Genomic DNA, 57,671 nt, shown 5'->3' with positions numbered 1-57,671 from the left:
GCGACCCGGTATTGCGCGATAAAACTGGCATAACCCCGGCTCGATGTCTTCGGCTATTTCTTCGCAACGTTGACATATATGCTCAATACTAGCCTGAGCCTCTCGCGCCGCCAACGCCGAAGACAACTCGCCATGCAAAGCAAGGAGATTCTGGAAAGCATCAGTTTCCCGCACTGAGCGGTCTCCTACCAGAATGAAGACGGGCTCGGGAAAAGCTTTGCCTTTCAGGTCGACGTGGCCAGCCTCCAATAAGGCCAGATCAGACTGACCTGCTTGATGGACTGCGCTTGAGACAACAATGTCATAGTCCACGGTGCGACAGCATTGCTCGATCCGCGCCGAAACATTCACCACATCACCAATAACCGTGTAGTTGAACCGTTTTTGTGACCCGATGTTCCCGACACAAGCCTGCCCTGTGGCAATTCCGGTTGCCAGTGCGATGGGTTGTCGGTCTTGCATAATGTCGGATGCGTTGAACTCCGCAAGGGCACTTCTCATCCTGAGCGCAGCAAGCGCCGCACGGCATGGGTGATCCGCAACGGGCAAAGGTGCGTTCCAGAAAGCCATGACCGCGTCGCCGATAAACTTGTCGATTGTCCCCCGCTCATACAGAATCTGATCCCCAATCTTGGAAAACAGCGCATTCAAAAGCGAAACAAGCTCTGTTGCCGACGCAGACTCGGACAAAGCCGTAAACCCACGGATATCCGAGAACATCACGGTGATTTCCTGAATCTCGCCTCCCAGTTTTAGTTGGTGGCCCGTATGCTCCATTTCATCCAAGATTTCCGGTGCAACGTAGTGCGAAAAGACTTTTCGGATCTCACGCTTTTCTCGCTCGGTCGATATGAACAAGTATCCAGCCAACAGACCAAAATTTGCGATTCCGCCGATCAGGGGAAACGTTGCATCAAACAGCACCGACTGATTTTGAAAAACCAGCCAGCTGATGGCAAGAACAGCTGCTGCGGCAACACCTCCGGCAATAAAGGATGCTACGGCGCCAAAGCTGGACATGACCGCGATCACGACAAGCCCAAGAAGCGCAAAGGCAAGCAATTCCTGCGCCGAAGTCACGTCAGACCGACTGAGCATTTCCTGGGTCAGGACTTGTTCGATCATCTGTGCGTGAATGGAAACGCCGGGAACGCTTTCACCCAGCGCCGTTTGATGAATATCGAACAAACCGGCGGCAGAGGTTCCAACAAGTATGATGCGCCCTTCGATTTCGGCACGCAATACCGGGTCGGCAGAACCGGTCATGACCTCACCGGCCGAAATGTAGAGATCGGGCGTGTCTCGCCTGTATTTCAGCCAAAGCTCGCCATTCTCGGTCGTTGGCACCTGGTATCCGCCGACCTCAACAGCCAGCATGATGCCCTCTTCATCCATTGAGCCTTCGGCAAAGATATTGGTTTCTCCTAGTGCGACCCTCAGAGATTCAACGGCCAATCCTGGCATTGGCCCATCCGGCCCGTTCCAAAGAACCGGCACGCGACGCACAATTCCGGTCCCGCCGATAGGAGAGACATTGACCCCACCTATACCCGCGGCGGTGCGATCCAAAGGCGGTGCAATTGGCGTCCAATGAGGAACCGAGATCAGGCCCGCGGTCGGATTTTCACCAAATTCGACGATACCAGCTTTGGAGGTGACATTCTTGCCTTCTTCAGACAACCGTGCGGCCGCGCCCAAAACCACTGGCCAATAGGCGATTTCCATCCCAAGCAATATATCATTGTCCAATCTCTTGGCATGATGTTCCACGGTCAGAATTCCCGCCAGGGACGGATCATTCAGAAGGCGCGATGGTGAATACCTGTCTGGCTCGGCAAACAGCATATCGAATGCGATGGCTGCGGCACCGTATTCGCCCAGGTTTTGAACCAGCTGAGCCACGAGGGTGCGCGGCCACGGCCATTGCCCCCAATTGGCAAGTGCATCTTCATCTATATCCACGACGCGTATGGGAAGGTCGGGATTGAACTCGCGAGGGGATAATCTTTGAAGAACGTCGAAATAGACAAGACGCGTCATTCGTACGGGGTAAGGATCCAATACCCGGATAAAACAGCCCACGAGGATCAGGACCAACCCCACAAGGCGAAAAGCCCATCGTCCATTCTTGGTTTTTCGTGTCTTTTCGCTCAATCTATCCTCCGGAAAAGAGGAACAAGCCCTTGTTAATCAAATACGTTTATCGAGAGCCCCTCTTCAGATCCTTCTCGATCCGGCTCGTCATGCTCTGGTTCGTCGTGCTCAGGCTCATCATACTCTGGTTCTTCTCTTTCCGGCTCCTCTTGTTCTGGTTCTTCTCTTTCCGGTTCAGCTTGCTCTGTAGGCGACGGACTACCTGAAGGTGACGGGCTTGACGAAGGGCTCACATTCACGGTTTCGGTTGACACTTGCCGCTGAGGAGCGGCTGCGCGGGGTTCTGATCTGTTGGGTTTGACCCGTCGCACAGGTGCGGCTTCGCCGGCGCAACCTTCCACTCTTACCTGCAATGGGGGCAACAAACTCTCTTGCGATTGGATAAAAGGAAATCCACTTTTCAGCGCTTGTTCGTATTGCGCCTGATCAGCAGGGCGTCCGACAGTTCCACGCCCGCTTGTTGCGTACATACTGCACTGGCGTCCTGAAGACCTACACGAGCCTTTGAGACCGCACATTCGAACCGTACCCTGCAAGACAAGCATGGCACTTTGTTGGTCTGACACAATCCACATGTCGAACGTTGTGCCGCGCACCGCCATCGTTGCGGATGGTGTCCTGATCGAATAGGCCCGCTTTCGGCTTTTGCCGGAAATGAACCGAAAGCTGCCGCCCAGCGCCTGAACAGCAAAGCTCTTGGCTTTGCGATTGCCACGCAACAGGGTCACATCCAACACCATACGAGCATTGGGTCCAATTGCGATCTTGGTTTCATCCACAAAGACGATTTGGATCAAACCCGTCCGGTCCGTCGAAATAGTATCCCCTGACGCGACCTCCATCCCTGAATATGCGGGCTGTGCTTTTCCCCCTCGAATAAGCTGTGCACCTTGTTCCGCGCTGATGACTTTCCCAATGTTAGCAATCGTCTGCGACGGTATGATCACGACGACGAAAAGAATCAAAACAATCTTTAACCACGACAAAATCGAGCCCCTTCCCCCTTTGGGTCCTGATGCGTGCGGATCGCACTGTGCTCGAGACTTGCCTCACAATAAGCTTGTTTGCAGCTTTATTGACTCACTAAAAATATATACAAATATTCATTATTTTTAGCGCTCTTAGCAAGTTTTATGTGCAGATCGCGTTCTAGTTGTCGGTTGGTGGTGCCGTACATCCTTTTGATCGGGTAAGCATTTCTGCCTGCTGTCGTGCACCTATTTGCGACTTGACCCCCAGTTTAGTGAAGGGCGGGTTTGATGTTCCCCAGAACAGTTGAAATTCCGTCTTGGCTCCGTATCTCTTATCCTGTGGAAACACATATCAACTGGCGCTGACGATCCTTTTACTCCTCGAACCTTCGTTACCCTTTACTTGGCGCACAACTAAGACAACAAACAAAAGAGTCAGTTGATGGTCGCTGCCTGATACACTGAACGCAGCAAAACGGAGTAAGCACATGTTTTTTCGTCGCCCTATTGTCGCGGCATTGTTTTGCGGCAGTCTGCCCTCCATGGCGTTCGCGCAATCTGACACCGAACCGCCAGGCAATCTAATCGTTGAGTTGAACGCAATACAGGATGTCTCGGGATCGTGCAGGTTGACGTTCTTGGTCAAAAATGAAACCGAGCATTCGATAGATGGCGCAGTTTTTGAAACTGTCGTTTTTGATGCTGAGGGTGGTGTAATAAGCCTTTCTCTATTCGATTTCCGTGAATTACCGGCAAGCAGACCTCGTGTCCGCCAATTCGACCTGCCTAACAGAGCGTGTGACACAGTCGGGCAAGCGTTGATCAATGGCACGAACTCATGCGTGGTGGCCGGTTCTGAAAGCGAGATATGCGAAAAGGCCCTGACGCTCAGCAGCCGGGTAGACATGGAGCTTTTGGGATGAACCCGTTGAACGCACTTCGTGAAATTTTTACACTTGGTGGGCCGGTTGTCGCGATCTTGATCGCGATGTCCGTTCTGACACTGGCTGTCACTCTTTACAAACTCTGGCAGTTTGCCGCCTGCGGTGTCGGGCGGCACAAGGTTCTATCCCAGGCACTTGCGGCCTGGGACGCAGGCGACCGGGCTGCAGCGCGTGAACGGCTGGCTGACAGCAGCAGCTACCTTGCCCCCATTGTCCGCGCCGCGATGGATGCATCCGACCTGCCCGGGGCCGACGACCGGTTGGATGCCGAGGCCGGTCTGGTTCTTGCCGGGCTGGAACGCGGTTTCCGCCTGCTGGACACCGTGGCGCAACTTGCACCTCTGTTGGGTCTTTTCGGCACGGTTCTGGGCATGATCAGCGCCTTCCAAAGTCTGCAAACTGCGGGGTCATCGGTAGATCCGTCGGTTCTGGCGGGCGGGATCTGGGTCGCCCTGATAACCACCGCCGTAGGGTTGGCTGTTGCGATGCCGACTTCGATGGTTTTGTCCTGGCTGGAAAGCCGCACAGCGCGCGAGCGTGTCTTTGCGGACAAAGCTTTGCGCACGGTTCTGGTCCCGGGTCCCTCGATTAACAGCGCAACAGGGGCCACAGCGGTTTCCGTTGTACCGGAACATGCGTAACACCGCGCCATTTGTCCGGCGGCGCATGTCGATGACGCCCCTGATCGACGTGATCTTTCTGCTGTTGCTGTTTTTCATGTTGTCCTCGACCTTTTCGCGGTTCAGCGAGATTGAACTCAGCAGCGTGACCACAGGCAGAGAAAGCGAGGCCGAGCCAACCGAACGCTTTTTCGTCCAACTCGGAGCCACGCGCGTGGTTCTGAACGGTCAACCCATATCGCTTGAGGACATGGCGGATCAGGCCTTAACTGGTCAGGTTCTGGTCAACCTTGATCCTGACACGTCTGCACAACGCCTTGTGGACCTTCTTGTTCGATTGCGCGGGCGCGAAGGTTTGACAGTGCGGGTGTTGGAGTAAGACTATGATCCGTCACATCCGAACCAGCCGAAACCGCGACTCGACCATTCCACTGATCAATGTCGTTTTCCTGATACTGGTCTTTTTCCTGATCGCGGGCACAATAGCGCCACCACTGGACCCCGACTTGGATTTGGTGAACACCGCTGATCTTGAAGGCCGCGAACTACCGGATGCACTTGTCCTGCATCAGGACGGGGCATTGAGCTTTCGTGGCAGGCCGATAGATGCCGAAACCTTCATGGCAAATCATGACACTGGGCCTGTTCGGATCATTCCGGACAGGAACGCGTCCGCGCCGCGATTGATGGAGATCACCAGCAGTCTGCGACGGTTAGGGGCGGCTTCGGTATTTCTGGTGACCGAGCAGGCGCTCGAATGATCAGGCGGTCTTTTTTCGTCGCATTCCTTGCGATTTCGATTTCAGTTCTGGCTCATTTCCTCAGCCTAAGTATGACGGTACCAAGCTTGTCAAACCCGCGTCCAAGTGAAAGCCGCACGGACTCAGTCGAGTTGAGCAACAGCTTCGAAGAGTTTGCTGATACCGCGATTGAACCAGTTCAGCCGGAACCGGCTGAGGCCCCGCTCCCTCCTGAAGAACCACCGATCGAGCCACAAGAGGCCGAGATCCCCACAAGCGACGCCCGTGTTGCGTCACCCGACCCGCAACAGACATATGCGCCGGACACCGGCTCTTCGACGATCATTCAGGCGAGGGCACCCGACGAGGCAGTCACTGAACCTGTGGACCAGAGCGTGGACGACACGGGTGAAGATGCCGAAGGTCAAACCGCGGCGTCCGATCCCGTCACCGAAACGCCAGAGGCTCCGCCGAGCGAAGAGGTCGATCCGGTCGAACCTTCATCTGTCGAAGAACCGGTGTCCGAGGAACAGCTTGCCGCACTTCTGCCCGAGCTGTCTCCGGTCGCCCCGGAAGACATTCAAACTCAAGAACTCGTCACACCAGATGCGGCACCGGAATCTTCAGAAGAAGATGCGGTGCTGCCCGCACCTGAAACAGAGACCAGCGAGTCCGAGCAGGCCGTGGTCTCGTCGCTGCGGCCCCGCCCGCCGAACCGCGATCCACAAGCGGCACTTCCCAGAGCACTTGACCGGTTCAACAATTTTGACAACCTGCGCTTTCCAGAGCAGACGATCGAGTCGCCCCTCACCGCTTATCGAAGAGAAGGTGTGGACGTCTTCCGGCAAAACAGGGGCAGCACCCGTTCCGGGGGGCGCGGGCCGGGCAACTCGGATTCAACGAACTATGCTGGCCAGGTTCTGGTTCACTTGAACCGCGCGCCACTCGTCTATGTCGCGGCTCGCGGATACGCGCGCGTGTTCTTTGAGATCAGCCCCGACGGCAGTTTGGCATGGGTAGATGTCGTTGAAAGTTCCGGCTCGCCAGATTTAGAACGCGCCGCCAAAGAACAGGTCCGGACCGCTGCCCCCTTCCCCCGCCCTCCAGGCGGTGTCAGCCGAAAACTGTCCTTCTATTACCAGATCAGGTGATCCGACGGCTGTGTCAGAAGTGCTCGCTCACTCAAGAGCTAGATCTGGGCGTATCACGTCTGTGCGGGTGAAACAGCGCGTTGATAGAGATGCCATGTGGTGTGACCAAGGATCGGCAGCGTGAAGATCAGGCCCAGAAATGCCGGTATCAGCGACACCAACATGGTGAAGGAGATGATCGCCGCCCAACTGAGCATGACCACCGGGTTTTCTGTGACGACACGAACAGAGGTGAGCATGGCAGAAACGAAATTGGTTTCCCGATCAAGCAGCATGGGCATGGCAATAACAGTCACCGAGAACAGCGCAGCCGACAAAAATGCACCGACGCAGGTACCAACAGCAAGAAAGGTCCAGCCCTGAGGTGTAAAGAAAACAGTGTTGAGAAACCCCTCAAAATTCGAAAAGGACGCGTTCTGCAGGATGATCGCCAGCCAAAGTCGAATTTGGTAAACCCAAACCCAGAAAATGAACAGGGTGACAAAAGCCATCCAGCCCATTTCGCGCTTTCGCTGATCGGCCATGACGGTCAGGATTTCAGACCAACCGAAACTCTCTCCGGACTGTAACCGGCGACTCATCTCATAAAGCCCGGCGGCGGCAAATGGCGCAACCAGCGGAAAGCCCACTATGGCAGGGATAATCATCCAAATCTTTCCCAGCCACACCAGCGCCCAAACCAACAGAAATCCAAAGACCGCATAGAACAGCCCGAAAAAGCTGCTCATGATGGGGCGTGCCAGAAAGTCCGAAAAACCGGCTTTCAGCGATGCGGTGATATCCCCCGCAGTCAGCTTATTGACCTTGGGCATCGCCTGCTGAGGCGTCGTGTTGTCTGGTTGTGTTGACCTTTCGGGCTTGGACGTCATGACACACTCCTCCCAAAGCATGGCATCGGGCTGATCTGGTGGTGAACCAGAAGCCCTTTTCCGCAATAATTCTGCATCAGACACGCTTCATCGGCAAGGGAGGAGTATTGTGGCTCATTTAACTGTCCATTGCATCCTGGCCGCCGGAATACGTCACCGCGAAAAAACCGGGTAGCTCGCGAGGCTGACTGAGCCCCGTCATCGTTTGTGCTCGGCTGAAAATACTCTTCTTATGAAGGGTGACGCAGGATGATCCGGTTGGATTCTGAAGGAGCCATCCGATTGCACCCGCCCGCTTCAGGTCCACAACATACGACCGAATTTGTTGCAAAGCTTTGGGCCAGATCTTAGCGAGGAAATGGCCCCGCATCGGCAAACATTTGAGGGTCTGCCATTGACCTCATTCATAGCGGCGAGAAAGCCGTAGGATGTTATCCTCCCCGCCGCGTTTTTCTATCTTCACTCGGGTGTCTCTTGCCGTGATCACAAGGAGATCACGGCTGAGTTTGGGTTCAACCGCGTTTACTAAGCGACAACGTTGAACTCTGCCCCGTAAGGATAACCGGTAATGTTCTCGTTGCCATCCTCAGTGATCACCAGAATGTCGCGCTCGCGATAGCCCCCTGCCCCTGACTGGTCTGCGGCATGGTTTGGCGCACTGCCCGAGTAATCAAGGGGTCACTCTCAAACGCTATGGCCTGAGACGAAGAGCGCCCCAAGCGCACCCACCGCAGTACAATACCCAGCGACGACCCCTCGCGGCCCGGTCGCACTTCGACAGTGAGGTATCAAAAACCGTGTGAAGAAACTAATGGACTTTTCAGCTATGTCACTTGAGCGTTGCCATAAGGTTATGAAACTTTTCACCCTGAACTGCCACGTGATCGCGCAGCGCATTTGCCGTTTCCTCAGGGTTGCCACTGTCCAGCGCGCGCACGATGTTCTCATGCTCGGACATTGACTGATCCATACGGCCCCGAAACCTAAGCTGTTGTCGGCGGAAGGGTTTGAGCCGTCTGTGCAACTTTGACGCTTCTTGCTCTAGAAACGAGTTGCCGGATTGGTTGTATATGATTTTGTGGAAACGTTCGTTTTCGAGGTAATATGTGTCCGGATCAACTGCATCGACGGCCTCCTGACATCTCGCATTGGCGTCAGTTAGGTCTTTCATTGCTTCATCAGAAATACGCAACGCGGCAAGCCGACCGCAAGCGGCTTCGAGCTCGGCCATGACTTCGAACATCTCCATCAGTTCTACGGGACCAGGCTGTCTGACAAAGGCACCGCGACGCGGGATCAGGTCAACCAACCCCGACAAGGCAAGCCTCTGAAATGCTTCTCGAAGTGGTGTTCTGGATACTCCGAATTGCTCTGACAGTTTGACTTCATCCAGACGTTCTCCATCCGAAAAGGTGCCGTTGAAGATCAACTCTTCAAGGTCCTGAGCGATGGTATCGGCAAGTCTTTGGTCCATAGGATTATGTTTTACTCACGAATGGGTGAGAACTCAAGATTTCAAATCTTGTATACAAAAAAGTTGACTTAAAAAACATACTGCCCGTATGCTTCTGGTTATCCCCGGCAAGCCCGGGTTGAAAAAGGGAGGAAAAAAATGAAAGCCATGTTCAAAACAGCCGTCGCTGCTTTGGCGCTTGCATCCGTGGGCACGTTGGGTTCTGCGGAAGAACTGCGCCTGTCGCATCAGTGGTCGAACAAAGACATCCGACATCAGGTCGCCCAGATCGTTGCGGATGAGGTTGCCGCAGCAGATGTCGACCTGGAGATCAAGATTTTCGGTTCGAAATCACTGTTCAAACCGCGCGAGCAGTACAAGCCGCTCAGCCGTGGCCAGCTGGACATGACCGTTCTGCCGCTTAGCTATGCCGGTGGACAGCAGCCTGCTTATAACCTGACTCTGATGCCGGGTCTGGTGAAGAACCATGACCATGCGGCTCGTTTGGCCGCCTCTCCTTTCATGGAAGCGCTGGAAGAAAAGATGGCCGAGGACGATGTGATGGTTCTGGTCCACGGTTATCTGGCCGGTGGTTTTGCCGGTAAGGACAAATGCATTACCAATCCCAAAGACATAGCGGGCCTGCAAACCCGCGCGGCGGGCAAGTCGTTCGAACAGATGCTGGCTGGTGCTGACGCATCAATCGCGTCGATGGCATCGTCGGAAATCTACAACGCCATGCAGACCGGCGTTCTGCAAGCCGCCAACACGTCGTCGTCTTCCTTCGTCAGCTACCGCATCTACGAGCAGGTTGCCTGCTACACTCCTGCGGGCGAAGTGGCGTTGTGGTTCATGTACCAGCCGTTGCTGATGAACAAGTCCACCTTTGATGGCCTGAACGAAGAACAGCAGGCCGCCCTGCTGGCTGCCTCGGAAAAAGCAGAAGCCTTCTATCTGGAAGAAGCCAAGAAACAGGATGCCAACTCGGCCAAGGTCTTTGAAGAAGCCGGCGTCGAAATCGCGGAAATGAGCCCGGAAGATTTCGAAGCATGGCGCACACTGGCGCAAGAGACATCCTACAAAGCCTTTGTAGAAGAGGTTCCTGATGGTCAGGACCTGCTGAACAAGGCGCTGGCGGTCGAGTGACCCCCACTTCCGGGCGGCGTTGCCGTCGCCCGGAACCTGCTTTATCTCATCTGAACTTCTCTGATCTTCAGACTTAATTGCATCTCAATAACAGGAGGCGCAAATGGCTGGCCACAGCTCTGCCGTTGCTTCCCACACCGGGAACAATCCCTTCCTTCGCTTTGTCGCAGCACTGTCAACTCTGGCGGGTTGGTGTTCGGCAGGCATGATCGTCGCAGCCGTCGCCATCACCTGTCAGATGATCATCGTGCGCTTTGTCCTTAACGGCTCGACCATCTGGCAGACCGAAGCGGTTATCTATCTGGTCATCGCCGCCACACTGGTTGGTCTGCCTTATGTGCAGCGTCTGCGCGGGCATGTGAATGTCGACCTGATCCCAATCTCGCTGGCCCCGCGCGCACGGTTCTTTATGGCGATCCTGACCTCGGTCCTGTCCATCGCCATCATCTCGGTCATGCTGTTCTACGGCTATGAATACTGGCACTTCGCGTGGGAGCGTGGCTGGAAATCCGACACTGTCTGGGGTGTTCGCCTGTGGATTCCCTACCTGTCCATCCCCGTCGGCTTTGGACTGCTGCTGTTGCAACTGATTGCTGACCTCGTCGCCGTCCTGCTTGGCATCGATAAACCCTTCGGACTGGAGTAAAGTCGATGGACCCTCTTCTGCTCGGCGCTGTAGTCGCCATTGCCACCATTCTCGTTCTGTTCTCAGGCGTATCGGTCGCTATCGGCCTGCTGATCGTCTCGGCCGGGTTCCTGATCATCTTCGACGGCCCCCGGTCGTTGGAACTGATGCCGGAAATCCTGTTCGGTAAGCTCGACAACTTCGCCCTGCTCTCGATCCCGATGTTTATCATCATGGGATCCTCCATCGCCTCAACGCGGGCCGGAGCGGACTTGTATGAAGCACTTGAACGCTGGCTGACCCGTGTTCCGGGCGGTCTGGTTGTCTCGAACCTTGGTGCCTGCGCCCTGTTCGCCGCCATGTCCGGTTCGTCGCCCGCAACCTGTGCCGCCATCGGCAAGATGGGCATCCCCGAGATGCGCAAGCGCGGCTATCCCGACGGTGTTGCTGCCGGTTCGATCGCTGCAGGCGGTACGCTGGGCATCCTGATCCCGCCGTCGGTCACCATGATCGTCTACGGTATCGCCACCGAGACATCGATTGGTCGCCTGTTCCTGGCCGGTGTAATCCCGGGCCTGATGCTGGTCAGTCTGTTCATGGCCTGGTCGCTGTATTCCACATGGAAATCGGGTGACGCGACCCGACTGGGTTCCGGGAGCTATACATGGGCCGAGCGGTTCGAGATCCTGCCACGCGTGTTGCCCTTCCTCGGCATCATTCTGGGCGTGCTCTATGCCATGTATGGCGGTATCGCTACGCCGTCGGAAACCGCAGCCGTGGGCGCCCTGCTCTGCCTGCTGATCGCGATGATCATCTACAAGTTGTGGAACCCAAAGGACATCTGGGTTGTGCTGCGCGACAGCACCAAAGAAAGCGTGATGATCCTGTTTATCATCGCCGCCGCCGGTGTGTTCTCGTACATGCTCAGCTCGCTGTTCATCACGCAATCGATTGCCGAATGGATCGGTACGCTGGATGTGAACCGCTGGATTCTGATGGGTGCGGTCAACGTGTTCCTGCTGATCGCCGGCTTCTTTCTGCCCCCCGTTGCGGTGATCCTGATGGCAGCACCGATCCTGCTGCCGATCATCACTACCGCTGGCTTCGACCCGATCTGGTTCGCGGTTGTGCTGACCATCAATATGGAGATTGGCCTGATCTCACCCCCTGTCGGCCTGAACCTCTATGTGATCAACGGCATCGCGCCCGACATTTCGTTGAAAACAATCCTGACAGGCTCTCTCCCCTTTGTGGCTTGCATGGTGATTGCGATTGTCTTGCTGTGCCTGTTCCCCGGTCTGGCCACATGGCTGCCTGATATGGTGATGGGAGCGGCGATATGACCCTGCTGGCGGATCTTCTGTCCACCGTGTTCGAGCGGCGCTACCGCCGCGGCGCGGCGGGCGCGGCCCTGGATGGCCGCCCGCTGACTGAACTGGCCGACGCGCTGGTTGGGTCCGCCGGGGAAACCTCGGGGCTGGCTCTGGCCGAGGAAATACTGACCCGGTTCGACGCACTGGCGGATGACGAAAAGCTGGAGTTCTTCCGCTATCTCGCCACGGCTATGAATATCGACCCCGATGCGGTGCGGTCATCGCTGGACGCATACGAGCGTGCCCCCTCGAAAGCGACCTATCGCAGCTTTGCGGCTGCGGTAGAACCAGCCCGGCAGGAAATGATCCGGCGGCTGAACCGCGTACCCGGGGCCACTGGCGCGCTGGTGCAGATGCGCGCCGATCTGCTTCGGCTGGGCGGTAAAGAACCCGAGTTGCAAGCGCTGGATCTGGATTTCCGGCACCTGTTTGCCAGCTGGTTCAACCGAGGATTTCTGGTCCTGCGCCCAATCAACTGGGAAAGCCCAGCGCATATTCTGGAAAAGATCATCGCCTACGAGGCAGTGCATGCCATAGACAGCTGGGACGACCTGCGCCGCAGGTTGGAACCCGTAGACCGGCGGTGTTTCGCCTTCTTCCACCCCTCAATGCCCGACGAACCGCTTATCTTCGTCGAAGTCGCACTGAACAGCGGCATTCCGGGATCGGTTCAGGCCCTGCTCGCCGAAGACCGTGACCCGATGCCAGAGGATCAGGCCGACACAGCGGTGTTTTATTCCATTTCCAACTGTCAGGCGGGCCTTGCCAGCATCTCGTTCGGAAATTCGCTTATAAAACAGGTAGCTTCGGATCTGGCAGCCGAATTGTCGGGGCTGAAAACCTTCGTCACCCTTTCGCCCATTCCGGGTCTGACCAAATGGCTCTCAGAAGAGGGTTTCAAATGGGATGTCGAACAATCTGATCAGATGAAGGCGCTGGCGGCGCATTATCTGCTGCGCGCCAAAAGCAGGGGCAATATGCCGTTCGACCCGGTAGCCCGGTTTCATCTGGGCAATGGCGCGCTGGTCCACGCGGTTCATGCCGATGCCGATATCTCGGAAAAGGGGCGGGCGCAGTCCGGCGGCACCATGGTCAACTATCTGTATGACCTGTCCCGCGTTTCCCAAAACCACGAGCAATTCGCCAATACTCGCGAGGTGATCGCATCAGCCGAGGCAAAATCCCTCGCTGCGTCCGCCTCTCTCACCACGACACAAGAAAGGTAAACCTCATGGCTAACCCTCTCTATGATGGCTTGTTCGGCGTTCATGCCGGTAAAGATACACCTTTTTTTCACCTGCTAGACGGGACAACCATCACGCATCAGGGTTTCCTGAGCACCGCCGCGCAGATTGCGCATGTCGCCACCCAACTGGGCCTGAAACCCGGTGATCGTGTCGCCGCGCAGATCGAAAAGTCGCCCGAGGCGCTGGCGCTGTATGCTGCATGTGCGCAAGCTGGTCTGGTGTTCCTGCCACTCAACACCGCCTATACGGTAGATGAGCTGACCTATTTCATCGAAAACAGCGGTGCGTCTCTGATCGTTTGTGACAGCAAGAGCAAAGAAAAGCTCACACCGGTTGGCGCACAGCTAGGCGCTAAGGTGGAAACCCTGAACGCTGATGGCAGCGGCACATTGATGGATCAGGCTGCGACCATGTCTGCCAGCTTTGAAACCGTCGATCGCGATGGTGATGATCTGGCCGCCTTCCTCTATACCTCGGGCACAACGGGTCGCTCGAAGGGTGCGATGCTGACACAGAATAACCTGTTGTCGAATGCGCAAACGCTGGTCAACGAATGGCGTTTCACATCCGACGACGTGCTGCTGCATGCGCTGCCGATCTTTCACACTCACGGACTGTTTGTGGCGACCAACGTCACTTTGGCGGCGGGCGGCAGCATTGTATTCATGCCCAAATTCGATCTGGATGAAATCATAGGCCGGATGCCCAACGCCACGACCATGATGGGCGTACCAACATTCTACACACGCTTGCTGGATGATGACCGGTTCACCAGAGAACTGGCTGCGGATATGCGGCTGTTTGTTTCGGGCTCGGCCCCACTGCTGGCGGAAACCCATGTGCAGTTCGAAGACCGCACCGGCCACCGCATCCTCGAGCGTTATGGCATGACCGAAACCAACATGAACACCTCAAACCCGTATGAAGGCGAGCGCCGCGCCGGAACTGTCGGGTTCCCGCTTCCCGGCGTCGAGCTGAAGATCTGTGATTCTGATGGCAATGCCCTGCCCCAAGGGGAAATCGGCGAAATCGAGGTGCGCGGTCCTAACGTATTCAAAGGCTATTGGCAGATGCCTGAGAAGACCGCAGCCGAGCTGCGCGAGAACGGGTTCTTCATCACGGGTGACCTGGGTAGTATCGATGATGAAGGATATGTTCATATCGTCGGTCGCAACAAGGACCTGATCATCTCGGGCGGCTACAACATCTATCCGAAAGAAATCGAACTGGTGCTGGATGATCAGCCTGGTGTCTTGGAAAGTGCAGTTGTTGGTGTGCCGCATCCCGACTTTGGTGAAACCGTTCTGGGTGTGATCGTTGCCGAACCGGGCCAGATCCCCGATCTGGATGCCATGATGGGTGCCGTGCACGGCAGCCTGGCGCGGTTCAAGCACCCCCGCAAGCTGATCCTGCTGGAAGAACTGCCCCGTAACACAATGGGCAAAGTTCAAAAGAACATTCTGCGTGACCAATACAAAGATATGTTTGCAGTAGCGTGAAGTTTCGCTCCCCAAACTCGCGGCGGCTCTCCTCGATCCGCGGGTTTCCATTCAACGGGCTGAAGCCGCGTCGTCCGTGGCTTCAGCCCGTTGATTTTTTCTCTCAAGGAGTTTGAAAGATGTACCAGAACATTCTTATTCCGGTGTCGCTCGATGCTGATCGAGATGTGGCCCAATCCATCCGCGTTGGGCGTGCTCTCGCACAACCATCCGGCACTCTGACGCTGTTGCATGTGGTTGAGCACCTGCCCCAATACACCAGCGATCTGCTGCCCGAGAACCATTTTGAAATCGCCAAGGCCGCGATTACGGAAAAGCTTAAACCCTTGATCGGAGACGTAAACGACGCGCGTATCGACGTTGTCGAGGGGCATGCGGGGCGCGGTATTCTCGACTATGCCGACGCACATAATTTCGATTGCATCGTGATCGCAAGTCATCGCCCTGGCCTGCAAGATTACTTTCTGGGCTCGACGGCTGCACGTGTCGTACGGCACGCTAATTGCTCAGTTCATGTCGTCCGTTGACTCCTGAAACAGGGTTGAAGTTCGAAATGCGTGTTCTCACGTAAACTCAGCCATGATTTGGGGGGATCTGGTATTCGTGATGTAACCACCGCGAACTCGTCCACCAGCCGTTTGGCCAGCGCAGTACCTCGGGGCATTACGCGCGCGTTGAACCCGCCCATGATAAGAACGTTAGGCCGGGGCTGGGCAAACACAGATAAAAAACAGCGACTGACGGCAACAACACCCGACCAGGTGTGCATCACATTGAGAATTGACAGCATTGGCCGCAGCGCCCGGATCGCCTGACCTTGCTTTACGCACCTTCCAGCCAGAATTGCGTTGATCATTAATCGTTTTGGCCATGTCCTGCAGTGTTTCTCAGGACGAACCCTCTGCCACTTGAGTAACGAACAGTCTCTTCCATTCGGTGCACCGACAAGATTCCCCAAAGATCCGGATCACCGACTTGATCTGTCTCAGCCGGGGTCGATGGGCGGGTCACGTTGGCTGCCAGCAGTTAAATGCGTCATGCGGTTTGGAAAAAGACCAATTTCGATGCGTAACCCATTAGTTGCGGTATCGACATTATCCGTCCGAATGGTTTCAGACAGGGACGCAAAGCTCTGACGGGAAGGCAGTCTATGGGTCCAGCCACAACCAATTCGTTGACGGCCAGTGTTGAGACTTTGCATGACCGGATTACTTGACGGGCCTATCCCGAGGCCGCGACCGCCCTGTTTATCAGTTTCCTGGCCGAATTCGGCATCACCGTCGACACTTGCAAATTCCTTGGCAACCCTTCGGGCCGGCAGTTCCAGCCCTCCCTTATGGACATGAAGTTCGTCGCCTCTTCGATGTCCAAAGGTCTGCGCGTGGCCGGAACCGCAGAATTTTCCGGGTTGGACACCTCTATCAATCACAAGCGGCTGGACGGCCTGGTCAAACTGACCCGCGCGCTGTTGCCTGATTTCAACGACAAACAAACGTCCACTTGGTCAGGTCAACGGCCAAGCCTGCCCGACAGTTTGGCCTGCATCGGCGAAATCAAGGGGCTACCCGGCCTCATAGCCGCCTTCGGCGACAGCCACTACGGGTTGATGGTGGCACCGAAAACCGGCCAGTTCGTGGCGAATGTCATCACGGGCGCGCGAAACAACACTGATCTGTCACCCTTCAGCGCGACGCGCTTCGAATAGACACATAGATGACCCTTCAACCGGGTGGCCAGAACCTCCGTATCGTTTCTCAAAATATTGCAACGTATCCGGTCTCAAAAACCAAGGCTGTTGATAAAGATCACATCCGCTTCTGCAATTGCGCGTGTGTCGGACATCGAGGGTTGATCGAAGTATGCAAGTTCTGTCGCCAACTTCGTTCCCACCTGTCAGGTCGAGCTTAGTTTTGGTAGCGCATGCTCGAATTTCACAGGAGCTGACAGTGACGATCTCATTCAAGGGTGCGTATTTTCCGAAAGAGGTGATTTGTAGGTTCTGTTGCTGAAGTGTCGAATTTTTGCTGTGTGCGCTCACAGCACGAAATCCGCCGGATTGCTTCAACGCCTATTGCGGCAATGCAGACTCGAGATCGGTCATTCATACCGTGCGCAACAAGATCGAGTAAAAAATTCTCGCGTGGCGGACCACGCGGAAAAGCAAGGCACTCAGTTAACTGTCGGTATTCTTTCAAAGGTAGAAGGGCAATCACGCAAATATCTGTTCAATCCAGACCTCGAACATCTTCTTGGCAGCGTCGTTGGATTGGGATTTCTGCCCCCCGACAAGATAGTGGCTCTGCTCTATCGGAGCGGCATCTCCGACAATTGCGATGGTTCTTCCTGTTGCGATGGCCATCTTGGCAAATCTCTCAAGAACCAGTGCGCAGCCACCCCCAGCGGCTGCAATATCGACTGCTGCAATCGTCGTATCCACAGCCACGGATGGGGATGCGGTTGTGTACTGTTCATCAAACGCCGAGAGATACTCGGGCCACATGTCCTGAAACCCCAATATTTGAATCTGGGGCATATTCAGTAGCTCGCTGGCCGGGATTTTATCTGCCCCCTGAGCGATGGCCGCGATGGGGACAATACGCTCATCCGAAATCTTCCGGAACGGCGCATCACTCCACCCCCCCTTCCCCAATCGCAACTCTACATCGACGTTTTCGCGCCCGGCGGATTCTGCCCAGATGTTCGAAACAAGTCTGATGGGGAATTCCGGATAACGACGAGAGAATTCAGGCAACCTGTGAGCAAGAAACAAGGTTGCCGTGGATATCGGCACCCGCACGATCAGCTCTTGCGACTGACTGGTCCCAAACAGGCTTGCCGTTGACAGGTCGATGTCACCCAAAGCCCGCCGAACAGAGAAGGCATACGCCTGCCCGACCTCCGTCAGGCTGAGATTGCGCGCTGCGCGAAAAAACAAAGGGCAGCCCAACTGGGCCTCCAACGAGCGGACATGCAGGCTCAGCGCGGTCTGAGTTATACCAAGTTCAACGGCGGCGGTGGTAAAGCTCATGTGCCGTGCTGCGCATTCAAAGGATCGAAGCCATATCAGGTTGGGCGATTTTGACACTTTTAGCACCAAATATTTTTGCCTATCTTCGCCCGTTTTATTCGTTTTGAACAAGGCTTCAACTGGTATTTAACATTCCGGAATGTCAGTGGCGCAAATTGGCGGATCGTACTGAAGAAAGGAACGCGCACGTGAAAGTTGGATTCATTGGTCTTGGAAATGTGGGTGGCAAGCTGTCGGGCTCGTTGCTGCGCAACGGCATCGACCTGACAGTGCATGATCTCAATGAGGAATTTGTTGATGACTTCGTGTCGCGCGGCGCAAAGCGCGGTGAAAACCCCGCGCAACTGATGCGCGATTGTGATGCGGTTATCACCTGTCTGCCATCGCCTGCAGCCTCGGATACGGTCATGCAGGAAATGTTGCCTGAAGTGAAAGAGGGCAAGATCTGGATGGAGATGTCCACCACGGATGAAGCTGAGGTCAAACGCCTGGGTGCCATGGTGATGGAACGCGGTGGGGCGGCCGTCGATTGCCCAGTCTCAGGGGGGTGCCATCGCGCGGATACAGGCAACATTTCGATCTTTGCCGGATGTGATCGCGCCACGTTCGAACGTATTCTGCCCTTCCTGACCACAATGGGGCGCCGCATCCTGCATACGGGCGAGTTGGGCTCTGCGTCGGTTCTGAAAGTCGTGACCAATTATCTGGCGACCGCCAACCTCGTCACCTGCTGCGAGGCGCTGGTGACCGCCAAGGCGGCAGGAATGGACCTGAATACCACATATGAGGCGATGAAAATCTCTTCGGGCACGTCTTTTGTGCACGAAACCGAAAGCCAGGTGATCCTGAACGGGTCGCGCGATATCTCGTTCACTATGGATCTGGTGAAAAAGGACGCAGGCCTGTTTCAGCAGGTGGCTGATCGCCACAATGTGCCGCTGGAAATCTCACCGATGCTGGTGCAGATCTTCGAGGACGGTATCGAACGCTTTGGCGAACGTTGCTATTCGCCCAACATCATCAAACGTCTGGAAGAGGCGACCGGCCTGGATATTCGCGCGCCCGGTTTCCCGCCGGAAATGTTGGACGATGAGCCGGAAGAGCCGGGTTACGAGGTGATCCCGCAGGGCACGCAGCTCAAGGCGGCTGAATAAGTCAGGACGGTGGCTGTCATGAAACGGATCTATACCTTTGGCGGGTTTCCCGCGACGCGCAACCTGACGGTTGCGGATATCAAAGCGGGCAAGGGCAAGCGCAAGTTTGTCCAGACCACCGCCGCGAACCGGATCGAGGCAGCCGCTGCCGAAGCCGCCGGGATCGACCATCTGTCGATTGTCGATCATGATCTGGCCGAGGTGCGCGCCGGCGCGCCCGACACCTTTACTACCGCCGCCCTGATGGCCAGCGACTATGAGACCCATCAGGACATCCTGCGCGCCGGTATTCGCGCCGCTGCTGCGGGGGCGGATGCGGTTTACACCCTGCGCAGTTTCAAGGCGGTTCAATTGCTGGCCGATGAAGGGCTGGCCGTGCAGGGCCATCTGGGTCTGGTGCCGCGCCTGTCCACACAGATTGGCGGGCTACGCGCCTATGGCCGCACAGCGGATGAGGCGATGCAACTGGCCGACGATCTGCGTCGCCTGGAGGATGCCGGTGCCTATGCCGTCGAACTGGAATGCGTCGCGGACCAGGCGATTGCCGAGATCAGCCCACGCACCGGGTTGATCACTCATTCCATCGGATCGGGCGGGGCTGCGGATGTCATCTTCCTGTTTCAGGATGATGCCTGTGGAGACACCGAACACCCGCCACGTCATGCTAAGGCATTCGCTGACATGGCCAGTGTCCGCGCTCAGTTGGAGGCCGAACGTATGAAAGGCTTAAATGCCTATCGCACGGCCGTGCTGAATGGCAGTTATCCCGATGCAGCCACCAGTATTGCCATGAAACCCGGCGAGCATGACAAGCTGCGCGAGGCGCTGGATAAGCGCCGCCCGTTCCACGAGTAGTGCCGATGAATTGCAAGGCATCACGCAAAAACCCCTATGAGCCGCCCCCGCGCCTTTCCTGAAACCACTACGTTTTCAGGAAAGGACAGGACATGACCACAGCCGACACCAACCCAAACGCGGAAACGCAACCCAAAACTGAACCCGGCCCGATGAGCCGGGAATGGCATTGGCACCCCGAACTGCCGGTGAAATTCGCACCTTATTGGAACTGGCCGCCAAACTTAAGTGCGCTGACAAAATGGACCTGGCAGAACTGGCTGCAATTTTCGGATCGCTCGATCTTTCTGGTACTGGCGTTTCTGGTGGGCTTCTGGCTGCAGCCGGTTGGCCCGGATCAGACCGGATTTGCTTTTGGCTGGATGGCGCATGTCTTTGTGCGCAACTGGGTGTTGTTGCTGATCGTCGCGGGTGGCCTGCATTTCTGGTTCTACGGAATTGACGGGCAGGGCAAGCTGCTAAAGTACGACCCGCGCCCATATATGAAGCGCAAGAACGCCTTGTACAAATTCGGCTATCAGACCTGGGACAACATGTTTTACTCCATGGTCTTCGGCGCGACCTTCCTGTCTGGCTTTGAGTGCTTTTTGCGCTGGATGTACGCCAACAACTATATCGGCACGCTCAGCTTTGCCGCGCATCCGATCTGGTTCGTCCTGCTGTTCCCGATCCTTGCCATCTGGCAAAGCTTACATTTCTACGTGGTGCACCTGTTCCTGCACCAGCCGTTCATCTACCGCCATGTGCACGCCGTTCATCATCGCAACGTGAACACTGGCCCATGGTCCGGTATGTCGATGCACCCGGTTGAATCGTTTGGTTTCCTCAGTGCGATCCTGATCGTTCTGATCCTGCCCAGCCACCCGGTTCACATGCTGTTTCTGGGCTATTGGCTGATGCTCGGCGCAGCCTCGTCACATTCAGGGTATGAGGCGATTTGGGCGCGTGACCGTCAGGCGTTGCTGCTGGGTGCCTTTTTCCACCAGCTGCATCACCGCTATTACGAATGCAACTATGGCAACGCGGAAATGCCCTGGGACAAGTGGTTCGGCACCTATCATGACGGGTCCGAAAACGCCACGAAACGCACCCGGAACCGCAAGCGTGAAATGCACGCCAAGGGGCAGGTGCATACGTCAAGCTGACACAAACAGTGCCTGACCGCGTGGTGTCAGGCACACCCATCCCGGATGGACGAAAACATGGCCACCGCAAAATCTATTTCCGACACCAACAACATCGACCATTGAGATCTGCGTATCGACATGGCCGCGGCCTTTCAATGGACAGTACGCCTGGGTCTGCACGAAGCGGTGGCCAACCATTTCAGCCTGGCGGTAAATGACAATGGCACGCAGTTCCTGATGAACCCCAATCAGGTACATTTCAGCCGTATCCGCGCGTCAGACCTTTTGTTGCTGGACGCCGGCGACCCCGACACGCTGAACCGGCCCGGCGTGCCTGATCCGACAGCCTGGGGCCTTCATGGCGCGATCCAACGACGCTGTCCACATGCGCATTGCGTGATGCACACCCATTCGATCTTTACGACAGTTCTCGCCTCTTTGGTCGACAGCATCTTGCCGCCGATCGACCAGAACACCGCAACATTCTTCAACCGCTATTTGGCAAATGGCCGGGCGAAAAATCACGACCTGATCTCTCGAAACGAGATCGAATGGCTGCAACGGCAGGCGTCTTTAGTCGAATGCACGTTTGCAAGAAATGATATCCGAGAACCAGTATTCCTGCGGGAAGATCACAACGCGTGAATGTCGAACGGATCAGAGAATCCCTTGATCTGGGTCCTGCCAAATGTCTTCTGTACATCAGCCCCGTCCAGCAGATCCAGGGTCTCTTGATCAACCAAAATCCGGCTTCCAGTGTTCTGGGTTTCAGCTTCCAATCGGGCCGCGAGATTTACCGTGGATCCGATACAGGTATAGGTCGCCCGGTTGTCAGTGCCGGCATAGCCCGCGACGACTTCGCCTGTAGCGATACCGATGCCGATCCTGAGGCTCTCTTCGCCATCAGCGAGCCGGTCGTGATTCAGCATCTCGATCATGCTATGCATTTCATGTCCTGCGGCAACCGCACTTTGCGCAGTATTGTTTAGCGGTTGCGGAACACCGAAGAGAGCCATCAATCCGTCACCCAGCATCAGGCTGACAATGCCGCCATTGCTGGTCACCGCCTCGAACATCAGCGTGTAAAAGGTGTTGAGCAGATCAATTGTTGCCTCAGGTGCAAGGTTTTCCGACAGGGTCGTGAAACCGCGAATATCACAAAAGAGGACTGATGCGTTTGCACGTTTGCCGCCGATGGCAAAACCGGACTCTTGCAGGTCTTGCGCAACCTCGGTTGTTGCGAAGCGTTCAAGCAGGCGTCTTTGTTCGTCCCGCAGTCGCTTCTTTTCAAGGCCGCTGGAGACGCGGGCGCTGAGAAGTGTCTTGTTCACTGGCTTGGGCAAGTAGTCTTCTGCGCCTAACTCGATGCAGCGCACAATGTTGTCGAGCCCTTCGACCGAAGAAGTCACAAGCACCGGCAATTCGCGCAGGTCGGGGTCCGCGTTAATTGCCTCCAGAACCTGAAACCCGTCCATTTCGGGCATTTCGATATCAAGTAAAAGCAGGTCAAATGACTGACTCGACAGCATCTCCATCGCGACGCGGCCGTTCTCCGCGACAGAAGCTTTGTGCCCCAACAGTTCAACATTGCGAGACAGGAGCAGCCGATTGACCTTGTTGTCATCAACAATGAGGAGATGGCCGGGTGCATCAGTCATTGTTCAGGGTCCGCAAGGCCGCAGCAGCTTTAGCGAAAGAGGCCTCCAGTGCTTTGGCATCCGTAAGATCGCCAGTTGCGGGTATGCCCCCGAGTTCGATTTTCCTTGCCAACTCCGCCAGCGCAGTCGCACCAAAAGTGTTTGCGTTCGATTTGATGGAATGAGCTGCGCGGCGATATCCATCGGCATCGGATGCGTCGGCAGCCGCTTTCAATTCGGCAATCATGCCGGGGACCTCGTCAAGAAAGGTGTTTACAAGTTCGGTGGCAAATTCGTCGCCAGTCGCGTCCTTGAGCTCAGCGAAGATATCAAGATCAATTGGTCCGTTTGTCATGGATCACTTGCTTTTCCTGGGAACATTCAAAAGGGCTTCGATAAGAATAGGCAGGCGGATCGGTTTGGCGATGTAGTCGTCCATCCCGGCATCCAAACACATCTCGCGGTCGCCTTGCATGGCGTTGGCAGTCATGGCGACTATACGCGGTCGGTCTTCTCCGGGGAAATCATTGTTAATGCGGCGTGAGGCTTCGAGCCCGTCCATTTCAGGCATCTGCACGTCCATCAGTACGACGTCGTATGTTTGCCGGTTCACGCTTTCAACCGCCTCAGCGCCGTTGCTGGCCAGATCCGCGCGGTAACCCATCTGTTCAAGCAAGCGAAGCGCAAGCTTCTGGTTCACCAAATTATCCTCAGCCAGCAGAATACGCAGAGGGTGCCGTTTGGCCATCTCTGGGTCGGTCTGGGGTTTGCCCGCCGGTTTGGTCGGTTTCACGGGGGCATCTTCGGTCGAAAACAACGTGACCAGCGTGTCAAAAAGATGCGACTGACGCAGCGGTTTGGCGAGGTTGGCCGCAAAAAGACCGACTTCAAGGTCCATGTCACGTAGACCGAGAGAACTGAAGAGGATCAGCGGCAAGTCCGGATGCTTGGCGTGAATTTTCTGGGCAAGTTCCTCACCATCCATTTCTGGCATGTGCATGTCGAGAATGGCCAAATCAAACTTTTCAGCCCTCTCGAGCGCGGTTAGCGCCTCGGACGGGGTTTCACAGGTGGTGGTTTGAGTGCCCCATTTCTCGGTCTGCAGGGACAGGATTTTACGGTTGGTGGTGTTGTCATCCACCATAAGAATGCGTTTGCCTTCAAGCTCGGACTGGACGCCTACCAGATCGCGTGATGACGTTTTGACCGGTTTGGAGGGTTTGGCCCGGATCGTAAACGTAAAGGTCGAACCATGCCCTTCGCCGTCACTTTCTGCCCACATGGTGCCACCCATGAGTTCTGCAAGACGTTTGGAAATTGCCAATCCGAGGCCGGTGCCGCCATATTTGCGGGTTGTTGAGCTGTCTGCTTGGCTGAAGGACTGGAACAGACGGCTCATCCCTTTTTCGCTCAGGCCAATGCCGGTGTCGCGGACTTTAAACGTCAACTCAAGCGATCCGCGGTTCTTGGCGGTTTGTTCAACAGAGAGCACCACTTCACCGCTTTCAGTGAACTTCACGGCGTTGGATAGCAGGTTCAGCAGGATTTGTCGCAACCGGGTCAGGTCAGCACTGATTGCAAGGGGTAGAGCGTCGTCAAACTCATAAGCCAGATCAAGCTGCTTCTCAGCGGCTTTACCGCTGATCAGATCAAGCGCGCTTTCGATGCATTCACGCAGGTCAAACGGATGGTTCTCGATATCCATCTGCCCAGCTTCGATTTTCGAGAAATCGAGGATTTCATTGATGATGGCCAACAGCGCATCGCCGCTGTCGCGGATCGTGTTGGCATAATCGCTTTGCTCCGCATCCAGCTCGGTATCCATCAAAAGCCCGCTCATCCCAATGACGGCGTTCATCGGTGTGCGGATTTCGTGGGACATGGTGGCAAGGAAAGCGCTTTTGGCTTCATTGGCAGACTCGGCCACCTCACGGGCTTCTTCGGCCTCACGGAAAAGGCGCACGTTCTCAATCGCAATCACAGCCTGATCGGCGAATGAATACGCAAGGTCGATTTCGTCTTTGGTGAAAGCTCCGGCCGTTTGCCGGGCAAAGACCAGCACACCCAGACACGCCGCTCCCTTCATAAGGGGAAGTAACAGAGCCGCCCGGATTCCATGCCGCTCGTATGTGACCTTCTCGAATGGCGGGAGGTCAAGCGCGTCCCAATCCGGCAGGTGGAGCATCTTTTTCTCGTGCAAAACCTGTGCTGGGAAGCTGGACATTGGATCGGGATCGATGGAAAAGCTCTGGTTTCCTTCCAGGGTTTCCGCGCCTTCTCCGGTAACCCGCGCGAGAACCTCGAACGTGTTGTCTTGCGCAGTCATAGCTGCGACCATATCGGACGAGACCAACCGCACACCCGCTTCGGCAATAGCCTCAAAGACAGGTTTGATATCATCGGGCGACTGGCTGATCACACGCAATATGTCCGCACTTGCGGTTTGACGTGCCAATGATGCCTGCGTTTCGTTGAACAGCCGTACGTTTTCGAGCGCGATGATCGCCTGATCGGCAAACGACTCGGCAATGGCAACGTCATCATCGCTGAAAACTGCGGGCGTCTTTCGAATGAACGCCAGAGCACCAAAACACTCCTTCCCGCGCATCAAAGGCACGGTCAGAGACGACTTGAACCCCTTCTTACGATTGATTTCCTGGTCACGCGGAGGCAGGTCATCATAGCTCCATTCAGGCATATTCAGTGTCTTGCCGCTTTTGATCGCCCGAGACGGTAAATTGTCTTCAGGATCAATTGCGAGCCGCTTTGTCCACGTGATCTTCTCGACACCATCTGGAGTAGCGGCAGCGACCTGCCAGAGTTCTGTCTTATTGGCTTGCAGGGCAACCGATAGGTCACAATCGATCAGCATGGTTGCGAGGCCAACAATCTTTTCAAAAACCGGCCTTGTATCGGCGGGGGATTCGGAGATCACCCTCAACACATCCGCGCTGGCGGTCTGGCGCGACAGCGCAGTCTGCGTGTCATGAAACAGCCGCGCATTCTGAATTGCTATGACAGCTTGGTCAGCAAAACCCTTCAAAACGCGCAATTCCTTGGCTTGAAAAGGATTGTCCCGCCGGGCGACACCGACCGCGCCGATGCCTTTCTTTTCCCACATCATTGGGGCGAACGCGACCGAATGGTATCCTGCAATGCGTGCTATCTTTTGAAGCACGGCAGGCGTGTCGGAATTGTTGGCACAATCGGAATAATTGGCGACTTCTCCGGTCCGCAACGCATGCGCAACAGGCGTTATCTGCCACGGTGCCGGAAAGGTCTTTTCGACTTCTTCACGGAAGTCACCAATATACGCTTCGACCTGCAAGAGACCGTCATCATCAACAAGAAGCACATCCAGTTCTTCGCCGCCAAAAAGCACTTTACAGCTTTCGAGAATCTTCTCGAACACCGGCTGCGTGTCTTCGACCGACTGGCTGATAACGCTGAGTATCTCTGCGCTGGCCCTTTGCTGCTCCAGCGCCTCTTCGACTTCGGCGGTGCGCGCCTGCACTTCCTTGAACAGTCGCGTGTTGTTGATGGCGATCACGGCCTGGGACGCAAAAGTTTCCAGCAAGCTGACCTGTTTGTCGCTAAACGCCGCCGCCTTCCTGTGCGCCATGACAATAACACCAACGGTTACGCCATCGCTGACCAAGGGAACCCCGAGCGTCGTAAGATAGTCACCGATCTCCGCCGCCTTTTTCCATGTGTAAGAGGGATCTCCACGGGTGTCTTTAATATAGACTGTCTTGCCATGCAGGGCCGTGCGCCCGATGCAAGAACCCTCCTCTGGCGCGATCGGGTTGTTCGACAGGAATTCGAGAAAAGCATTACTGACGTTGTGGGAAATGGCCACGCGGTAAAGGCCATCGTCAGCATCCTTCATCGCAAAGAACGCATATTCCGGGGAACAGATACGTGAGGAAACCTGCAGGATAGCATCCAGAACCGGTGGCAGATCGTTGGGCGAGCGAGAGATGACGTCGAGCACTTCGGACGTCGCCGTCTGATACTTCAATGCCTCTTCGACCTCGGCAGTGCGCGCCCGCACTTCTTCAAAGAGCCGGGTGTTGTTGATGGCAATCAGCGCCTGCGAGGCGAACGTTTCCAAGAGAGAGATTTGTTTTGAGTTGAATGGTGCGACTTTGTCGTGGCAGAGCACAATTACCCCGACCACAACCTGGTCCTTGACCAGCGGGACACCCAGAAGCGAGCGGTATTTGCCGATGCGAGCAGCCTCTTTCCAGGTGTAATCGTCTGCTTCCGTATCTTCGTAGTAGACTGTTCTTCCCAATTCAGCGGCCTGTCCAATCCCGCTCCCGTGCCCTGCGGGAACCGGGTGGGAGCTGATGAACCTCATGAAGTCGCTGTCAAAATCAAGCGTGATATCAGTGTGGTAAAGCTTATCCCGTGGATTCAGAATCGAGATCGCCGCGTATTTTGGCTCGCAAATCCGGCTGGCGACCCTCAATATCTCCTTCAGCACCGGCTCCAGCTCATTCGGTGATCGAGAAATCACAGACAACACGTCTGACGTGGCGGTCTGATACTCCAGCGCCTGCGTGACTTCTTCCGTGCGTTCCTCCAACTCGTGGAAAAGGTTTGCGTTGGTAATCGCGATGACGGCCTGATCAGCGAACGTTTCCAACAACTTGATCTGCTTGGCGGAAAAACCCGAGACCACTGGCGAGCCAAGAGATATTACACCCACCACCTCGCCGTTCTTGACCAAAGGAAGCCCAAGCAAAGATTTATATTCACCTACACCGCTTTCTTCCAACCAAGTGTAAGTCGAATCCGCCTCGACATCTTCGACGTAGCTTGTGCGCTTCGACAGGATCGCACGTCCGCTTACACCGTTCTCTTCTGGCGAAATCGGGTGGGACTTGACGTATTCTGCAAAGGCCGTGTCCTGTGTGAGTGTTGAGTGCACATGAAAGAGCCCATCGTTCGGGTTCAGCATCGCGACATAGGCATCCTGCAATTCGCAGATACGTGACGCTTCTTTGAGAATGGCGTCCAGAACAGGCGACAGCTGATTGGGAGATGCCGAAATGACGCGCAGCACTTCGGATGTTGAGGTCTGATACTCCAAAGCTTGCGTGACTTCTGCAGTACGGTCCTGCACCTCCCGGAACTGACGTACGTTATCCATTGCGATCACGGCTTGGGCTGCAAAGGTTTGGACCAATGCGACATCGTCATCCGAAAAGGGCGCAACCTCACGGCGATAGAGAACGATCACCCCAAGACCCGTTTCGTCTTTCATCAACGGCACCGCAAGAACCGAGCGGGCACCTTCGACCTCGACCATCTGAACCCGTTTTGGGTCGCGATCCCGATAATAAAGTGGATCATCTGCGATATCATCTTGCCGGATGACCTGGCCATCGATCATGGGGCGGATCGCAACGAGTTCGGTACGCGTCAAGGGTTCCACGAACCCCTTCAGGGCCTCACTAAAATCCGTTCGCGCACCGATATTAGCCGGAATTGTAGCAAGACCACGTTCGTGATCAGCGACGCACAGGAAGGCCAGCGGCGCGTTACACAGACGGCTGGCGTTTTCGAGTATGCTATTGAAGACAGGGCTATCGTCATCGCGGCTACGGCTGATGACTTCGAGGATTTCACGCGATGCTTCTTCCCGCTCAAGCCGTTCCTGAACTTCACGAAACTGGCGCGTATTTTCGATGGCAATGACTGCGTGCTTGGCGAATTCTTCAATCAACTGCACGTCTGGGTCAGCAAACGGACGTACCTCACGGCGGCTGACCGCAATGGCACCTATGGCCCGATCTCGTTGCAGAAGGGGAACAACAACACGTGATCGAATGCCTTCGGTCTCAACCATCATGACAGCCGTAGGATGGCCCGAGCGGAAAAAGTCAGTTTCAGTCAAATCATCAATGCGACCAACCTTACCTGTCCGTATCGCGGTAGACACGGGAATCGAGTCGTCCAATGGCCACTCATCTCCAACATCAAACTCAGTTTGCTGATGCCCCCAATTCGCGGCCAACCGCCCGTGGGTCCCGGCAGCGTTGATCAGAATAAGTACTGCCTGATCTGCGCCACACACCTTGGTGGCCTGCTGAAGCACTGAATCAAAGACGCGTGCATCGTCATCACGGCTTTGGCTAATGACTGTTAGAATTTTCTGCGTTGCCGTCTGACGCTCCAATTGCGTGTGCAGCTCTTTCAATTGTCGCGTGTTGTCCAACGCGATCACGGCTTGGGCGGCAAATCCCTCAACCAGAGAAATCTCGTCGTCTGTAAAGGCCCGAACCTCGCGTCGGTAAATTCCGATAACGCCCACGGGCATGCCATCTGCCGACAAGAGTGGCACCGTCAGAAACGACCGGACACCTTCTTCGTCTACAAGCTGGCGGCGCCATGGATCGCCATTGATGTAGGGTTCAGTTTTACGCAAATCGACATTGTGAATGACGCGCGCCTTTCGCACGGATTCGGCGATCTGGAGGTGTGAGTCCAGTGACCAGCGATCTACGCCAACGTCATAGGTCGCCAATTGATCCCCGAAATGGGCCGCATATTCGAGATGGGTTCCCGCCTCGTTCAAAAGGCTTAATGTGGCGACATCTGTTTCGCAAAGCCGGGCGGTGTTTTCCAGGATTGTCTGAAACACCGGAGCCTCATCGTCCCGCGAACGGCTGATTGTCTCAAGGACTTCCCGCGTGGCGCCTTCGCGCGCCAGACGTGTCTGCAATTCGCGAAACTGGCGAACATTCTCAATGGCGATAACCGCTTGGGCGGCAAAGGTTTCGACCAGCTTGACCTGATCGTCGGTATAGGGTCGCACCTCGTCACGCGCCAACATCAGGCACCCGATTGCAGCGCCATCCAGCATCAGGGGAACAAACAGATTGCTGCGGCACCCGTGCGTGTCGACGATGAGCCTAAAGCGCTCATCACCGGATTTGTGGAAGTCAGTGTCTCCCATATCAACAACGCGCTTGGTCTCGCCGCTGAGGATGGTTTCGGTCACCAGAGAATTGCCCGGCTCCATTGTGTATTTGCCGTCAAGCCAGAGTTGTTGAATGTCCGGGTGCAGGTTGACGCTGGCCACGAGCCGCTGAAGCGTGTCACCTTTTCGCCCAAGGACCAGGCCGGCAAAAACAGCGTCGCAGAGATTCTTGGCGAGCGCGACAATCAGATCGCAAACTGGCTGCACGTCGTCTTTGGCCTCAGAGATCGCGCGCATAACATGTGCGGTGGCTTCAAACCGCGCTTGCTGGTCAGCGGCGCTTAGATCCGCACTTTGGGCAGACGATGGCGTGGGACTTGCCGTCGTCCCCGATGCCTTTTTGTCCCCCACCTGTGCCTAAGCTCCCGTGCCAATCCATGACTTGCAACTGCCCAGAGTTTAGAGAGCATGTTATAGAAGTCACTGGAATTCTTCACGGATGATGTCCGTTGCATTTGTGTGCGCATGGACGAGGTCCGCTGAATTCGGAGCATTCAGTTGGTCAGCGAGGCAACCCGCACGGCAAATTACGCAAGCAGCGCAGCCACTACGTTCCCTGAAGCTTCTATCGCGTCTAACAGCAGTACCACTGAACCTGATCGACCACCAAGCCAGCAGCTTAAGGGCCGGTACCGCGATGGAAATCGGGATGGGCCAAAGAACGACTTTAAGTGTCATTCGGCCGCGACCGCCGATCCAACGTCAAAGAAAACCTGAACGATGGGTGAGTTCGCGTGCTCAAGACCTAAAACAGGTGTTTGGCAGAAAAGAAAAAAAGCCTCTGCGCATTCGGCCTGCGAACAGGGCCAACAGCCTTGGTATCCGCATCGCGGCCTGTAACACCAGTTACTCTGACTGGGGCTCACTCTGAGGCACAGGAACGGCTTTGAGATAAGCGGCGATCGCCAAACGCTCGTCGTCGCTTAATCGAGAAGTATTCTCGATAACTTCAACCATTTCGCCGCCGGCGCTGTCATAATCTGGTGTGAAACCGGATTTCAGGTATTCCGCAATGTCGGCTTCGGACCAATCAAGCTGGTCCGCGGTCAGCCCGGGGATCCGACCTTTTCCGCTTGGGTTTGGTGCGCCTGTCAGCCAGAGATCGCGTTTCAACCCACCCAATCCGTCTCGCGGTGTATGGCATTCGGCGCAATGTCCCAGCGCCTCCACCAGATACCGGCCTTGTATTTGCTGGTTGGTCAGATCGCCATCAACCGCCCAACCCGGCTTTAGATACAAGTGCTTCCATCCGCCCAGACCGCGTCGAATATTGAAAGGGAATCCAACCTCATGCGCGATACTTTCAGCGGCTGCCGCTGGCAGGGCGGCGAGGAACGCATGCAGCGATGCGGCATCCTCCAGCGTCATGTTGGCATAGGACGTATAAGGAAACGCCGGGTAATAATGCTGCCCCTTGGGCCCGGTCCCATGGATCAGGGCATTGGCCAGATCCAGCGCAGACCACGACCCAATTCCGGCCTTTGGATCACTGGATATGTTCGGGGCTACGAACGTACCGAAATCCGTCTCAAACCGACGACCGCCTGCGAGGACGAGCTTATCCTCTCCGACGGCATCCGGGGCTGAATGGCACGATGCACAACCTCCAGCGTAAAAAACCGTCTCGCCCCTTGCGAGATCAGGAGTAACGCCGTTCAGTTGGGTCCGATCAACGGTCTGCGGTCGGGTCAGCACCAAACCGGCCAGCCCGACCAGAACTGCAACAACCGCGGCGAAAATGAAAAAACGCCGCACAGCTAGCGCTCCTTTAGTCTTTCGGTGCTCGGTAGGCTTTATGGCATGCTGAGCAGGCGCCGCCCAGATTACCCATCGCCCCCTTAAGCGCGTCGACATCTTGTCCTGCCGCAGCCTGCATCGCAACCGCGGCGTCGGCCAAAGCCTGCCCCTTGGCGCCTACATCCGGGAAATTCTCCCAAATGGCAGGCAATGCGCGGGTGGACGGGTCGGCCACATTATCGGATCCGGCGGGCCACATCGCGGATTGATCGATCTGCGTCAGAACGACGATGTTATTTGCGGCCCGTGTTGCGGCCTCGGCATCATATTCCACCTCTCCCTTGGCCATGCCGCCAAGAGTGCCAAGATTAAAAGAATAGAGTTGCATTATCGAGGTCCGGGCTTTCACAGCCGGGTTTTCGCTTTCATGCGCGATGGCTGTGCCGATGGCGGCTACAGCCAATAGACCTGCCGCGAAGATGCCAAATCTCTTCATCATGGTATGTCTCCCTGTTCTATACACCGAATACTACCTTGAACGAATTTTCTTGTAATTGTTTGTTATTCATCGTTCCCTGTTAATTTATGAACAACCAAAACTGGGACGATATTCGATACGCTCTTGCCGTAAGAAAACACGGATCACTGAATGCAGCCGCTGGCGCTTTGGGTGTCACGCATGCAACAGTTCTGCGCAGAGTTGCTGCCCTTGAAGAACGCTTTGGCTGCGTGCTTTTTCAGAAAAGCCCATCAGGGTATTCCGCCCTCCCCGAGGCCAGCACAATTCTGTCGGCGATGGAAAGCGTCGAAGAAGCGGTGCTGTCAGTAGAGCGGGCAATTGTGGGTGCGGACCGGTCCCCGGTAGGTCGCGTACGCATTGCGTCCACGGATAGTCTTTGTCAGCTTGTATTGCCTCAAATACTAAACGAGATATCGCAGTTGTACCCCGGCTTGGAGCTGACTTTATTGAGCGGAAACAGCCATCACGATCTATCGAGGCTGACAGCGGACATCGCTGTGCGGCCCTCGATAAACCTTGAAGACGGGCTTGTTGGAGATCGCGCAGGCACGCTGTCATTCGGAGTTTTTGACGACGGCTCTCCCAACCGAAAATGGATGCGGCTAGATGGGGCGTTGAGCCGCTCGCTCCCGGCCGAATGGTTGGTCGAACATGTCAGTGCGGATGAAATGACTAACGGCGCAGATAGCTTTTTAGTGCTTCAGCAGATGGCCGCGTCCGGGGTAGGCAAAGCGTTTTTACCCACATTTATCGGGAATGCGGACCCTCGGCTTCACCTTTCGGTTGAGGGTGGTCCCGAAATTGAAGTACCTCTGTGGGTCACGACGCTGGATGAAATTGCGCAGACCCCGAAGTTTTCGATCGTTAAGCGAGCGTTGGTTGAACGCCTGTCCAGTGTTCTGGCTGCGTGACATACCCTGAACAAAACGCGCGGTGTTCAATTTTCCAATCATCCATTTGTTAGAAGAACTCATGAAGTCTGTATTGAATCAGTTAACCCAAATGTTTCTCTGGATCGTCGACCTGCTTCGGAGAATCCCCACCGCAGTGGCGATGGTGGAAACAGAAAACGGATTTGGGTGGGTCTGTACGCTTTCTAACTACGATCCGAAAAGGGATCAGGAGGTGTGTTCAGCCGGAGATGCCGCATAAAGGCGCGGGCGATCCTTGGAACGGGCCTTTGGTCTGAAACCACAAAATGACCGCGATATCGCATGGGGGATTCAAACCGGACAAACGCTAGTTCGGGGGATCGATACATGTACACCGGAAATGGGTTGATCACCGCCAAGCCCAGACCTTCTCGCGCCATGTCAGCGGCAGCGAAAGAGGTCGAAACTTCTGCAACAATTCTGGGTTCGGCTCTAACCTGGTGCAACAACCGATCTAGTTGTCCGCGCCGTCCATGACGATATGTCAAGGCGATCAGATCCTGTTCATGAAGGTCAGACGGTGTGAGTGTGCCGCGCGTTGCCAGTGGATGCTCTGGTCGCATAACACAAACAGCAGGAGATACCCGAAATGGAATGAGTTTGATGCCCGCACGGCTTTGTTCAACACCGGTTACCGCCAGATCAAAGCGATTTTCCAGGACGCCGAGAGTGACCAATTCAGAAGTGGTTACTTCCAGATTGACGAAAAACCCGGGGTTTGCCCGCAAAAAGCTTGCGATGAGAGAAACGATATATCGATGCGCATAGCTAGGTGGTGCGACCAGACGCAGTGTTTCTTGCACAGCTTCGGCCGGACCGTCGATCCGGTCCAAAGATTCGAACAATGGATCAAGCCGCATGTTGAGCCTGACCGCCTCTTGCGTTGGGCGTAACCTGCCCGCATCCCGCTCGAAGAGCATTTTTCCAAGCCGCGTTTCAAGGCTGCCTATCGAACGGCTGACCGCAGATTGCGACAAACCCAGTTGTCGTGCCGCCGCCGCCGTTGTTCCGGCCTGCATGAGTGCTCGCAATGCTTGGTATTCCGGCAGCGAGTGCCAATTGCGAGGTTTTCCCATTTCTCTGCGGCCTCATGATTCCGTCTACCTCTATGAGTAAAACTCATTGAAATTTTTTGCAATTATGATGATCCCGTCTGCTAGCATGTATCGAAATGATACTGAAGCATGTGGTGCAATGGTGAAAACGTCTCCGCTGATCTTTGACGGGCATAACGACGTATTGTCGAAACTTGCCTCGGCGGGTGGTTTGTCAGAAGCTGGTCGCTTCCTTACAGGTCTTGATGGCGCGATTGATCTGGTCAAAGCCCGAAGTGGAGGCTTTGGCGGAGGTTTCTTTGCGATCTGGGTTCCATCATCGATGGATTTGGCCGCCAAGATGAAAAAGATGGTCGAGCCGAGTTATGACCTGCCGCTTCCAGATCAGATTGATGCCGAAGATGCCTTGCCTGCCGCGTTGGGCCAGATCGCAATCCTGCTCGAACTGGAGCGATTGGGCGCATTGCAGGTGGTTCGTTCGGTTGCTGACATCCGGGAGTGCATGGCGCAAGGCCGTATGGCCGCCATTTTTCACATTGAGGGTGCCGAGGCGATCGACACCGATCTGCATGCGCTAGACGTTTTTTACGCCGCGGGCCTGCGGTCAATTGGGCCGGTTTGGAGCCGACCGAACATCTTCGGGCACGGAGTACCGCTGAAATTCCCATCAGGGCCGGATACTGGCGACGGGTTGACCGATCATGGTCTCAGGCTTGTTCGGCGCTGCAATGCGCTCGGCATCATGCTGGACTTGTCACATCTTACTGAAAAGGGCTTTTGGGATGTGGCGCGGTATTCTGAGGCTCCATTGGTGGCAACCCATTCCAACGCCCATGCCATATGCCCGCACGCGCGCAATCTGACGGATGATCAGCTTCGCACAATTGCTGAAAGCGACGGAATGGTTGGCCTGAATTTTGCCACAGCATTTCTGCGTGAAGATGGGCGGATGTTGTCAGATGTGCCTTTGACGCAGGTTCTGCGGCACCTTGATCACCTGATCGGTATATTGGGTGAGGATCGGGTTGGGCTTGGGTCGGACTATGACGGGGCAATGGTGCCGGAGGATGTGACAGATGTATCCATGCTGCCCCGACTACGAAATGCCATGGAGCGCCATGGTTATGGTGAAGAGCTCATCAAGAAGCTCTGCCACGAAAATTGGTTACGTGTTCTCGAGAAGACCTGGGGGGCGTGACCGTCGATGAAAGACATAGTGACAGAGAGGACAACATGAACGCATTTAGTAGATTGCTTACCGGAGCGGCGCTTGGAATGGCGCTGGCCGTGACTTCGACTTCCGCGATGGCAGAAACGCCACCAAATATGCTGGTTATCGCAAATCGCATTGACGACATCACCACACTGGACCCAGCCGAGAGCTTTGAATTTGCCGGGTCCGATGTCAGCAGGAATGTTTATCAGAAACTGGTGAATTTCGACCCGCTGGACTTGGATGCCGGATATCAGCCGGATATTGCCGAAAGCTGGGACGTGTCAGAGGACGGAACGTCCATCACATTCAAAATCCGGGACGGGCTGACGTTTCACTCTGGTAACCCTGTGACCGCCGAGGACGTTCAGTTTTCGCTGCGCCGCGCGATCATTCTGAACAAAACTCCGGCGTTTATCCTAACACAGTTTGGATTCACGCCTGAAAACATTGAGCAAACAATTGTTGCAGATGGCGATACGTTGACCATCACCACGGACAAGCCTTATGCGACATCCTTTGTCCTGAACTGCCTGACCTCTACAATTGGCGGGATCGTCGACAAAAAGACAGTGATGGAGCACGATAAAGATGGCGATTTGGGCAATGAATGGCTCAAAACCAACACGGCTGGATCGGGTGCCTATAGTCTGGTCAGCTGGAAGCCGAATGAAAGCGTAACGCTGAAATCCAACCCCGACTTCTATCTGGGCGCCCCGACCATGGAGCGTGTGGTCGTGCGCCACGTTCAAGAAAGCGCCAGTCAGCGTCTGTTGCTGGAACGCGGGGACATCGACATTGCTCGCAATCTGAACCCCGAAGATGTGGCTGGTGCCTCATCGGTGGATGGGGTCAAAATCGCAGACGAGCTGAAAGGCCGTCTGATGTATGTATCGCTGAACCAGAAGCATCCCGAGCTGAGCAAACCTCAGGTTAGGCAGGCCTTTAAGTACCTCATTGACTATGAAGGGATGCGCGACAGTTTCCTGAAGGGTCAGTACACGATCCATCAGAACTTTCTACCTCAGACATATCTGGGCGCATCCGACGAGGCCCCGTTTAACTTTGATATCGAGAAAGCCAAATCCTTGCTGGATGAGGCCGGTGTAAGCGGGCTTGAGATTGAGGTCGGCGTGCGCGAAGCACAGGAGCGCATTGAGATTGCGCAGGCCATGCAAAACGCGCTGGGACAAGTCGGCATCAAGATGAACATCACGGTCGGAACCGCCAAGCAGATTCTGGCGCGATACCGCTCGCGTGAACTGGACGTTTATCTTGGGGCGTGGGGGCCGGATTACCCTGACCCGCAAACAAACGCCGGTACGTTTGCGTACAACCCGGACAATTCAGACGAGGCCAATGCCACCGGTTTGCTGGCCTGGCGGAATTCCTGGGATACAGATGGTCTGACCGAGAAGACGAATGCTGCCGTTGTGGAAAACGATACAGTAAAACGTGCTGATATGTATAAGACAATTCAGGCAGATTTCCGTGAGACATCGCCTTTTGTCATCATGTTCCAGCAAATTGAACAATCGGCGATGCGTGACAATGTGACGGATTTCTCGACCGGGCAGGCGATTACGTCGGCGTCATACTGGCAGGTGACCAAGTAAATGGCACTGGCCGAAAGACCAACAGGGGGGCGCCGTTCGGCGCCTCTCATCCATTGGATCAAGAGCATCCTGAAAACTCTTGGTACCATCGCAATAACAATGCTGGGGCTGCTGTTCGTAACCTTCATCATCGGCCGCGTGATGCCGATTGATCCGGTGCTGGCTATTGTTGGTGAACGTGCATCACAATCGACATATGATGCGGTCTACCAACAACTTGGCCTCGATAAGCCATTGTTGGTGCAGTTCTTTTACTATCTGTGGGATGTTCTGCACGGAGATTTCGGAAACTCACTGCTGAATGCGCGCCCTGTATCCGAGGACATCGCCCGGGTTTTCCCCGCCACGTTGGAACTCGCCACTCTGGGTGTTCTGATCGGCATTTTTCTCGGCGTTCCGTTAGGGGTGATTGCCGCAGTCAAGCGTGGCTCGTGGATTGACCAGATCGCTCGGGTTGTCGCGCTTGTCGGCTATTCGATGCCTATCTTCTGGTTGGGCTTGATGGGTCTGCTGGTGTTCTATGGGGTTCTTGGTTGGGTTGGTGGTCCCGGACGGTTGGACATTTTCTACGAAGATGTTGTGCCAACGCGTACGGGTTTGATCCTGTTGGACAGCGCTATCGTTCAAGACTGGGATGTCTTCCGTAATGCTTTAACCCATATCATCTTGCCGGCGGCTTTACTCGGCTATTACTCGTTGGCCTACATCAGCCGGATGACCCGTTCCTTCATGCTGGAACAGCTTTCGGCCGAATATGTCATCACCGCACGGGTCAAAGGCCTGTCGGAACGGCAAGTGATCTGGCGCCATGCATTCAAGAATATCCGGGTGCAACTGATCACGGTCATCGCGCTGAGCTATGCCAACCTGCTTGAAGGGTCCGTTCTGACCGAGATCATCTTCAGTTGGCCAGGCATAGGCAGTTACATCACAACGGCATTGCTGAGCGCAGACATGAATGCTGTTCTGGGCGGAACAGTTGTGGTCGGGCTGATCTTTATCTGTCTGAATATACTCTCTGATCTTCTCTACCGTTTCTTTGACCCGAGGTCGAAATGAGCGATTTGACTTTGCGACAATGGCTGCTGGCCGACGCACCTACGTCACGCCGTCACGCCAGATTGTCCAGTCTGTATAAGGGCTGGTTAACACTGCGAACGAATTCCATGGCTATGGTTGGTTTGACCATTCTGGCACTTCTTGTTTTCACCGCTGTATTTGCCCCTGTTCTGGCCCCGCATGATCCGTTTTCTCAGGATCTTGCCAGCCGTCTTCAGCCCATAGGGACCGAGGGGCATCTTTTGGGCACCGACAGTTTAGGGCGAGATATACTGTCCAGATTGATTTATGGTGCACGTATCACGCTCTACATCGTCGCTCTGGTTGCTTTGATCGCCCCAGTTGCGGGTCTTTTGGTGGGGACTGTTGCGGGGTATGCTGGAGGTTGGGTCGATGTGGTCCTGATGCGCATCACGGACATATTCCTAGCTTTCCCGCGTCTGGTTCTGGCGCTGGCATTTGTTGCAGCCCTTGGCGCCGGGATCGAAAATGCGGTGCTTGCCATTTCGCTAACGGCTTGGCCTCCCTATGCACGTATGTCGCGGGCCGAAACGCTGACCATCCGATCGACTGACTACATCAACGCGATCCGCCTGCAAGGTGCAGGGCCTTTGCGCATCATCACGCGCCATATCTGGCCACTTTGTATTTCGTCGCTGATCGTGCGCGTCACGCTGGATATGGCTGGGATTATTCTGGCGGCGGCTGGCTTGGGTTTCCTCGGTCTGGGCGCACAACCGCCCAGTCCTGAATGGGGGGCGATGATATCAGAGGGTCGCAGATTTATATTGGACCACTGGTGGGTTGCCACTGTGCCGGGGCTCGCGATTTTTACGGTATCGCTGGCTTTCAACCTGCTGGGTGACGGCTTGAGGGACGCCCTGGACCCGAAGGATGACGGACAATGAGTTTGCTGGACATCGAAGATCTTTGGGTCCGTTTCCCAACCCGCCAGGGCGTGTTCGACGCCGTACGCGGCATATCGTTCTCGCTGGGACGCGAACGGCTGGGTATTGTCGGTGAAAGCGGTTCCGGCAAGTCAATGACGGGTCGGGCTATCCTGCGCCTTATCCGCAAGCCCGGCATAGTAGAGGCCAGTCACGTCAATCTGGAAGGTCGCGATCTGCTAAAGTTAAGCGAACGCGAGATGCGCGAGGTCCGGGGGAAGCAGATTTCCATGGTCATGCAAGACCCCAAATTCTCACTGAACCCGGTGGTCACTGTTGGTGAGCAACTTATGGAGGCCTATCTTCAACACAATTCCGGCTCCAAGTCTCGTGCACGGAAGATGGCTATCGAGATGCTGGAGAATGTGTCGATCCGTGATGCTGAGAGGGTGATGCGCGCTTATCCTCATGAAGTTTCCGGAGGTATGGGACAGCGTATCATGATCGCGATGATGCTGATCCCCAATCCCAAGATACTGATCGCGGATGAGCCGACCTCAGCACTGGATGTCAGCGTCCAGAGACAGGTTCTGAACATCATGGACGGGTTGGTCAAGGAACGGGGCATGGGGCTGATCTTCATCAGTCACGACCTGAACCTCGTGTCCGAGTTCTGCGACCGCGTTCTCATCATGTATTCAGGCCGGATTGTCGAAGTCTGCGAAGCGAACAAGCTGCACCAAGCCCAACACCCATACACCCAAGGACTGTTGAATTCCCTTCCCCGACTTGATGACACCCGCACCCATCTGAGCGTCCTGACCCGTGATCCGTCCTGGTCGAGTGCGCCAAGTGTCAGGGGGTGAGATGACTGCACTGGAAATCAAAGATTTGGACGTCTGGTTCGGCCAAACACATGACCGCGTTGATGCGGTCAAAGGTGCCAACCTCAGTGTCATGCAAGGCGAAAGCTTTGGTCTTGTGGGAGAGAGCGGATCCGGTAAATCGACCATCCTGCGCGCAATAACGGGCCTTGCGCCGCAATGGTCCGGTACCATCGAGGTCGAAGGTCAGGCGCTGTCCGGAGCGAAACGGGATCGCGTATTCTTCCGGACGGTGCAAATGGTGTTTCAGGATCCTTACGCCTCGCTTCATCCGCGGCACACAGTTGATCAGGTGCTCAGCGAAACTCTGCATCTGCACGGATTGGACAATATCGACATACGTGTGGCGGGTCTGTTGGATGATGTCGGCCTTGGGCAACGGTTCCGGTTTCGATACCCGCACCAGCTCTCTGGTGGTCAGCGTCAGCGCGTTGCCATTGCAAGGGCCTTGGCAGGCGAGCCAGATATCCTGCTATTGGATGAGCCCACGTCGGCCTTGGATGTCAGCGTTCAGGCCGAAGTTCTGAATTTGCTCGCTGACCTGCGCACGAAACACGGACTGACCTATCTGATGGTATCCCATGACCTTCCTGTAATTGCGCATATGTGTGACCAACTAGCTGTCATGAGAAACGGCGAGATTGTGGAAGTCATGTCCTCCGAAACTCTACGGATGGGAAACCCCAGGCATGAATACTCGCAGGAATTGCTTAGAGCTTCGGTTGCTCCACAGTGAGTGTTGCGTATCAATGTTGGGACAGTCAATGCGACAACACCGATACTGTTTGTCTGTCGTCAGGGTTTTTCGGAGAACTGAGGCTGTATCGTAACGGAGGAATTTCCGAGTTGTTTAGGGCAGATTGTGAGGGGGCTAGCGAAAGCTGTCTCACGCCTTCATTTCAACGGTGTAATCGGTCCAAAGGTTGATAGCATCGGTGCGAGCGTGGCGGTATGAATCTGCGGTGAGTTGATAGCGACGCGGTCGGAAAATCAAATTGATCTGGTCGTGCGCGGATAGAAACCTTTGAGCCTGTCGGTGGGATTTGAACCGCCCGAACATTTTCTCCCATTTGCGGGTCGGCCTGTGCCACACTTCGATCGCGTTGTTGAGGCCGTTGTGGGCTCGGTGGTCAGCGTCCGGGACCAGTGTCTTGATCGGTTTGATAAAGCTGCGCAATTTGTCGGTGATGAGGTTTTGTTGCAAAGATTTGAGCCCGTTGAGTTGTTTCAGCAATCGCTTGTAAGTCAGGTAGCGAGCTCAGCGAACTGCTTAAACGGACAGAGTCCAGGCGTGAGTTGGCCCTTGCGGATCATGTGCGACACTTCGATTCCGCCGAGCGTTGCCGCCGCTGAAGCGAAGGCCTTGAACCCCAGCATTGGCCGCGTGCGTGTCTTGATGAAACGGTGGTCCTGTTCCACGATATTGTTCAAGTATTTCCGCCTCACCATCTCAATTGGGATCGGGCAGCCAAAGCCTTTGAGCATTTTGTTGATCGCCTTGATCCCGGCGGTGTTGGCACCGCTCTTGTCGATCACAATCTTCCTTGGCAATCCATTGATCTCCAACATCCTGGCGAAGAACTTGGTGGCGGCTGGTTTGTTGCGACGCCGTGAAAGCATGAAATCAAGGGTCTTGCCGTGCTTGTCGACAGCTCGATAGAGGTAGACCCACGCGCCTTTAACTTTAATGTAAGTTTCGTTCATTCTCCACGAACGGTCACATGGCCCTTTGCGGCGACGTGTTACCTCAGCGATTGCACCAGAATACCGTGTTACCCATCTGTTTAGCGTGGTGTGGTCCACTGAAACACCGCGCTCGGTCATGATTTCTTCCAGATCCCGGTATGACACGCCGTATCGGACATAGAAAAACACCGCGAACAGGATCACATCCTTCAGATATTGCGCGCCTTTGAAGGAAATCATGAACTGACTTTCGGCTGAGTATACCGAAAGTCATTCACCCGCAGCATCCGACCTCGTCAACAGCCAAAAGTTTGCAACTGATCGACTTCCGCCTGACGGCGCGGAGGGATGCCAAGGCAGCAAGGGCGTTTTTGCGCCAGGCCCGAGATACCGTGCGACAGTACCAACCGCAAACGATCGTCACCGACAAGGCGCACAGCTACGCAAAGGTGATCCGCGAGATCAACGACCGCCTCGGGCCTGAAGATACGATCAGGCACATTGACCGCAAGTATTTGAATAATAGGATCGAAAGCGATCACGCCGCGCTGAAGCAGCGATTGCGGCCCATGCGCGGGTTCCAGACATTGGCAGGAGCGAAGGCCGCGCTCGCTGGCATCGAAACTTTTCGCACCATTCGAAAAGGCCAGTTCGAGAATTGTGAGACCAGAGTGATCAACGAGATCATCTTTGTCGAAAACCTGTTCCAGGAAACTGCATGAACGGTGAGCACTACCGACGATAAACGCAGCTCTATTACGTTAATGCAACGGACCCGGCTCGATCGAGTTTGAGTTGGTCTGCAAAACTTCTGCGAGAACTAAAGTCCCCGTTCTGTCAAAGCGTGTCGTAATCCGCCAAACGGTCTTTGAGAAAGGTGTAGTTCTCTCTCGCCTTCAGCAGATGTTCGCGATTGATTGACAGATGGCGGAAATCCTCATCCGTGGCGACAAATCGTTGCGGCGGAACGTTCTCATCCATCCAAGGCAGGCAGAAGATCGAATTGCCCCACGTCTTTCCGGCACGGTTCAGGGACAAAAAGTAAATCTGGTTCTCCATTGCGCGGGTCTTGGCAAAGCTGTGCCAGGTATTGAAAGATTCATCCCGGTAATATGCGCCGCTATGAAGGATCAGATCAACACCGTGCTTCAATGTCAGAACGCGCGACAGTTCGGGTATTCGTATGTCGTAGCAAATGATGGGAGAAATCGTTATGCCGTTGATTTCGAACGTAAATACATGACTTCCTGGTACGAAGTATTCCTTCTCCATCGACGCACCGTATTGGCAAAGATGGAGCTTATCGTAGTGCCCGACCAATTTGCCTGCGGGTGATACCACCGCAACAGATATATGGGTGCCCTGCGTCCCTTTGCGCGCAAACCCATAGGACACGTGCGCGCCAAACTCGATTGCCACAGCCCGCCAGGTTTCAAAGGATGCGCCCTCCAGCGGCTCTGCAATCTTGTTGAGCCGGTCGAAGGCCGCGCGGGAATAGTCGATGCTTGAAAGCTCGGGCAGAACCACAAGGTCAGCCGGCCGCGTCTTCAATTGGGCGCGGATTTTGGCGGCTGATATCTCCAGATGTTTGTCCCGCGCTGCGGCACTTTCCGTAGCCGGGACCTCTATCTGGCAGGCCAGTAGCGTCAGGGCGTCATTTGAGGTCACGGCTTGGCCTTTCCTTGCATTTGCTGCAGTCTGCCCATTACCCGGCCACAGCCAGATTGCGGCTACGCTCGGTGAGCGGGACGCTGTTTAGTCGCGCACGAAACATCTCAAGAAGGGCGTGTTCCGCCCGGTTCAGGCGGGCATCCTTATGGTGAACCAGATGAATATCAATCGCCAGCGTGTTTTCATAGGGGGGTAATCGCCAAAGCTTGCCACGCCTGACAAACCTTTCAGCCACATGGTTGGGGAGCGGCCCAAACCCAAGGCCCGCGCTGATCATACGCTGGGCCTCTCCCAGATCGGATGTGTAGCCGATTACCCAGTTATCCAGCTTATGCTGCGCGCGCAGCAACGCCACCGGACGCAGCGCATCCCAAAGTTGATCGGTTCGAAAGGACACAGACGAGTGATTTCGCAAATCGTCCAGCGAAAGGTCACGTTGCCCGAACAAAGGATGGCTGGGTCCGCAATAGAACCCAAAAAATGAGCGGAACAATACATCATGCATTAGGTTCGAGTGTGCGTCATGTACTAGGCACACCCCAAGAGACGCAGATTTTGTCAGCACGGCCTGGCGCACGTCCTTGCTCGACATGACCTCAATGTCAAAGTTGACTTCGGGAAACTGTCGGTGGAAATCCGAAAGGACCTGATCGAAGAATTCGTTTTCTATTCGGCTGAGCAAGGCGAGCTTGACCGTGCCTGTCACTGTGTCCTCGGTACTCTGCGCACTATGAATGGCGCGCGCCAGGCTGCCGAACATTTCCAAGCATTCCTTATAGAGGCTCTGCCCCGCCGGGGTGACGCGAAAATGCGAGGGGCTGCGATCGATCAATGGCGTGCCCAACCGGGCCTCCAACCGTTTGAGAGCCTGGCTGACCGAGGGTTGGCGGCGCATAAGGCGTTTTGCCGCAAGCGTGATACTGCCTTCCTGCACAATGAACATGAAGGTGCGCAGCAAGTTCCAATCCAGTTCCCGGATCAGCTTTTCCTGATCAGTGGCGTTCATCATTGATCTCATCAATAATAATAACTCGCATTATCTATTTGCTCCATGTCACTTTTAAACACAAGGTTATGCTTGGCGTTGTCCTACCAAAAATACCGAAGCGAGGAGCCCTTTGAAGACATCGAACCTGTTTTACCAGAACCGTACGCGCCGCCCCGAAGTCGAGCGCGCCGAAGGGATTTATATCTGGGCGAAGAACGGAGAACGGTATATCGACGGATCATCCGGTGCCATGGTCAGCAATATCGGCCATTCCAACCCGCGCGTTCTGGACGCGATGATGGCGCAGATGAACAGCGCCACTTTTGCCTACCGGCTGCATTTCGAAAACGCACCAGCGGAAGATCTGGCGACAGCGATTGCTGATCGTATGCCGGATGGGTTGAGCAAGGTGTTCTTTGTCTCTGGAGGGTCCGAGGCGGTTGAATCCTGCGTTAAATTCGCGCGTCAATGGGCCGTCGCGTCAGATCAGGCAAGCCGCTGGAAAGTGATCTCGCGCTTTCCCTCCTATCACGGGTCCACGCTGGGAGCGCTGGCAATCACCGGCTACGGGCCGCTGACAAATGCCTTTGGGCCGCTGTACAAAGATATGCCGAAAATCCCTGCGCCGACCTGTTATCTGGATCGTGACAACCTGTCGGACCATGACAGGGGATTGAAATATGCCGAGATGCTGCGAGATGAGATCATCGCTCAGGGGCCCGAAACCGTTCTGGCCTTTGCGATGGAACCCGTAGGCGGCGCGTCCACCGGGGCGCTGGTGGCGCCCGACAGTTATTACGCCAGAGTACGCGAGATTTGTGATGATTTCGGCGTGCTGCTGATCATGGACGAAGTGATGTCAGGCGTCGGACGCACTGGGGCGTTTTTAGCGTCCGATCATTGGAATGTGCGTCCGGACCTCGTGGCGCTTTCCAAGGGCTTTGGTGCGGGTTATGCGCCGTTAGGGGCAATGATCGCCGACGAAGGAATGGTCGGCACGGTGCTTGATACCGGCGGGTTCGCGCACGGGCATACCTATGCGGGAAACCCGCTGGCCTGTTCGGCGGGGCTTGCGGTTCTGGACGAGATCGAACGGCATGACCTGATGACCAATGCAAGCGTCATGGGGGATGTGCTGATGGAGGGCCTTCGGGACCTGATGAAGCGCTATGCCTTCATTGGCGATGTACGCGGCAAGGGCTTGCTGACCGCATTCGAACTTGTCTCGGATCGTGAAACGATGGCACCGCTGCCCAAGAACCTGAACGCCTATGAGCGGCTTGTGGAGCTTTGTTACGACCGAAATCTAATAACGTATTCGCGCCGCACACGTGGCGGGGTGGAGGGCGACCACTTCCTTGTGTGTCCACCGATGATTGTGACTGAACCTCAGATCAATGAAATCCTGAACATTCTTGACGACAGTCTCGGGGCCTTTTCCCGAGAATGCGGATTGGAGTGCTAGCCATGGCACAAAAGATCATTCTCACTTGCGCCATCACCGGCTCGATCCACACCCCGAGCATGAGCCCCTACCTCCCGGTGACGCCCGCCGAGATCGCGACTTCGGCGATCGAGGCCGCTGAGGCAGGCGCGTCTGTCCTGCACCTGCATGCGCGCGACCCGGAAACCGGGCGCCCAAGTGCTGATATCAACGTCTTTCGCCAGTTCCTGCCCCGGATCAAGAACGCAACAGATGCGGTCATCAATCTGACCACCGGCGGCAGTTCCCAGATGAGCGTGGAACAGCGTTTGTCAGCCCCCGCCGAACTGGCACCCGAGATGTGTTCGCTGAACATGGGGTCGGTCAATTTCGGGCTTTTCCCGATGAAGGACCGATATTCGGACTGGACCTATGACTGGGAGGAAAGTTTTCTCGAAAACACCCGTGACACAGTGTTCAAGAACACGTTTCATGACATCGAAACCGTGTTTCGGATGCTTGGTGATGAGGCGGGCGCGCGATTTGAATGCGAATGCTACGATGTGGGCCATATCCAGACGATTGCATTCTACCTGAAGCAAAAACGCCTTGTGCGACCGGTATTTCTTCAATTCGTCATGGGGGTTCTTGGTGGGATCGATGCAAGCCCGCACAGCCTGATGAACCTCAAGGAAACTGCTGACCGTCTTCTGGGCGATGCGTACGAGTTTTCGGCACTTGCGGCAGGACGGCAGCAGATGCCTCTAGCCACGATGAGCACCATTCTGGGCGGGCATGTGCGCGTAGGCCTCGAAGACAGCCTGATGATCGGGCGCGGGGAACTGGCCATCAGCAACGCCCAGCAGGTCAGAAAAATCCGGCACGTTCTGGAAGAGTTGGGATATGAAATCGCCACTCCGGCTGAGACACGCAAGATGCTCAGCCTCAAAGGCGCAGACAAGGTGGGGTTCTGACACATGAAGGTGTTTTCGGATCAGAAACGGCAAAGCCAACACAATCCAAGCGGTTTCCTGGTGAATGGTGTCATGCAACCCAACCCCGAAACACCCGAGCGGTTAGAAAAACTGCTTTCGGGCGTGGCTGCCGGTGGGCATGACCTGCATGTGCCGAAGGATCACGGGCTTGGCCCCATCGCGGCGGTTCATAGTCCCGTCTATTTGAAATTTCTGTCCACGGTTCATGAGCGTTGGAAGCGCATTCCCGATGCGACGCCCGAGATTTTCCCGAACATTCATCCGGATCGCCGCACCGCCAGCTATCCATTGTCAGCGGTGGGACAGGCCGGATTTCATATCACCGACATGTCCTGCCCGATTGGTGAACATACCTGGGAGGCAGCGCGCTGGTCCGCAAATTGCGCTGTATCCGCGGCTGAAGTCGTTCTGAACGGGGATCACGTGGCCTACGCGCTGTGCCGCCCGCCGGGGCATCATTGTTTCACCGATCTCGCGGGTGGCTTTTGCTACCTTAACAACAGTGCCATTGCTGCCCAGTTTCTGCGGCAAACCCACGACCGCGTTGCAATCATCGATGTTGATCTGCATCACGGCAACGGCACGCAGGGCATTTTCTTTGCGCGCGACGACGTGTTTACACTGTCCATCCATGCGGATCCCGCGCGGTTCTATCCGTTTTTCTGGGGCCACGCGCACGAGGTCGGAGAAGGTGCAGGGCACGGTTACAACCTGAACGTTCCGCTGCCACGCGGTACCGGGACCGACGGATTCATGAAGGGTCTGCGGGACGGTCTGGCTCATGTGCGAAATTTCGCGCCGGGCGCTGTAGTGATTGCGCTTGGCCTCGACGCCTACGAGGGCGACCCCTTTGGTGGGCTGACGGTATCGACCTCCGGTTTTTCCGAGATCGGAAAAGAATTGGCCGCACTCGGTCTCCCGACAGTGATTGTTCAGGAAGGAGGGTACCTCTGTAACGAATTGGGTGACAACCTGCATGCGTTTCTCAGCGGGTTTGCGGACGGCACCCCATGACCCACGGAGTTACATCAGAGATTCGTCAGGTGCCCGAAGCGTGGATTGACTACAATGGCCACATGAATCTGGCTTACTACGTGATGGCCTTTGACGAAGCACTGGACGTCATGCTGGACGAAGAACTGGGTATTGGCCCCAGTTTCGTGAAGGTCTGTAACGCCGGGCCATTTGCACTCCAAAACCACGTCCACTACCTGGGTGAGCTTTTGACAGGCGATGAGTTTCTCTGCCGGTTTCTACTATTGGATGCCGATGCTAAACGCCTACACATCGCGGGATCGATGATAAAGCTGAAAGACCAAACAACTGTCTGCGTGATGGAACAGGTTCTCATGAATGTCGATCACGGCACACGCCGCTCCGCCCCCTATCCGGCAGACATTCAAACCCGAATCGCCGCGTTGGCGGCTGAACACAAACCGATCGCCCGCCCTGCCCAAATTGGGCGGCCAATCGGTTTGATGAGACGATAATGGATCGAGCTTACTCTCGCAGACACCAGAAACCACACCCCGAAAAAATCCTAAATAGAGAGGAACCCGATCCAAGCAAAAACAAGCCTTGAATCAAATTGCACTGCGATATGTGTTCGCATAGTGTGACCAAACGCATAATTTGCAGCGGTCAGCAAAAGATGCCAAACGAAATAAGAACCGCAAACTGGGAGAAATCTAGATGAAATTCAAATATGTCACCAAGGGCCTGATGCTTGGCGCCGTAAGCGCGCTGATGTCCACTGCGGCGCTGGCAGAAGACATGAAACTGCGCTTTGCCGGTGTGTTCCCGATTGACCACCAGGGCACCAAGATGATGGAGCAGGTGGCCGCCGATGTTGCTGCCGCGGATGTCGGACTGACAATCGAAGTTTTCCCGGCCAACCAGCTTGGCTCGGGCGAGGCGCTTTTTGAAGATGTGGCGCGGGGTAATATCGATCTGGCGGCAGCATTCATCTATGCTGACACCGACCCGCGCCTTGAGTTCCTGTCGATGCCGTTCCTCGTGGGTGGCTGGGATGACATGGACAACATCATGCGCAACATGGACTCCGAATATAACAAGATCCTGCAGGAGATCACCGACGAGTACGGTGTGAGCGTTATGGCACAGAACCCTGAAGGGTTTGTTGGCATCGTGGCTACTCAAGAGCCGACCAACTGGAACACGTTCGACGATAAAGGCATGAACATTCGTGTATGGTCGTCGCCCGCCGTTAAAGGCATGGTGGAAGCGCTTGGTTTCCAGGCCACGACCATGGCGTGGGGCGATATCTTCCCTGCGATCCAGTCAGGTATTGTTGATGGCGCGATCTGCTGCACCAAGACGGCAACCTATTCTATCTTCGCCCAGTCGGATGTTGGCACCCACTTTATCGAGTATAACTCTATCTCGGAACTGACGACGTTCTACGCGTCGCAGCGTACTCTGGACAAGCTGAATGACGAGCAGCGCGAAGCCCTGCAGTCAGCCATGACCAAGGCGTCGGACGACTTCTTCCAGTATAACCGCGACAACGATGCGGCGTTTGGAGAGAAGTTGGTCGAAAAAGGTTATACCATCCTGTCCCTGAACGACGAAGAACAGGCCGCGATGGCCGCACATATCCAGGAACAGATCTGGCCGATGATGGCCCAGAACGTTGGCCAGGATGTGATCGACCGTTTGCTGGCCAGCAAAAACTGATAGTCAGCACAATCAATCGGGCCGGCAAAATTGCCGGCCCTTTCGCTATTTACTCACAAAAAAGAAAAAAGCGGGGGGACAGGCATGTCGATTGAGAAAGATGACATGACGACGTATGTCGGCGACGACGACGCCGAAAAACCGCAGAAAGTCACGGACGAACTTCCACCGATCATTGGGTATCCCATGAAATTGATCGCATTTGTTATGCGACAGATCGTGATGGCCAGTGGCTTCCTGATGGCCTTCACCTTTGGTGCTGTTGTTGTGATCAGATACGGTTTTGGCGGCGATCTTTTTGCTTACGAAGAATGGCTTTTGGCCTTCTCTATCGTGGGCTTTTTTGCCGGAGCGGTTCTGGCATCTGCACGCAACCTGCACATCAACGCCGACATCCTGGGCATCGTGATCCATAACCCTCGGATGATCTGGTGGCGCGGATTCGTAGTGCTGTTGGTCGAACTGCTTATAATCCTCTTTATGGTTTATGCCTGCTACGTGTCGCTGCTGGACGACTTCTCGTTCCCACGGTTGAGGTCGACGCCGGTGTTGCGCATTCCTTTTGTTACCTGGCGTATCGCGATCATGTGCGCATTTGGCTTCATGGCGATGTTCACAGCTGCGTATCTTTACGTGCATATCCGAAAGGGGCTCGGTCTTCCTTTGCGGTCCGAAACCCTTAAAGGAGCCGCGAAATGATTATCGGCGGAAGTCTTATTATTGTCTGTCTGATGCTCTTGCTGGGCGTCAGCGTCTATGTGGCGTTTGGAGCTGTTCTGATCTTCATTGCACTGGTTGGGGATCAGTCCATTACGGGCTACTTGCCGACCGGTGCAACCGGGATCCGCTCTCTGGTGCTGTTGGCAATTCCGCTCTTCATGATTGCCGGCGGCATCATGGAGAAAGGCCGGATTGCAGCCCCCCTGGTGGCGCTGGCCGAGATGTTCATCGGTCACATCAAAGGTGGTTTGAACGCGGCATCCGTGCTGGCCTGCGGTGTCTTCGGCTCGATCTCGGGCAGTGCCAATGCGACGCTAACCTGTATCGGTGGCATCATGATGCCGCACCTGAAAAAGGCGAACTATCCGAAAGGGCAATCCGCAGCACTAATTGTGTCGGCTAGCCCCTTAGGCCTTTTGATCCCGCCCAGCTCGTCGCACATCCTTTATGGCTGGGTGGCACAGCAACACGTGTTGAAATGCTTCCTGTCTACGGTCATCCCCGCGATCATCCTGATCACGCTTCTGATCATTACCAACCAGTTCATGCTGCGGAAGTATGACGATATCCAACTGTCGGATCGTCCTGATCCGTTCATGCCTGCTCTCTTGGGTCAAGGCCGCCTGGCCGGGCCTGCGCTGATGATGCCGATTATCATTCTGGGTGGTATTTATGGCGGCATCATGACCCCGACAGAGGCCGCAGGCATCGCGGTTTGCTATGCGATCCCGGTTGCGATCTACTTCTATCGTGGCCTGACCTGGAAGACCCTGGCGCAGACGATCCAGAACTCAGGCGTGACCATTGGTGTGGTCATGGTCATGATTTTCATGGTTCTGATCGTTTCGGACAATCTGATCTCGCAGGGTGCTCCGCAACTGGCCAAGGACATGGTTTATTCTGTTTCGGACAACCCGGTCATTATCCTCTTGATGATCAACGTGGTGATGATCCTGATCGGGATGTTGATGGACGACATCTCGGGCCTTTTGTTGGCAACTCCGATCCTGCTGCCGATCGCCCAAAGTGTCGGAGTTGATCCGATCCATTTTGCCGCGATCATCGGTGTCAATCTTGGGATGGCCAATATCACGCCGCCGACGGCTCCGTTGCTTTATCTTGGGGCTCAAATCTGCGATACGCCGGTCTCAAAGATGTTGTGGCCGACATTGGTTTTCATCGTGTTTGCCTGGCTGCCGACGCTGATGCTGACGACATTCATTCCTGAACTGGCCCTGTGGTTGCCGGACTTGCTGCTAAGTCGCTAGCAGGACTATCGAAAATGTACAAAGGCGCCCGGGTTCGGGCGCCTTTCTCATTGTTCGGAGCATCAAAGCCCCTAACTTGTCGCTCGCAGGTGGCCTGCCCGGCGCAGAACCTGCGGCGATGGGTATTCAGAGGACGTACATCCAAGAATGCAGACCAACAAATACTCCGGTTGCTGCCACCAAAGCCGCGATACCCAGTGTGTCTTTTACAACGTTGTTCATCGTTCTGATCCTCTACAGGAGCTGCCATAACGACGCATAGATAGGTGAAACTTCGAGACGAAAGCACCATCAAAAAACACATATGCGCCTTGCAATCATTGCATGACGGCGGGACTTTTCGAAAGCTGCGGCATTGCCAATTTGATCGGGTTGTCCTTCTCGGATAGCGCGGTACCATGACCGTACTGACCTGATTGCCGCGGCTGAAGGGCTTCCGTTTTCCTCGCGAAACCATCGTCTATGCGGTGTGGGCATATCATCGGTTTGCTCTCAGCACGGCGGATGTCGAGGACCTTCCGGCAGAGCGTGGCGTCATCGTCAGTTGTGAAGTGGTTCGTCTCTGGGTGAACCGTTTCGGGTCTCGGTTCGCGGCTTGTATCCGACGCGACCGGCCCCGGCCGCACGACAAATGGCATATGGACGAAGTGGTCGTCCCGATCAATGGAGTGAAACATTGGCTGTGGCGTGTGATCGATGGCAATGGAGATGTATTCGATATTCTGATCCAGCCTCGCCGTAAACGGTCCGACGGCTATTCAGCCCCGGATCGCCATTCTTTCCAGATCAGATAGCTGTTTGCCCCCAGTGACGCGAACGGTTCCGGCGGGAGACGTGGCGGCATCGGTTGGGCCAGAAAGTGGTCGGCGATGTCCGACCCGCCCTGAGTGACCAATTCCGCCACGGCCATACCCTGCAATGTCCCTCGTGCGAGGCCCAGACCGTTTTGGCAGCAGGCAGAATAAACGCCCGTCTCAAGCTCACCGAATGCGGCTGATCCATTACGGCTGAGGCACAGCATTCCGGCCCAACGGTGTTCCATCCGTACATCAGGCAGATGCGGGAAGCGTTCCCTGAACTTGCGGTCGTGTACCCAACCTGCATTACGCAGACGCATCGAACTGGTCTCGATCGTCGGGTGAAAGCTGGAACAGCTCCGGATCAGAATACGATCCCCATAGCGACCTGAAACCCGCCGCACCGAGGTTCCCATTGGGTCCGCAGGTGTCACCGACCAGCGTGGCTGCCCGCCCAGCGTTGCGATCTGCGCCTCGCTCAGCGGTTCCGTCATCGAAGCATAGAGGCATATGTGCATCAGGCGTCGCTGATAGAAGCCGAAACTCTCAAGATGCCCGTTATTGGCCAGCACGATTCGCCCTGTCGACACCCGCGCCTTCCCGGTCTCGACCACCCAGCCGCTGCTCTGCTTGCTGAATCCGGTCACTGCTGAATTCTCATGGACCCTGACCCGGCGCGCCAACTGTGCCGACAGCGCCCGGATATACGCGGCAGGCTGGATCATCACCGTCCCTGGCGTGAACAGGCCCGAGGTATAATGTGGACTGCCCGTCAAAGCCCGCATCTGGTGCTGATCATACATCTCGCAAGGCTCACCCAACCGCGCCAGATGCGCGGCATAATCGGCGTTATGCCGGTCACCCGCCGGTGTTGCGGCAGCATTGATCTTGCCGCAGGGATCGAACGTCTCCTCCGACAATTCGAACTCTGCCGCAGCCTGGGAAGCAAAAGCAATCGCCTGCCGGTTCAGCGCAATACTGGCCCGATCCGCCTCCAACCCCGCGCTCGTATAATTCTCCGAGGCCAGATCGTGCGGCAGATCAATCATAAAGCCTGAATTGCGCCCGGCGGACCCTTCGGCAAAGCGCCCAGCCTCCAACAGGACGACTTTCAGAGATGGGTCGATCTGGTGCAATCGCCGCGCGGCGCTTAGGCCCGCGAACCCGCCTCCGATGATCGTTATATCTGCCGTCAGATCGTCGTCGAGCTCGGGTAGAGGTGTCTGTGGCGGCAGGATTGCATTCCATCCCGCCGATCCCGTTTGTCGGGGGAGGCGTTTGGCGTCATACCGGCTCAATCCACGGCCTCATCCGCATCATCTGCCAGATCTATCCAGATGGTCTTCAACTGGGTGTACTGATCATGGGCATGGATCGAGTTGTCGCGCCCGCCAAAGCCGGATTGCTTGTAGCCACCAAACGGCGTCGAGATGTCTCCTTCGCCAAAACTGTTCACTGTGACGGTTCCTACGCGCAGGGCACGGGCGCCTCGGATGGCGCGTTTTGCATTGGCGGTGAAGATCGACGCGCAGAGCCCGTATTCCGTGTCATTGGCGACCGAGATCGCCTCGTCAAAGCCGGATACCTCGATGACTGACAACACAGGACCAAAGATTTCTTCGCGGGCAAGAATGGCCTCGTTATCAGAGACTTCGACGACCGTCGCCTCAACAAAGCCCTTATCGGCTTTGCCGCCGATAAGGACGTTTTCTGCCTGTTCCAGATAGCCGCACACCTTGTTGAAATGACCTTCAGAAACCAACGCACCCATGCGCGTTTCCGGGTTCAGCGGGTCACCGATATTCCACTGCTTGGCGTGATGTGCGATTCGGTCCAGCAACTCGCTCTTCACATATTTATGCACGATCAGGCGCGAACTGGCCGAGCAATTCTCGCCCATATTCCAGAACGCACCATTGACCAGATGCTCGGCGACGCGGTCCAGGTTCTCGGCATCGTCCATCACGATGGCCGGGTTCTTGCCGCCCATCTCAAGCACGACTTCTTTGGCATTCGATTCCGCCGAATAGGTAAGAAAGCGTTTGCCCGTCACGGTCGAGCCGGTGAACGAGACCATGTCGACGTCCATGTGTCGCCCGATGGGTTCACCCACATCGGCTCCGCTTCCGGGGAGGATGTTCAGCACGCCGGCAGGCACACCGGCTTCCATCGCCAGCTCTGCCACGCGCAGCGCGGTCAGGGTGGTTTCAGCAGCTGGTTTGATGACCAGCGAACAGCCCGCAGCAAGGGCCGGGCCGATTTTCCATGCCAGCATCAACAGCGGAAAGTTCCACGGCAGCACCAGCCCCACGACGCCAATGGGCTCGCGGATAACCATGGCGATATGATCGTCAGAGGCGGGCGAGACCTGATCGTAGATCTTGTCGATTGCCTCTGCGTGCCATTTCAGGCAGTGGATGGTCTCGGGCACGTCCACGGTTTCACAATCGAAGATCGTTTTGCCGCTGTCGATGCTCTCCATCACCGCCAGTTCGCGTGCGTTGCGGGTCATGAGTTTGCACAATCGGATCAGCACGTCCTTGCGCTCGGAGGGGTGCAGTTTCGACCAGCGGCCATCCTCGAACGCCTCGCGTGCTTTCTCGACGGCAAAGTCCACATCTGAGGTATCGCACGCGGCAATATCGGTCAGTTTTTCGCCGCTGGCAGGGTTGATGGTCGTGAAGGTCTTGCCCGAGATGGCCGGACGAAAGCTGCCATCGATGAATGCGCCGGTGGGCAAGTCCAGACCCGTGGCAATGGATTTGTATTCGTCCTGTGTCAGCAGATCCATGTCTCTTATCCTTCTGCCACGATGTCGGCGATTTTGCGTTTCAACACGCGTGTGACCTGTTCCAATGCACGTTTGTCATCCTTGTTCAGACCGCGCAGCGGCGGGCGCATGATGCCCGCATCGATCCCGTTCATGATGACGCCGTGTTTGATGGTCTGGATGAACTTGCCACCCTGTTCCAGCACATGCATCAGCGGCAGCATCGCGCTCATGATACGGCGACCTTTGTCAAAGTTTCCTTCCACGACGCAGGCATTGTACAGCGCCACATGTTCCGCCGGCAGGAAGTTCGACCCGCCGCAAACCCAGAAGGGCGCACCCCAGGCAAAGAACTCCAGCGCCTGGTCATCCATGCCGCAGCCCAGCTGGATATGTGGGTAATCCCGCGCCAATAGATGCACGCGGTTGATATCGCCCGAGCTCTCCTTGATGCCGCAGAAGTTCCGGCTGCGGCCCACGCGATCAAGAAACTCCTCGCCCATCATGGTGCCGGTCCGGTGCGGATAGTTGTACAGCATCACCGGCAGATCAGCCGCCTTGTCGATGGCCAGCGCGTTCAACGCGTTTTCCCGATCAGTCGGTACTGAATAAGCAGGACTGGCCAGAAGTATTGAATCCGCCCCGATTTCACGCGCACCTGCAGCCAGATAAATAGAATCTGGCGTCATCATTGCCCCCGTGCCGACCACCAGCGGCAGGCGGCCTTTCAGGCGGTCATGGGTGAATTTGGCCAACTCGAGGCGTTCGGTCACGGTCTGAGAGTAGTTCTCACCAGTAGACCCGCCCGAAATCAGACCGTGTACACCATTTTCGATTAGAAATTCGATCACCTCCGACAGAGCATCCCAGTTGACACTGCCATCCTCGCAATAAGGGGTCACTACCGGGGTGTAGATTCCTTCAAATTTGAACAGGGGGGTCATTTACGTCCTCATGCAGGGGTTTTGCGAGCCACAGTCCCCAGCGGCAGGTCAAGCCCGGACGGCGTGACGAACAGCTCGATCTGGTCGCGTGAGAGATTCCAGTGATCAATGGCCAGCTGCGCAGCCGCTGCCTCATCACCCGCCTCGATGGCGGCGATGATAGCGTCATGCTGGGAACTGGCTTGCGACAGGTTATCGGCCATAACTTGGTCCTTGGGCCGGTAGAACGTCATGCCAATTCGGGCATGGTCGATCAGCAGCCTTTTGAAGGATGGCAGCAGATAGACGTTATCGGCCATTTCGCCGGTGACCTCATGGAACTGATTGTTCGCCATTGCCCGATCCGCACCCGAACCGGAACGCAGCGCCGATTTAAATGTATCTTGCGCCTGCTTTAACAGGTCTATCTGAGTGGGCTTTGCATTCTTGGCGGCCAACTGCAGGATTGCGCCATAGATCATCGGTGCCGCCAGAAAGAAATCCCGCAAGGTGGTATAGGACATCCCCGATACTCGGGCTCCGCGGTTTTGTCGCAGCTCAAGATAACCTTCACCTGTCAGTTGCCGGAACACTTCGCGCAATGGAGTGCGGGACAGTTCAAATTCCTCCGATAGTGTCGCTTCGTCCAGATCAGCGCCGGGTTGCAGGCGCAATGTCAGGATTGACACTTTCAAGTGTTTAAAGAGCTTTTGTTTTCTGCGCCGCGACGCGTCTTTCATGTCTGACCTCCCTCAGGACCTTTCGCGCCATAGAGATGACTGATTCACCGCTGTGAATCCACTAAGTGGACGGCTTAATAAAAATACAAAGTGTGTACAACAAAAAAATATGTCGTATTCACACCATTTCCAGGTTGGGAGGAGTCGGTGAAAGACCCTCATGATGACGCTGTCATCGATTGTCGAAATCTGTGGAAAATTTTCGGGAAGCGGTCCGCAGAGGCCATGAAAGCCGTTCAAGAACAAGAACTTGGTAAGCTCGAGGTGCGCGATCAATTTGACTATGTAGTAGGTGTACAGGACGCTACATTCTCGGTAGTTCGAGGCGAGATTTTCTGCATCATGGGTTTGTCCGGTTCAGGTAAGTCGACCCTGATTCGCCACGTGAACCGCCTGATTGAACCCACATCCGGCCAGCTGTTCATCGAAGGCCAGGACGTCAATCAGTTGTCTGCGCGCGACTTGCGTGAGGTGCGGGCCGAGAAAATCGGCATGGTGTTACAGAACATGGCTTTGCCGCCATCGCTGCACTCGCGAGAAAGGAGGCCTGTCACACTCACGAATTGCGGGACAAAGCAGCCGTCGAAGGTCGGGTAATTAAGGACTATTCGCAACCAAGCTTTGTAAACTCCGAAATACACATCGAAACTGCCAGTTGCAGAGGTTTTATCGACGGTGGCAACCGACCTTTTCGAATCGTCGGCTTTTCCTTTCGCGCCGCACTACAACTTTTCCAAACTGATCCGACGAGCACCTCGCCTTCCAAGCATTCTTTTGGCTCGACCACCTTTACTTGCTTCGGAACTTGGTCGGTGTCATCCCGGTTTGGCCTCGGAAAAAGCGAGTGAAGTGGGACTTGTCAGAATAGCCGAGCATCAGACCAATCTCCGCAATCGTCATCTGGTCTTCTTTGAGGTGCTCCTTGGCGACATCAACACGGAGCCGTTTGATTTCGCGGGATAGCGTTGTGCCTTGCCGCTGAAGCGCTTTCAGAAACCTTTCCGGCTGTATTCCCAGAAATCCAGCCACCACCTCTGGTCCCAAATCGGTTTCATCCAGTTTTTCGCGTAAGACAGATCGCAAAGCTGCCACCACGGTTACTTCTCCCTCTTGTCGAGGCGAGGCTATGGGCCTGGCAGAGACCTCTGAGACATGGTGCAAAAATAACCATTGCACAGGAAAACTAATTTGCATGCCGGGATCGGACCCAAGGCCAATCTCGATCCCCTTGTAGTCGATAGGCAGACCATTGATGTATCTGCTTTCCCATCGCACACGGGAAGAATCCCAAGAATCTCCAACGACGGTCTGCAATAGACGTACATAGATTGCGGCACCAAAACCGGTAACCTGAATGGGTGGGACAGTTGGTTCCTGTTGCCTATCGATACGATACGTCGCTTTGTCGGCTTCAATGACAAGGTTGTGCCGCACAGAATTGGACTCTTGCGGTACAAGCCCAATAAAGCGGGTAAAAAACTCGAACAGCGTTTTTGTCGATTGCAG

The 57,671-nt window shown here is 55.5% G+C and carries 50 protein-coding genes and 3 pseudogenes (2 of these 53 cut by a window edge); 33 read left to right on the top strand and 20 right to left on the bottom strand.

Annotation, left to right across the window (positions count from 1 at the left end; genetic code table 11):
* Positions 1-2,154: the 5' portion of a CHASE2 domain-containing protein gene (locus AC2FJZ_RS10780; protein ID WP_496671534.1), read on the bottom strand. Its footprint begins 78 nt before the window's first position; the window shows 2,154 of its 2,232 coding nt (coding positions 1-2,154); it begins with the start codon at positions 2,152-2,154; its stop codon lies beyond the left edge, outside the window.
* A gap of 32 nt (positions 2,155-2,186) precedes the next feature.
* A complete protein-coding gene (locus AC2FJZ_RS10775) occupies positions 2,187-2,951 on the bottom strand; it encodes a FecR family protein (protein ID WP_496777521.1) in 765 nt (254 codons plus the stop codon).
* 812 nt (positions 2,952-3,763) lie between these two features.
* Here AC2FJZ_RS10775 and AC2FJZ_RS10770 point away from each other — a divergent pair.
* The 5 genes from AC2FJZ_RS10770 to AC2FJZ_RS10750 are packed head-to-tail and all read left to right on the top strand — an operon-like array spanning position 3,764 to position 6,580.
* Entirely contained in the window at positions 3,764-4,048 is a 285-nt protein-coding gene (locus AC2FJZ_RS10770; protein ID WP_496777520.1) for a hypothetical protein, read from the top strand.
* Entirely contained in the window at positions 4,045-4,710 is a 666-nt protein-coding gene (locus tag AC2FJZ_RS10765; protein ID WP_496777518.1) for a MotA/TolQ/ExbB proton channel family protein, read from the top strand. The genes AC2FJZ_RS10770 and AC2FJZ_RS10765 overlap by 4 nt, the downstream gene beginning before the upstream one ends.
* A gap of 31 nt (positions 4,711-4,741) precedes the next feature.
* Positions 4,742-5,068 carry an ExbD/TolR family protein gene (locus AC2FJZ_RS10760; RefSeq protein ID WP_050604494.1) on the top strand — a complete coding sequence of 109 codons (327 nt, stop codon included), beginning with the start codon at positions 4,742-4,744 and terminating at the stop codon, positions 5,066-5,068.
* Between the two features lie 4 nt (positions 5,069-5,072).
* Complete coding sequence (locus tag AC2FJZ_RS10755) at positions 5,073-5,450, top strand: ExbD/TolR family protein (protein ID WP_496777516.1); 378 nt, start codon at positions 5,073-5,075, stop codon at positions 5,448-5,450.
* A complete protein-coding gene (locus tag AC2FJZ_RS10750; RefSeq protein ID WP_496777514.1) occupies positions 5,447-6,580 on the top strand; it encodes an energy transducer TonB family protein in 1,134 nt (377 codons plus the stop codon). Before AC2FJZ_RS10755 ends, AC2FJZ_RS10750 begins: the two co-directional genes overlap by 4 nt.
* 53 nt (positions 6,581-6,633) lie before the next feature.
* Here the strand turns inward: AC2FJZ_RS10750 and AC2FJZ_RS10745 are convergent, their stop codons facing one another.
* A complete protein-coding gene (locus AC2FJZ_RS10745) occupies positions 6,634-7,449 on the bottom strand; it encodes a DUF2189 domain-containing protein (protein WP_496777513.1) in 816 nt (271 codons plus the stop codon).
* An 829-nt stretch (positions 7,450-8,278) separates the two neighbouring features.
* Positions 8,279-8,923, bottom strand: a complete 645-nt coding sequence (locus tag AC2FJZ_RS10740; protein ID WP_496777512.1) for a GntR family transcriptional regulator — start codon at positions 8,921-8,923, stop codon at positions 8,279-8,281.
* Positions 8,924-9,061: 138 nt separating this feature from the next.
* On the opposite strand from AC2FJZ_RS10740, the gene dctP (AC2FJZ_RS10735) reads away from it, so the two are divergent.
* From dctP (AC2FJZ_RS10735) to AC2FJZ_RS10705, 7 genes are all read left to right on the top strand, one after another.
* Positions 9,062-10,048: a TRAP transporter substrate-binding protein DctP gene (dctP, locus tag AC2FJZ_RS10735; protein ID WP_496777510.1), complete on the top strand. Its 987-nt coding sequence runs from the start codon at positions 9,062-9,064 to the stop codon at positions 10,046-10,048.
* Positions 10,049-10,151: 103 nt separating this feature from the next.
* A complete protein-coding gene (locus tag AC2FJZ_RS10730) occupies positions 10,152-10,694 on the top strand; it encodes a TRAP transporter small permease (RefSeq protein WP_050604351.1) in 543 nt (180 codons plus the stop codon).
* A gap of 5 nt (positions 10,695-10,699) precedes the next feature.
* The gene (locus AC2FJZ_RS10725) at positions 10,700-12,016 is read left to right on the top strand and encodes a TRAP transporter large permease (RefSeq protein ID WP_050604352.1); all 1,317 of its coding nucleotides are present in this window, start codon (positions 10,700-10,702) and stop codon (positions 12,014-12,016) included.
* Positions 12,013-13,272: a malonyl-CoA decarboxylase gene (locus AC2FJZ_RS10720; protein WP_496777508.1), complete on the top strand. Its 1,260-nt coding sequence runs from the start codon at positions 12,013-12,015 to the stop codon at positions 13,270-13,272. The genes AC2FJZ_RS10725 and AC2FJZ_RS10720 overlap by 4 nt, the downstream gene beginning before the upstream one ends.
* 5 nt (positions 13,273-13,277) lie before the next feature.
* The gene (locus tag AC2FJZ_RS10715) at positions 13,278-14,792 is read left to right on the top strand and encodes a malonate--CoA ligase (RefSeq protein WP_496777507.1); all 1,515 of its coding nucleotides are present in this window, start codon (positions 13,278-13,280) and stop codon (positions 14,790-14,792) included.
* Positions 14,793-14,911: 119 nt separating this feature from the next.
* The gene (locus AC2FJZ_RS10710) at positions 14,912-15,319 is read left to right on the top strand and encodes a universal stress protein (protein WP_496777505.1); all 408 of its coding nucleotides are present in this window, start codon (positions 14,912-14,914) and stop codon (positions 15,317-15,319) included.
* Between the two features lie 809 nt (positions 15,320-16,128).
* A complete protein-coding gene (locus AC2FJZ_RS10705) occupies positions 16,129-16,497 on the top strand; it encodes an NAD(P)/FAD-dependent oxidoreductase (protein ID WP_496777504.1) in 369 nt (122 codons plus the stop codon).
* A 504-nt stretch (positions 16,498-17,001) separates the two neighbouring features.
* On the opposite strand, the gene AC2FJZ_RS10700 is transcribed toward AC2FJZ_RS10705, so the two are convergent.
* Positions 17,002-17,877 carry a LysR family transcriptional regulator gene (locus tag AC2FJZ_RS10700; RefSeq protein WP_496777502.1) on the bottom strand — a complete coding sequence of 292 codons (876 nt, stop codon included), beginning with the start codon at positions 17,875-17,877 and terminating at the stop codon, positions 17,002-17,004.
* Between the two features lie 98 nt (positions 17,878-17,975).
* Between AC2FJZ_RS10700 and AC2FJZ_RS10695 the strand changes: the two genes are divergently transcribed.
* The 4 genes and pseudogenes from AC2FJZ_RS10695 to AC2FJZ_RS10680 form a co-directional block, all read left to right on the top strand.
* Positions 17,976-18,974 (top strand): NAD(P)-dependent oxidoreductase, encoded by a 999-nt coding sequence (locus AC2FJZ_RS10695; protein WP_496777500.1) that lies wholly within the window; start codon positions 17,976-17,978, stop codon positions 18,972-18,974.
* 18 nt (positions 18,975-18,992) lie between these two features.
* Positions 18,993-19,829, top strand: coding sequence for a 3-methyl-2-oxobutanoate hydroxymethyltransferase (locus tag AC2FJZ_RS10690; protein ID WP_496777498.1), 837 nt, complete (start codon positions 18,993-18,995; stop codon positions 19,827-19,829).
* A 92-nt stretch (positions 19,830-19,921) separates the two neighbouring features.
* Positions 19,922-20,974, top strand: coding sequence for a sterol desaturase family protein (locus AC2FJZ_RS10685; protein ID WP_496777496.1), 1,053 nt, complete (start codon positions 19,922-19,924; stop codon positions 20,972-20,974).
* Between the two features lie 120 nt (positions 20,975-21,094).
* Positions 21,095-21,457 (top strand): annotated as a pseudogene (locus AC2FJZ_RS10680) (class II aldolase/adducin family protein); the annotation flags it as partial.
* Between the two features lie 131 nt (positions 21,458-21,588).
* Here AC2FJZ_RS10680 and AC2FJZ_RS10675 read toward each other — a convergent pair.
* From AC2FJZ_RS10675 to AC2FJZ_RS10655, 5 genes are all read right to left on the bottom strand, one after another.
* Positions 21,589-22,614: an adenylate/guanylate cyclase domain-containing protein gene (locus AC2FJZ_RS10675; protein WP_496777495.1), complete on the bottom strand. Its 1,026-nt coding sequence runs from the start codon at positions 22,612-22,614 to the stop codon at positions 21,589-21,591.
* The gene (locus AC2FJZ_RS10670; RefSeq protein WP_496777493.1) at positions 22,607-22,948 is read right to left on the bottom strand and encodes an Hpt domain-containing protein; all 342 of its coding nucleotides are present in this window, start codon (positions 22,946-22,948) and stop codon (positions 22,607-22,609) included. Before AC2FJZ_RS10670 ends, AC2FJZ_RS10675 begins: the two co-directional genes overlap by 8 nt.
* 3 nt (positions 22,949-22,951) lie before the next feature.
* Positions 22,952-29,935: a GAF domain-containing protein gene (locus AC2FJZ_RS10665; protein ID WP_496777492.1), complete on the bottom strand. Its 6,984-nt coding sequence runs from the start codon at positions 29,933-29,935 to the stop codon at positions 22,952-22,954.
* A gap of 495 nt (positions 29,936-30,430) precedes the next feature.
* Positions 30,431-31,339, bottom strand: a complete 909-nt coding sequence (locus tag AC2FJZ_RS10660) for a c-type cytochrome (protein ID WP_496777490.1) — start codon at positions 31,337-31,339, stop codon at positions 30,431-30,433.
* Between the two features lie 13 nt (positions 31,340-31,352).
* On the bottom strand, positions 31,353-31,820 hold the full coding sequence (locus AC2FJZ_RS10655) for a c-type cytochrome (protein ID WP_496777488.1): 468 nt from the start codon (positions 31,818-31,820) through the stop codon (positions 31,353-31,355).
* An 86-nt stretch (positions 31,821-31,906) separates the two neighbouring features.
* Here AC2FJZ_RS10655 and AC2FJZ_RS10650 point away from each other — a divergent pair, with 86 nt between their 5' ends.
* Positions 31,907-32,752 carry a LysR family transcriptional regulator gene (locus tag AC2FJZ_RS10650; protein ID WP_496777486.1) on the top strand — a complete coding sequence of 282 codons (846 nt, stop codon included), beginning with the start codon at positions 31,907-31,909 and terminating at the stop codon, positions 32,750-32,752.
* Positions 32,753-32,937: 185 nt separating this feature from the next.
* On the opposite strand, the gene AC2FJZ_RS10645 is transcribed toward AC2FJZ_RS10650, so the two are convergent.
* Positions 32,938-33,849, bottom strand: coding sequence for a LysR family transcriptional regulator (locus tag AC2FJZ_RS10645; protein WP_050604370.1), 912 nt, complete (start codon positions 33,847-33,849; stop codon positions 32,938-32,940).
* A 118-nt stretch (positions 33,850-33,967) separates the two neighbouring features.
* Between AC2FJZ_RS10645 and AC2FJZ_RS10640 the strand changes: the two genes are divergently transcribed.
* Genes AC2FJZ_RS10640 through AC2FJZ_RS10615 form a run of 6 tightly spaced genes read left to right on the top strand, consistent with a single transcriptional unit; the run spans position 33,968 to position 40,223 of the window.
* Positions 33,968-35,026 (top strand): dipeptidase, encoded by a 1,059-nt coding sequence (locus AC2FJZ_RS10640; RefSeq protein ID WP_496777484.1) that lies wholly within the window; start codon positions 33,968-33,970, stop codon positions 35,024-35,026.
* 35 nt (positions 35,027-35,061) lie between these two features.
* Positions 35,062-36,657 carry an ABC transporter substrate-binding protein gene (locus AC2FJZ_RS10635; protein WP_050604372.1) on the top strand — a complete coding sequence of 532 codons (1,596 nt, stop codon included), beginning with the start codon at positions 35,062-35,064 and terminating at the stop codon, positions 36,655-36,657.
* Complete coding sequence (locus AC2FJZ_RS10630; protein ID WP_496777482.1) at positions 36,658-37,716, top strand: ABC transporter permease; 1,059 nt, start codon at positions 36,658-36,660, stop codon at positions 37,714-37,716.
* Entirely contained in the window at positions 37,713-38,624 is a 912-nt protein-coding gene (gene nikC / locus AC2FJZ_RS10625) for a nickel transporter permease (RefSeq protein ID WP_496777480.1), read from the top strand. The genes AC2FJZ_RS10630 and nikC overlap by 4 nt, the downstream gene beginning before the upstream one ends.
* Positions 38,621-39,469, top strand: a complete 849-nt coding sequence (locus AC2FJZ_RS10620) for an ABC transporter ATP-binding protein (protein ID WP_496777478.1) — start codon at positions 38,621-38,623, stop codon at positions 39,467-39,469. Before nikC ends, AC2FJZ_RS10620 begins: the two co-directional genes overlap by 4 nt.
* A gap of 1 nt (position 39,470) precedes the next feature.
* The gene (locus tag AC2FJZ_RS10615; RefSeq protein ID WP_050604376.1) at positions 39,471-40,223 is read left to right on the top strand and encodes an ABC transporter ATP-binding protein; all 753 of its coding nucleotides are present in this window, start codon (positions 39,471-39,473) and stop codon (positions 40,221-40,223) included.
* Between the two features lie 150 nt (positions 40,224-40,373).
* On the opposite strand, the pseudogene AC2FJZ_RS10610 reads toward AC2FJZ_RS10615, so the two are convergent.
* Together AC2FJZ_RS10610 and AC2FJZ_RS10605 are read right to left on the bottom strand one after the other, a co-directional pair.
* Positions 40,374-40,724 (bottom strand): annotated as a pseudogene (locus AC2FJZ_RS10610) (DDE-type integrase/transposase/recombinase); the annotation flags it as partial.
* Positions 40,725-40,732: 8 nt separating this feature from the next.
* The gene (locus AC2FJZ_RS10605) at positions 40,733-41,413 is read right to left on the bottom strand and encodes an IS6 family transposase (RefSeq protein ID WP_496777475.1); all 681 of its coding nucleotides are present in this window, start codon (positions 41,411-41,413) and stop codon (positions 40,733-40,735) included.
* A gap of 71 nt (positions 41,414-41,484) precedes the next feature.
* On the opposite strand from AC2FJZ_RS10605, the gene AC2FJZ_RS10600 reads away from it, so the two are divergent.
* Positions 41,485-41,895, top strand: a complete 411-nt coding sequence (locus AC2FJZ_RS10600) for a DDE-type integrase/transposase/recombinase (RefSeq protein WP_172677887.1) — start codon at positions 41,485-41,487, stop codon at positions 41,893-41,895.
* 115 nt (positions 41,896-42,010) lie between these two features.
* On the opposite strand, the gene AC2FJZ_RS10595 is transcribed toward AC2FJZ_RS10600, so the two are convergent.
* Together AC2FJZ_RS10595 and AC2FJZ_RS10590 are read right to left on the bottom strand one after the other, a co-directional pair.
* Positions 42,011-42,841 (bottom strand): carbon-nitrogen hydrolase family protein, encoded by an 831-nt coding sequence (locus AC2FJZ_RS10595; RefSeq protein WP_496777473.1) that lies wholly within the window; start codon positions 42,839-42,841, stop codon positions 42,011-42,013.
* 37 nt (positions 42,842-42,878) lie between these two features.
* A complete protein-coding gene (locus AC2FJZ_RS10590) occupies positions 42,879-43,850 on the bottom strand; it encodes a LysR family transcriptional regulator (RefSeq protein WP_496777471.1) in 972 nt (323 codons plus the stop codon).
* A gap of 112 nt (positions 43,851-43,962) precedes the next feature.
* Between AC2FJZ_RS10590 and AC2FJZ_RS10585 the strand changes: the two genes are divergently transcribed.
* From AC2FJZ_RS10585 to AC2FJZ_RS10550, 8 genes and pseudogenes are all read left to right on the top strand, one after another.
* Positions 43,963-45,297, top strand: coding sequence for an aminotransferase family protein (locus tag AC2FJZ_RS10585; RefSeq protein ID WP_496777469.1), 1,335 nt, complete (start codon positions 43,963-43,965; stop codon positions 45,295-45,297).
* 2 nt (positions 45,298-45,299) lie between these two features.
* Positions 45,300-46,229: a 3,5-dioxohexanoate:acetyl-CoA acetone transferase gene (kce, locus tag AC2FJZ_RS10580; protein ID WP_496777467.1), complete on the top strand. Its 930-nt coding sequence runs from the start codon at positions 45,300-45,302 to the stop codon at positions 46,227-46,229.
* Positions 46,230-46,232: 3 nt separating this feature from the next.
* Positions 46,233-47,264: a histone deacetylase family protein gene (locus AC2FJZ_RS10575; RefSeq protein ID WP_496671435.1), complete on the top strand. Its 1,032-nt coding sequence runs from the start codon at positions 46,233-46,235 to the stop codon at positions 47,262-47,264.
* Positions 47,261-47,740: a thioesterase family protein gene (locus AC2FJZ_RS10570; protein WP_496777465.1), complete on the top strand. Its 480-nt coding sequence runs from the start codon at positions 47,261-47,263 to the stop codon at positions 47,738-47,740. Before AC2FJZ_RS10575 ends, AC2FJZ_RS10570 begins: the two co-directional genes overlap by 4 nt.
* Positions 47,741-47,942: 202 nt before the next feature.
* Positions 47,943-48,947, top strand: coding sequence for a TRAP transporter substrate-binding protein DctP (gene dctP, locus AC2FJZ_RS10565; protein WP_050604384.1), 1,005 nt, complete (start codon positions 47,943-47,945; stop codon positions 48,945-48,947).
* Between the two features lie 84 nt (positions 48,948-49,031).
* Positions 49,032-49,646, top strand: a complete 615-nt coding sequence (locus tag AC2FJZ_RS10560) for a TRAP transporter small permease (protein ID WP_083445288.1) — start codon at positions 49,032-49,034, stop codon at positions 49,644-49,646.
* On the top strand, positions 49,643-50,935 hold the full coding sequence (locus AC2FJZ_RS10555) for a TRAP transporter large permease (RefSeq protein ID WP_496777463.1): 1,293 nt from the start codon (positions 49,643-49,645) through the stop codon (positions 50,933-50,935). The genes AC2FJZ_RS10560 and AC2FJZ_RS10555 overlap by 4 nt, the downstream gene beginning before the upstream one ends.
* A gap of 416 nt (positions 50,936-51,351) precedes the next feature.
* A pseudogene (locus AC2FJZ_RS10550) lies at positions 51,352-51,675 on the top strand (IS6 family transposase); the annotation flags it as partial.
* A gap of 14 nt (positions 51,676-51,689) precedes the next feature.
* On the opposite strand, the gene AC2FJZ_RS10545 reads toward AC2FJZ_RS10550, so the two are convergent.
* Genes AC2FJZ_RS10545 through AC2FJZ_RS10530 form a run of 4 tightly spaced genes read right to left on the bottom strand, consistent with a single transcriptional unit; the run spans position 51,690 to position 56,165 of the window.
* Positions 51,690-53,030: an NAD(P)/FAD-dependent oxidoreductase gene (locus AC2FJZ_RS10545; protein ID WP_496777461.1), complete on the bottom strand. Its 1,341-nt coding sequence runs from the start codon at positions 53,028-53,030 to the stop codon at positions 51,690-51,692.
* Positions 53,027-54,523: an aldehyde dehydrogenase gene (locus AC2FJZ_RS10540; RefSeq protein ID WP_496777459.1), complete on the bottom strand. Its 1,497-nt coding sequence runs from the start codon at positions 54,521-54,523 to the stop codon at positions 53,027-53,029. Before AC2FJZ_RS10540 ends, AC2FJZ_RS10545 begins: the two co-directional genes overlap by 4 nt.
* A gap of 5 nt (positions 54,524-54,528) precedes the next feature.
* Positions 54,529-55,446 carry a dihydrodipicolinate synthase family protein gene (locus tag AC2FJZ_RS10535; RefSeq protein WP_496777457.1) on the bottom strand — a complete coding sequence of 306 codons (918 nt, stop codon included), beginning with the start codon at positions 55,444-55,446 and terminating at the stop codon, positions 54,529-54,531.
* A gap of 8 nt (positions 55,447-55,454) precedes the next feature.
* On the bottom strand, positions 55,455-56,165 hold the full coding sequence (locus AC2FJZ_RS10530) for a GntR family transcriptional regulator (RefSeq protein ID WP_496777456.1): 711 nt from the start codon (positions 56,163-56,165) through the stop codon (positions 55,455-55,457).
* A gap of 147 nt (positions 56,166-56,312) precedes the next feature.
* Here AC2FJZ_RS10530 and AC2FJZ_RS10525 point away from each other — a divergent pair, with 147 nt between their 5' ends.
* Positions 56,313-56,762, top strand: coding sequence for an ATP-binding cassette domain-containing protein (locus tag AC2FJZ_RS10525; RefSeq protein WP_496777454.1), 450 nt, complete (start codon positions 56,313-56,315; stop codon positions 56,760-56,762).
* A gap of 192 nt (positions 56,763-56,954) precedes the next feature.
* On the opposite strand, the gene AC2FJZ_RS10520 is transcribed toward AC2FJZ_RS10525, so the two are convergent.
* Positions 56,955-57,671: the 3' portion of an AraC family transcriptional regulator gene (locus AC2FJZ_RS10520; protein WP_496777452.1), read on the bottom strand. Its footprint extends 285 nt past the window's final position; only the last 717 of its 1,002 coding nucleotides appear in the window; its start codon lies beyond the right edge, outside the window — the gene reads right to left on this strand; the stop codon is at positions 56,955-56,957.

It is taken from the genome of Ruegeria sp. CDSA079 (assembly GCF_059612245.1).
This window is presented reverse-complemented; position numbering and strand designations above follow the sequence as displayed.

Coding starts and splice junctions, on each gene's coding strand:
- AC2FJZ_RS10765 (WP_496777518.1), top strand. CDS start 4,045: ATGAACCCGTTGAACGCACTTCGTGAAATTTTTACACTTGGTGGGCCG.
- AC2FJZ_RS10760 (WP_050604494.1), top strand. CDS start 4,742: ATGACGCCCCTGATCGACGTGATCTTTCTGCTGTTGCTGTTTTTCATG.
- AC2FJZ_RS10755 (WP_496777516.1), top strand. CDS start 5,073: ATGATCCGTCACATCCGAACCAGCCGAAACCGCGACTCGACCATTCCA.
- AC2FJZ_RS10750 (WP_496777514.1), top strand. CDS start 5,447: ATGATCAGGCGGTCTTTTTTCGTCGCATTCCTTGCGATTTCGATTTCA.
- AC2FJZ_RS10745 (WP_496777513.1), bottom strand. CDS start 7,449: ATGACGTCCAAGCCCGAAAGGTCAACACAACCAGACAACACGACGCCT.
- AC2FJZ_RS10740 (WP_496777512.1), bottom strand. CDS start 8,923: ATGGACCAAAGACTTGCCGATACCATCGCTCAGGACCTTGAAGAGTTG.
- dctP (WP_496777510.1), top strand. CDS start 9,062: ATGAAAGCCATGTTCAAAACAGCCGTCGCTGCTTTGGCGCTTGCATCC.
- AC2FJZ_RS10730 (WP_050604351.1), top strand. CDS start 10,152: ATGGCTGGCCACAGCTCTGCCGTTGCTTCCCACACCGGGAACAATCCC.
- AC2FJZ_RS10725 (WP_050604352.1), top strand. CDS start 10,700: ATGGACCCTCTTCTGCTCGGCGCTGTAGTCGCCATTGCCACCATTCTC.
- AC2FJZ_RS10720 (WP_496777508.1), top strand. CDS start 12,013: ATGACCCTGCTGGCGGATCTTCTGTCCACCGTGTTCGAGCGGCGCTAC.
- AC2FJZ_RS10715 (WP_496777507.1), top strand. CDS start 13,278: ATGGCTAACCCTCTCTATGATGGCTTGTTCGGCGTTCATGCCGGTAAA.
- AC2FJZ_RS10710 (WP_496777505.1), top strand. CDS start 14,912: ATGTACCAGAACATTCTTATTCCGGTGTCGCTCGATGCTGATCGAGAT.
- AC2FJZ_RS10705 (WP_496777504.1), top strand. CDS start 16,129: ATGGACATGAAGTTCGTCGCCTCTTCGATGTCCAAAGGTCTGCGCGTG.
- AC2FJZ_RS10690 (WP_496777498.1), top strand. CDS start 18,993: ATGAAACGGATCTATACCTTTGGCGGGTTTCCCGCGACGCGCAACCTG.
- AC2FJZ_RS10685 (WP_496777496.1), top strand. CDS start 19,922: ATGACCACAGCCGACACCAACCCAAACGCGGAAACGCAACCCAAAACT.
- AC2FJZ_RS10675 (WP_496777495.1), bottom strand. CDS start 22,614: ATGACTGATGCACCCGGCCATCTCCTCATTGTTGATGACAACAAGGTC.
- AC2FJZ_RS10670 (WP_496777493.1), bottom strand. CDS start 22,948: ATGACAAACGGACCAATTGATCTTGATATCTTCGCTGAGCTCAAGGAC.
- AC2FJZ_RS10655 (WP_496777488.1), bottom strand. CDS start 31,820: ATGATGAAGAGATTTGGCATCTTCGCGGCAGGTCTATTGGCTGTAGCC.
- AC2FJZ_RS10650 (WP_496777486.1), top strand. CDS start 31,907: ATGAACAACCAAAACTGGGACGATATTCGATACGCTCTTGCCGTAAGA.
- AC2FJZ_RS10645 (WP_050604370.1), bottom strand. CDS start 33,849: ATGGGAAAACCTCGCAATTGGCACTCGCTGCCGGAATACCAAGCATTG.
- AC2FJZ_RS10640 (WP_496777484.1), top strand. CDS start 33,968: ATGGTGAAAACGTCTCCGCTGATCTTTGACGGGCATAACGACGTATTG.
- AC2FJZ_RS10635 (WP_050604372.1), top strand. CDS start 35,062: ATGAACGCATTTAGTAGATTGCTTACCGGAGCGGCGCTTGGAATGGCG.
- AC2FJZ_RS10630 (WP_496777482.1), top strand. CDS start 36,658: ATGGCACTGGCCGAAAGACCAACAGGGGGGCGCCGTTCGGCGCCTCTC.
- nikC (WP_496777480.1), top strand. CDS start 37,713: ATGAGCGATTTGACTTTGCGACAATGGCTGCTGGCCGACGCACCTACG.
- AC2FJZ_RS10620 (WP_496777478.1), top strand. CDS start 38,621: ATGAGTTTGCTGGACATCGAAGATCTTTGGGTCCGTTTCCCAACCCGC.
- AC2FJZ_RS10615 (WP_050604376.1), top strand. CDS start 39,471: ATGACTGCACTGGAAATCAAAGATTTGGACGTCTGGTTCGGCCAAACA.
- AC2FJZ_RS10605 (WP_496777475.1), bottom strand. CDS start 41,413: ATGATTTCCTTCAAAGGCGCGCAATATCTGAAGGATGTGATCCTGTTC.
- AC2FJZ_RS10590 (WP_496777471.1), bottom strand. CDS start 43,850: ATGAACGCCACTGATCAGGAAAAGCTGATCCGGGAACTGGATTGGAAC.
- kce (WP_496777467.1), top strand. CDS start 45,300: ATGGCACAAAAGATCATTCTCACTTGCGCCATCACCGGCTCGATCCAC.
- AC2FJZ_RS10575 (WP_496671435.1), top strand. CDS start 46,233: ATGAAGGTGTTTTCGGATCAGAAACGGCAAAGCCAACACAATCCAAGC.
- AC2FJZ_RS10570 (WP_496777465.1), top strand. CDS start 47,261: ATGACCCACGGAGTTACATCAGAGATTCGTCAGGTGCCCGAAGCGTGG.
- dctP (WP_050604384.1), top strand. CDS start 47,943: ATGAAATTCAAATATGTCACCAAGGGCCTGATGCTTGGCGCCGTAAGC.
- AC2FJZ_RS10560 (WP_083445288.1), top strand. CDS start 49,032: ATGTCGATTGAGAAAGATGACATGACGACGTATGTCGGCGACGACGAC.
- AC2FJZ_RS10555 (WP_496777463.1), top strand. CDS start 49,643: ATGATTATCGGCGGAAGTCTTATTATTGTCTGTCTGATGCTCTTGCTG.
- AC2FJZ_RS10540 (WP_496777459.1), bottom strand. CDS start 54,523: ATGGATCTGCTGACACAGGACGAATACAAATCCATTGCCACGGGTCTG.
- AC2FJZ_RS10535 (WP_496777457.1), bottom strand. CDS start 55,446: ATGACCCCCCTGTTCAAATTTGAAGGAATCTACACCCCGGTAGTGACC.
- AC2FJZ_RS10530 (WP_496777456.1), bottom strand. CDS start 56,165: ATGAAAGACGCGTCGCGGCGCAGAAAACAAAAGCTCTTTAAACACTTG.